Source organism: Streptomyces sp. NPDC031265, assembly GCF_055570295.1.
This window is the reverse complement of record NZ_JBVIHM010000017.1, coordinates 18,538-73,753: the sequence shown is the minus strand read 5'-3', so window position 1 is coordinate 73,753 and position 55,216 is coordinate 18,538. Positions and strand designations below refer to the sequence as shown.

General features: G+C 71.4%; 55 protein-coding genes (1 of these 55 cut by a window edge). 36 read left to right on the top strand and 19 right to left on the bottom strand.

Going from position 1 to position 55,216, the window contains the following annotated elements:
• From ACZ499_RS24690 to ACZ499_RS24675, 4 genes are all read left to right on the top strand, one after another.
• Positions 1-373, top strand: the 3' portion of a protein-coding gene (locus tag ACZ499_RS24690; protein ID WP_468678140.1) for a GNAT family N-acetyltransferase. 188 nt of this gene lie to the left of the window's left edge; 373 of the gene's 561 nt are visible here — the last part of the coding sequence; its start codon lies beyond the left edge, outside the window; it ends in the stop codon at positions 371-373.
• Between the two features lie 599 nt (positions 374-972).
• Positions 973-2,760, top strand: coding sequence for an AMP-binding protein (locus tag ACZ499_RS24685; protein WP_468677980.1), 1,788 nt, complete (start codon positions 973-975; stop codon positions 2,758-2,760).
• Complete coding sequence (locus ACZ499_RS24680; protein ID WP_468402195.1) at positions 2,741-3,181, top strand: acyl-CoA thioesterase; 441 nt, start codon at positions 2,741-2,743, stop codon at positions 3,179-3,181. The genes ACZ499_RS24685 and ACZ499_RS24680 overlap by 20 nt, the downstream gene beginning before the upstream one ends.
• Entirely contained in the window at positions 3,178-4,812 is a 1,635-nt protein-coding gene (locus ACZ499_RS24675; RefSeq protein WP_468677977.1) for a class I adenylate-forming enzyme family protein, read from the top strand. Before ACZ499_RS24680 ends, ACZ499_RS24675 begins: the two co-directional genes overlap by 4 nt.
• An 83-nt stretch (positions 4,813-4,895) precedes the next feature.
• Here ACZ499_RS24675 and ACZ499_RS24670 read toward each other — a convergent pair whose 3' ends face one another.
• On the bottom strand, positions 4,896-5,462 hold the full coding sequence (locus tag ACZ499_RS24670) for an RICIN domain-containing protein (protein WP_468677975.1): 567 nt from the start codon (positions 5,460-5,462) through the stop codon (positions 4,896-4,898).
• A gap of 273 nt (positions 5,463-5,735) precedes the next feature.
• Entirely contained in the window at positions 5,736-6,167 is a 432-nt protein-coding gene (locus tag ACZ499_RS24665; protein WP_468677973.1) for an arsenate reductase ArsC, read from the bottom strand.
• A 99-nt stretch (positions 6,168-6,266) separates the two neighbouring features.
• Here ACZ499_RS24665 and ACZ499_RS24660 point away from each other — a divergent pair, with 99 nt between their 5' ends.
• Positions 6,267-6,581: an ArsR/SmtB family transcription factor gene (locus ACZ499_RS24660; RefSeq protein ID WP_385535982.1), complete on the top strand. Its 315-nt coding sequence runs from the start codon at positions 6,267-6,269 to the stop codon at positions 6,579-6,581.
• A 29-nt stretch (positions 6,582-6,610) separates the two neighbouring features.
• The gene (locus tag ACZ499_RS24655; protein WP_468677971.1) at positions 6,611-7,405 is read left to right on the top strand and encodes an aquaporin; all 795 of its coding nucleotides are present in this window, start codon (positions 6,611-6,613) and stop codon (positions 7,403-7,405) included.
• A gap of 7 nt (positions 7,406-7,412) precedes the next feature.
• Here ACZ499_RS24655 and ACZ499_RS24650 read toward each other — a convergent pair whose 3' ends face one another.
• A complete protein-coding gene (locus tag ACZ499_RS24650; protein ID WP_468677969.1) occupies positions 7,413-7,778 on the bottom strand; it encodes an ArsR/SmtB family transcription factor in 366 nt (121 codons plus the stop codon).
• A 105-nt stretch (positions 7,779-7,883) separates the two neighbouring features.
• Between ACZ499_RS24650 and ACZ499_RS24645 the strand changes: the two genes are divergently transcribed.
• Positions 7,884-9,233: an NAD(P)-binding domain-containing protein gene (locus tag ACZ499_RS24645; RefSeq protein ID WP_468677967.1), complete on the top strand. Its 1,350-nt coding sequence runs from the start codon at positions 7,884-7,886 to the stop codon at positions 9,231-9,233.
• Between the two features lie 23 nt (positions 9,234-9,256).
• Here ACZ499_RS24645 and ACZ499_RS24640 read toward each other — a convergent pair whose 3' ends face one another.
• Positions 9,257-10,093: a carboxymuconolactone decarboxylase family protein gene (locus tag ACZ499_RS24640; RefSeq protein WP_468677965.1), complete on the bottom strand. Its 837-nt coding sequence runs from the start codon at positions 10,091-10,093 to the stop codon at positions 9,257-9,259.
• Between the two features lie 126 nt (positions 10,094-10,219).
• Here ACZ499_RS24640 and ACZ499_RS24635 point away from each other — a divergent pair, with 126 nt between their 5' ends.
• Entirely contained in the window at positions 10,220-10,786 is a 567-nt protein-coding gene (locus tag ACZ499_RS24635; protein ID WP_468677963.1) for a thiol:disulfide interchange protein DsbA/DsbL, read from the top strand.
• A gap of 589 nt (positions 10,787-11,375) precedes the next feature.
• Positions 11,376-12,593 (top strand): HAMP domain-containing sensor histidine kinase, encoded by a 1,218-nt coding sequence (locus ACZ499_RS24630; protein ID WP_468677961.1) that lies wholly within the window; start codon positions 11,376-11,378, stop codon positions 12,591-12,593.
• A gap of 62 nt (positions 12,594-12,655) precedes the next feature.
• Here the strand turns inward: ACZ499_RS24630 and ACZ499_RS24625 are convergent, their stop codons facing one another.
• Positions 12,656-12,844 (bottom strand): DUF6381 family protein, encoded by a 189-nt coding sequence (locus ACZ499_RS24625; RefSeq protein ID WP_371656268.1) that lies wholly within the window; start codon positions 12,842-12,844, stop codon positions 12,656-12,658.
• Positions 12,845-13,067: 223 nt separating this feature from the next.
• On the opposite strand from ACZ499_RS24625, the gene ACZ499_RS24620 reads away from it, so the two are divergent.
• Both ACZ499_RS24620 and ACZ499_RS24615 read left to right on the top strand, forming a co-directional pair.
• Entirely contained in the window at positions 13,068-13,355 is a 288-nt protein-coding gene (locus ACZ499_RS24620; RefSeq protein ID WP_468677959.1) for a hypothetical protein, read from the top strand.
• 136 nt (positions 13,356-13,491) lie between these two features.
• Positions 13,492-13,893, top strand: a complete 402-nt coding sequence (locus ACZ499_RS24615) for a hypothetical protein (RefSeq protein WP_468677957.1) — start codon at positions 13,492-13,494, stop codon at positions 13,891-13,893.
• A gap of 36 nt (positions 13,894-13,929) precedes the next feature.
• Here ACZ499_RS24615 and ACZ499_RS24610 read toward each other — a convergent pair whose 3' ends face one another.
• From ACZ499_RS24610 to ACZ499_RS24595, 4 genes are all read right to left on the bottom strand, one after another.
• Positions 13,930-14,859: an ATP-grasp domain-containing protein gene (locus ACZ499_RS24610; RefSeq protein ID WP_468677954.1), complete on the bottom strand. Its 930-nt coding sequence runs from the start codon at positions 14,857-14,859 to the stop codon at positions 13,930-13,932.
• Between the two features lie 568 nt (positions 14,860-15,427).
• The gene (locus tag ACZ499_RS24605; RefSeq protein WP_468677952.1) at positions 15,428-15,814 is read right to left on the bottom strand and encodes a hypothetical protein; all 387 of its coding nucleotides are present in this window, start codon (positions 15,812-15,814) and stop codon (positions 15,428-15,430) included.
• 137 nt (positions 15,815-15,951) lie between these two features.
• Positions 15,952-16,977, bottom strand: coding sequence for an AraC-like ligand-binding domain-containing protein (locus ACZ499_RS24600; RefSeq protein WP_468677950.1), 1,026 nt, complete (start codon positions 16,975-16,977; stop codon positions 15,952-15,954).
• Between the two features lie 305 nt (positions 16,978-17,282).
• The gene (locus tag ACZ499_RS24595) at positions 17,283-18,533 is read right to left on the bottom strand and encodes a 4-hydroxybenzoate 3-monooxygenase (RefSeq protein ID WP_468677948.1); all 1,251 of its coding nucleotides are present in this window, start codon (positions 18,531-18,533) and stop codon (positions 17,283-17,285) included.
• A 413-nt stretch (positions 18,534-18,946) separates the two neighbouring features.
• On the opposite strand from ACZ499_RS24595, the gene ACZ499_RS24590 reads away from it, so the two are divergent.
• The 18 genes from ACZ499_RS24590 (at position 18,947) to ACZ499_RS24505 (ending at position 37,301) form a co-directional block, all read left to right on the top strand.
• Positions 18,947-19,915, top strand: coding sequence for a ParB/RepB/Spo0J family partition protein (locus ACZ499_RS24590; RefSeq protein WP_468677946.1), 969 nt, complete (start codon positions 18,947-18,949; stop codon positions 19,913-19,915).
• A gap of 199 nt (positions 19,916-20,114) precedes the next feature.
• Positions 20,115-20,654 (top strand): hypothetical protein, encoded by a 540-nt coding sequence (locus ACZ499_RS24585; protein WP_468677944.1) that lies wholly within the window; start codon positions 20,115-20,117, stop codon positions 20,652-20,654.
• A 46-nt stretch (positions 20,655-20,700) separates the two neighbouring features.
• Entirely contained in the window at positions 20,701-21,753 is a 1,053-nt protein-coding gene (gmd, locus tag ACZ499_RS24580; protein ID WP_468677942.1) for a GDP-mannose 4,6-dehydratase, read from the top strand.
• On the top strand, positions 21,750-22,691 hold the full coding sequence (locus ACZ499_RS24575) for an FkbM family methyltransferase (protein ID WP_468677940.1): 942 nt from the start codon (positions 21,750-21,752) through the stop codon (positions 22,689-22,691). Before gmd ends, ACZ499_RS24575 begins: the two co-directional genes overlap by 4 nt.
• Positions 22,684-24,423 carry an N-acyl-D-amino-acid deacylase family protein gene (locus ACZ499_RS24570; RefSeq protein WP_468677938.1) on the top strand — a complete coding sequence of 580 codons (1,740 nt, stop codon included), beginning with the start codon at positions 22,684-22,686 and terminating at the stop codon, positions 24,421-24,423. The genes ACZ499_RS24575 and ACZ499_RS24570 overlap by 8 nt, the downstream gene beginning before the upstream one ends.
• A 79-nt stretch (positions 24,424-24,502) precedes the next feature.
• Complete coding sequence (locus ACZ499_RS24565; protein WP_468677936.1) at positions 24,503-25,738, top strand: aspartate aminotransferase family protein; 1,236 nt, start codon at positions 24,503-24,505, stop codon at positions 25,736-25,738.
• The gene (locus ACZ499_RS24560) at positions 25,735-25,998 is read left to right on the top strand and encodes an acyl carrier protein (protein WP_406340773.1); all 264 of its coding nucleotides are present in this window, start codon (positions 25,735-25,737) and stop codon (positions 25,996-25,998) included. The genes ACZ499_RS24565 and ACZ499_RS24560 overlap by 4 nt, the downstream gene beginning before the upstream one ends.
• Positions 25,995-27,119: a beta-ketoacyl synthase N-terminal-like domain-containing protein gene (locus tag ACZ499_RS24555; protein ID WP_468677934.1), complete on the top strand. Its 1,125-nt coding sequence runs from the start codon at positions 25,995-25,997 to the stop codon at positions 27,117-27,119. The genes ACZ499_RS24560 and ACZ499_RS24555 overlap by 4 nt, the downstream gene beginning before the upstream one ends.
• Positions 27,119-27,877: a 3-oxoacyl-ACP synthase gene (locus ACZ499_RS24550; RefSeq protein WP_468677933.1), complete on the top strand. Its 759-nt coding sequence runs from the start codon at positions 27,119-27,121 to the stop codon at positions 27,875-27,877. Before ACZ499_RS24555 ends, ACZ499_RS24550 begins: the two co-directional genes overlap by 1 nt.
• Positions 27,874-29,232, top strand: coding sequence for a class I adenylate-forming enzyme family protein (locus tag ACZ499_RS24545; RefSeq protein WP_468677931.1), 1,359 nt, complete (start codon positions 27,874-27,876; stop codon positions 29,230-29,232). The genes ACZ499_RS24550 and ACZ499_RS24545 overlap by 4 nt, the downstream gene beginning before the upstream one ends.
• A 68-nt stretch (positions 29,233-29,300) precedes the next feature.
• Positions 29,301-29,591 carry an acyl carrier protein gene (locus ACZ499_RS24540; RefSeq protein ID WP_468677930.1) on the top strand — a complete coding sequence of 97 codons (291 nt, stop codon included), beginning with the start codon at positions 29,301-29,303 and terminating at the stop codon, positions 29,589-29,591.
• The gene (locus ACZ499_RS24535; protein ID WP_468677928.1) at positions 29,588-30,631 is read left to right on the top strand and encodes a cysteine peptidase family C39 domain-containing protein; all 1,044 of its coding nucleotides are present in this window, start codon (positions 29,588-29,590) and stop codon (positions 30,629-30,631) included. Before ACZ499_RS24540 ends, ACZ499_RS24535 begins: the two co-directional genes overlap by 4 nt.
• Positions 30,628-31,368, top strand: coding sequence for a 3-oxoacyl-ACP reductase FabG (gene fabG, locus ACZ499_RS24530; RefSeq protein ID WP_468677926.1), 741 nt, complete (start codon positions 30,628-30,630; stop codon positions 31,366-31,368). The genes ACZ499_RS24535 and fabG overlap by 4 nt, the downstream gene beginning before the upstream one ends.
• A gap of 25 nt (positions 31,369-31,393) precedes the next feature.
• Positions 31,394-32,689 (top strand): glycosyltransferase, encoded by a 1,296-nt coding sequence (locus ACZ499_RS24525; RefSeq protein ID WP_468677924.1) that lies wholly within the window; start codon positions 31,394-31,396, stop codon positions 32,687-32,689.
• Positions 32,686-33,678: a Gfo/Idh/MocA family protein gene (locus ACZ499_RS24520; protein ID WP_468677922.1), complete on the top strand. Its 993-nt coding sequence runs from the start codon at positions 32,686-32,688 to the stop codon at positions 33,676-33,678. The genes ACZ499_RS24525 and ACZ499_RS24520 overlap by 4 nt, the downstream gene beginning before the upstream one ends.
• Positions 33,679-33,766: 88 nt before the next feature.
• Positions 33,767-34,858 carry an inositol-3-phosphate synthase gene (locus ACZ499_RS24515; RefSeq protein WP_468677920.1) on the top strand — a complete coding sequence of 364 codons (1,092 nt, stop codon included), beginning with the start codon at positions 33,767-33,769 and terminating at the stop codon, positions 34,856-34,858.
• Between the two features lie 60 nt (positions 34,859-34,918).
• Positions 34,919-36,169, top strand: a complete 1,251-nt coding sequence (locus ACZ499_RS24510) for an MFS transporter (RefSeq protein WP_468677918.1) — start codon at positions 34,919-34,921, stop codon at positions 36,167-36,169.
• Positions 36,170-36,173: 4 nt separating this feature from the next.
• Entirely contained in the window at positions 36,174-37,301 is a 1,128-nt protein-coding gene (locus ACZ499_RS24505) for a hypothetical protein (RefSeq protein WP_468402226.1), read from the top strand.
• A 60-nt stretch (positions 37,302-37,361) separates the two neighbouring features.
• Here ACZ499_RS24505 and ACZ499_RS24500 read toward each other — a convergent pair whose 3' ends face one another.
• Positions 37,362-37,913 carry an AAA family ATPase gene (locus ACZ499_RS24500; protein WP_468677914.1) on the bottom strand — a complete coding sequence of 184 codons (552 nt, stop codon included), beginning with the start codon at positions 37,911-37,913 and terminating at the stop codon, positions 37,362-37,364.
• Positions 37,914-38,039: 126 nt separating this feature from the next.
• Between ACZ499_RS24500 and ACZ499_RS24495 the strand changes: the two genes are divergently transcribed.
• Together ACZ499_RS24495 and ACZ499_RS24490 are read left to right on the top strand one after the other, a co-directional pair.
• Complete coding sequence (locus ACZ499_RS24495; RefSeq protein WP_468677913.1) at positions 38,040-39,386, top strand: acyltransferase domain-containing protein; 1,347 nt, start codon at positions 38,040-38,042, stop codon at positions 39,384-39,386.
• An 8-nt stretch (positions 39,387-39,394) separates the two neighbouring features.
• Positions 39,395-40,372: a GDP-L-fucose synthase family protein gene (locus tag ACZ499_RS24490; protein WP_468677911.1), complete on the top strand. Its 978-nt coding sequence runs from the start codon at positions 39,395-39,397 to the stop codon at positions 40,370-40,372.
• A gap of 21 nt (positions 40,373-40,393) precedes the next feature.
• Here ACZ499_RS24490 and ACZ499_RS24485 read toward each other — a convergent pair whose 3' ends face one another.
• The gene (locus ACZ499_RS24485; protein WP_468677909.1) at positions 40,394-41,257 is read right to left on the bottom strand and encodes a MaoC/PaaZ C-terminal domain-containing protein; all 864 of its coding nucleotides are present in this window, start codon (positions 41,255-41,257) and stop codon (positions 40,394-40,396) included.
• 94 nt (positions 41,258-41,351) lie between these two features.
• Between ACZ499_RS24485 and ACZ499_RS24480 the strand changes: the two genes are divergently transcribed.
• Positions 41,352-42,008 (top strand): HAD family hydrolase, encoded by a 657-nt coding sequence (locus ACZ499_RS24480; RefSeq protein ID WP_468677908.1) that lies wholly within the window; start codon positions 41,352-41,354, stop codon positions 42,006-42,008.
• Positions 42,009-42,022: 14 nt separating this feature from the next.
• Here ACZ499_RS24480 and ACZ499_RS24475 read toward each other — a convergent pair whose 3' ends face one another.
• Positions 42,023-42,838 (bottom strand): mycofactocin-coupled SDR family oxidoreductase, encoded by an 816-nt coding sequence (locus ACZ499_RS24475; RefSeq protein ID WP_468677906.1) that lies wholly within the window; start codon positions 42,836-42,838, stop codon positions 42,023-42,025.
• 379 nt (positions 42,839-43,217) lie between these two features.
• Between ACZ499_RS24475 and ACZ499_RS24470 the strand changes: the two genes are divergently transcribed.
• Together ACZ499_RS24470 and ACZ499_RS24465 are read left to right on the top strand one after the other, a co-directional pair.
• Complete coding sequence (locus ACZ499_RS24470; protein WP_468677903.1) at positions 43,218-44,426, top strand: 3-deoxy-7-phosphoheptulonate synthase; 1,209 nt, start codon at positions 43,218-43,220, stop codon at positions 44,424-44,426.
• A gap of 127 nt (positions 44,427-44,553) precedes the next feature.
• A complete protein-coding gene (locus tag ACZ499_RS24465) occupies positions 44,554-46,095 on the top strand; it encodes a carboxylesterase/lipase family protein (RefSeq protein ID WP_468677902.1) in 1,542 nt (513 codons plus the stop codon).
• Positions 46,096-46,124: 29 nt separating this feature from the next.
• Here ACZ499_RS24465 and ACZ499_RS24460 read toward each other — a convergent pair whose 3' ends face one another.
• A complete protein-coding gene (locus tag ACZ499_RS24460) occupies positions 46,125-46,874 on the bottom strand; it encodes an MIP/aquaporin family protein (protein WP_468678138.1) in 750 nt (249 codons plus the stop codon).
• Here ACZ499_RS24460 and ACZ499_RS24455 point away from each other — a divergent pair.
• Positions 46,758-47,291 carry a polysaccharide lyase family 7 protein gene (locus tag ACZ499_RS24455; RefSeq protein ID WP_468678136.1) on the top strand — a complete coding sequence of 178 codons (534 nt, stop codon included), beginning with the start codon at positions 46,758-46,760 and terminating at the stop codon, positions 47,289-47,291. The genes ACZ499_RS24460 and ACZ499_RS24455 overlap by 117 nt on opposite strands.
• Before the next feature lie 35 nt (positions 47,292-47,326).
• Here the strand turns inward: ACZ499_RS24455 and ACZ499_RS24450 are convergent, their stop codons facing one another.
• The 3 genes from ACZ499_RS24450 to ACZ499_RS24440 form a co-directional block, all read right to left on the bottom strand.
• On the bottom strand, positions 47,327-47,686 hold the full coding sequence (locus ACZ499_RS24450; protein ID WP_468677901.1) for a zinc ribbon domain-containing protein YjdM: 360 nt from the start codon (positions 47,684-47,686) through the stop codon (positions 47,327-47,329).
• A gap of 75 nt (positions 47,687-47,761) precedes the next feature.
• On the bottom strand, positions 47,762-48,616 hold the full coding sequence (locus tag ACZ499_RS24445) for an HNH endonuclease family protein (RefSeq protein WP_468677900.1): 855 nt from the start codon (positions 48,614-48,616) through the stop codon (positions 47,762-47,764).
• A gap of 132 nt (positions 48,617-48,748) precedes the next feature.
• Positions 48,749-48,967 (bottom strand): zinc-binding dehydrogenase, encoded by a 219-nt coding sequence (locus ACZ499_RS24440; RefSeq protein ID WP_468677898.1) that lies wholly within the window; start codon positions 48,965-48,967, stop codon positions 48,749-48,751.
• A 149-nt stretch (positions 48,968-49,116) separates the two neighbouring features.
• Here ACZ499_RS24440 and ACZ499_RS24435 point away from each other — a divergent pair, with 149 nt between their 5' ends.
• Positions 49,117-51,501: a protein kinase domain-containing protein gene (locus ACZ499_RS24435; RefSeq protein WP_468677896.1), complete on the top strand. Its 2,385-nt coding sequence runs from the start codon at positions 49,117-49,119 to the stop codon at positions 51,499-51,501.
• A gap of 15 nt (positions 51,502-51,516) precedes the next feature.
• On the opposite strand, the gene ACZ499_RS24430 is transcribed toward ACZ499_RS24435, so the two are convergent.
• The 3 genes from ACZ499_RS24430 to ACZ499_RS24420 are packed head-to-tail and all read right to left on the bottom strand — an operon-like array spanning position 51,517 to position 55,081.
• Positions 51,517-52,506: a TolB family protein gene (locus ACZ499_RS24430; RefSeq protein ID WP_468677894.1), complete on the bottom strand. Its 990-nt coding sequence runs from the start codon at positions 52,504-52,506 to the stop codon at positions 51,517-51,519.
• A complete protein-coding gene (locus ACZ499_RS24425) occupies positions 52,503-53,732 on the bottom strand; it encodes an MFS transporter (protein WP_468677892.1) in 1,230 nt (409 codons plus the stop codon). Before ACZ499_RS24425 ends, ACZ499_RS24430 begins: the two co-directional genes overlap by 4 nt.
• The gene (locus ACZ499_RS24420; protein WP_468677890.1) at positions 53,732-55,081 is read right to left on the bottom strand and encodes a discoidin domain-containing protein; all 1,350 of its coding nucleotides are present in this window, start codon (positions 55,079-55,081) and stop codon (positions 53,732-53,734) included. The genes ACZ499_RS24425 and ACZ499_RS24420 overlap by 1 nt, the downstream gene beginning before the upstream one ends.
• Positions 55,082-55,216 lie beyond the last annotated feature (135 nt).

Sequence of the window (55,216 nt, the reverse complement as noted above, 5' to 3'; positions counted from 1 at the left end):
GGCCGACTCCGGGCGGCTCTACGGCATCTGGACGGGCGGCACGCTGGTCGGCGCGGTCCTGCTGCGGAAGCTGGACGTCGCCCAGGGCACCGCCGAGGCGGGTTGCTGGCTGGAACCGTCGGCGGTGGGCAGGGGACTCGTGACCCGGGCGGTACGCCTGATCATCGACTGGGCCGTCGAGGAGCGTGGAGTCCACCGCGTCGAGTGGTGGGTCTCCACCGAGAACGAGCCGAGCATCGCCGTGGCCCGGCGGCTCGGGATGACCAAGGACGGCGTGCTGCGCGAGAGCTATCTGTACCGGGGCAAGCGGCACGACGAGGAGATCTGGTCGGTGCTCGCGCCGGACTGGCGGACGGCCGGGCACACAGGCTGACTGAGCGGCACTATCAGGCAAGTTGGGGCCCGGGTGGGGGTGGCGAACAGGACCCCCCGACCTTTTGGGGTCCAGGCCATTCCCTGCCGCTCGCCCTCCCCCGCCAACCCCCCCTCCCCCCCACCCCCCCCCCCCCCCCCCCCCCCCCCCCCCCCCCCCCCCCCCCCCGGCCGTTGCGGGCTCCAGGCCGTTCCTGGCAGCTCGCCGTCCCCGGCGACTCACCGTTCCAGCCAATTCGCCCTTCCGGCCAACTCGCCGCTGTGGTCAACTCGCCCTTCCGGGCCGCGTATCGGCCAGGGACCCCTCCCCAGGGCCTCACGCTCCGCGTCATTTTGCAATCCCTAAACTGCGGGATTACGCGCCGCGTACGAAGCGCCCTAGCGTGTCCGGGACGGCACTTGTCCCTTCTCCCGACCACCTGCCCCCCACTCCCCGCAGCGGCAACTCCACGCCACGAGGGGAAGGTACGCGCGTCCGTGCACGATCAGGCCAGCACCGTGCACGCATCGTCAAGGTAATCCCGCTGCCGTCGGCCGTTGAATAAGGCGTCAGCAGACCGGAAGTCACGCCGACCGGACGTCACACCGAAGGGCAGGCAGTTGAGCACCCCATCCCCCTTTCCGTCTCCTTTACCGTCCTCCTCCTCATCCTCCTCCCCACCTCCCGCACCGCCCCAGCTCAGCACCGCGCACCTCGACACCTTCGTCCAGGACCATCTGCCTCCCGCATCCCTCCAGCCGGACACCCTGCTCGACCTGCCGACACTCCGCTTCCCGTCCCGGCTGAACTGTGCGACCGAGCTCCTCGACGGCCCCTCGGGCCCGGCGGACCGCGCGGGCCGGCTCGCCGTGCTCTCGCCGAGCGGGGTGCGCTGGACGTACGCGGAACTCCTCGCCACCGTCTCCCGCATCGCGCACGTGCTCACCGAGGACATGGGCCTGGTGCCGGGTAACCGGGTGCTGCTCCGGGGCGCCAACACCCCGATGCTGGTGGCCATTTGGCTCGCGGTGGTGCGGGCGGGCGGGGTGGTCGTGGCCACGATGCCGCTGCTGCGGGCCAAGGAGCTCGCGTACGTGATCGACAAGGCGCGCATCACCCACGCCCTCTGTGAGTCCGCTCTCGGCGCCGAGCTGGAGGCGGCGGAGGCCGACGGGCGTCCGCTGCGCACGATGTACTTCCTCGACGGGGCACGCGGAGACGGGGGCGCGAAGGCGGACCCGGACGCGGGCCTCGAAACGGCCATGGCCGAGCACTCCGACTGGTTTCCGCCCGTCGACACCGCCGCGACCGACCCCTGCCTGATCGCCTTCACCTCCGGCACCACGGGGATGCCGAAGGCGACCGTGCACTCCCACCGTGACGTGATGGCCGTGTGCTGCTCCTTCCCCCAGCACGTGCTGCGGGCCACGAGCGACGACCGGTTCATCGGCACCCCCTCGTTGGCGTTCACGTACGGCCTCGGCGGGCTGCTGCTCTTCCCCCTGCACATCGGCGCCTCCGTCGTCCTGCTCGACCGCGCCTCGCCTCAGCAACTGGCGCGCTCCATCGACGAGTTCCGTGCCACCGTCTGCTTCAGCGGCCCGACGGCATACCGGGCCATGTGCATGGACCCGGCCCCGTACGGCATGTCCTCGCTGCGCGAGTGCGTCTCGGCGGGCGAGCCGCTGCCGCCGGTCACGCGCAAGATGTGGAAGCAGCGCACCGGCCACGACCTGATCGACGGTCTTGGCTCCACCGAGATGCTGCACATCTTCATCGCGATGCGCGGCGACGAGGCCGCGACCCGGCCCGGCGCGCTCGGGCGCCCCGTGCCCGGCTACCTCGCCGCGATCATCGACGACGCGGGCCGCCCACTGCCGTACGGCGAAGTCGGCGCGCTGGCCGTCAAGGGGCCCACGGGCTGCCGCTACCTCGACGACGACCGCCAGGTGGACTACGTACGCAACGGCTGGAACCTCACCGGCGACGCCTGCTGGGCCGACAAGGACGGCTATCTCCACTACCACGCCCGGCTGGACGACATGATCGTGTCGGCCGGGTACAACATCTCGCCGGTCGAGGTGGAAGCCACGCTCCTGACCCACCCGGCCGTACGGGAGTGCGCGGCGGTCGCCGCCCCCGACGACGAGCGCGGCGCGGTGGTGCAGGCCCATGTCGTGCTGGCGAAGGGACACGTCCCCTCTCCCGAACTGGTCCTGGAACTCCAGCAGTTCGCCAAGGCCGAGATGGCGCCCTACAAGTATCCGCGCGTCATCGCCTTCTGCGACGAACTCCCCCGCGCCGGCACCGGGAAGGTCCAGCGCTTCCGGCTGCGCGGCGCCCCCGCCGACGGCTCCGGCCGGTCGGCCGAGCTGGAAGGAGCGACCGGTGACGCTGCCTCCGCCTGAACCCGGCCCGACCGGCTTCACCCAGCACAAGCGTGTCTTCTTCCATCACTGCGATCCGGCGGGAATCGTCTTCTACCCGCAGTATCTGCTGCTCATCAACGAGGTGCTCCAGGACTGGTTCGAGACGGGGCTGAACGTCGGCTATGCCGGACTGTTCGCGGAGCGCCGGATCGGCATTCCCACCGTCCGCCTCGAATGCGACTTCCTCGCCCCGAGCCGGCTCGGCGACGCGCTGGACATCACGCTCACCGTCGAACGCATCGGAAAGTCGTCGTTCGAGCTGCGTTACGAGTGCGCCGGGTCGCGGGGGCAGGACGTGCGCGCCCGGATCCGCGCGGTGCTGGTGACCACCTCGCTCGACGGCCACGGCCCGATCCCCATTCCTCAGGACATCCGCACAGCGATGGAGCGTTACATATGACGACCGACCGCACGGACCCCACGCGTACGAGCGTCGACGGCACCGGCACCACGCGGGCGGCCGATCTGATCGGTCTGATCGGGACCGACGGGCTCGGCGCCGGCAACTTCTTCCGACTGGCGGCAGCAGCGGCGAGCGAGACGACCGAGACCGTGATCGAGCTCGATCAGCCCTATCGCGCTCCTTCCGGGGGCTTACACGAGAGACTTTCGCTGTCGGCGCTCGACGAGCTCACCGACCGGGTGGCCGCCGGGTACTACGCCGACGGCATCCGCCCCAAGGACCCGGTGGCGGTCTTCGTGACGGAGAGCGTGCGCTACCTCCTGCACTACATCGCGCTGACGAAGATCGGCGCGATCCCCGTGTTCGTGAACAGCTCGCTGCCCCCGGAGATCGCGGCGCGGTTCATCGAGCACGTCGGGGCGGCCGCCGTGGTCTCCGACCCCGAGCGGCTCGCCGAGGACCGGCTGCCGATCACGTACTACAGCGAGGAGCCGTACGGTCAGGGCGCCTTCAAGCTCTTCACGCACGAGGACGACGATCCGGTGCTGATCGCGCACACCTCCGGGACCACGGGCATCCCCAAGGCCGTGCAGTTCAACCACAAGGGGTTCTTCTTCGGCATCAAGCAGCAGATCGGGGCCGACCTCGGCACGCGCATCCTGTCCGCCCTGCCGCAGAGCCACGCGTCCGCGATCTCCGTACTGATGTCGGCGGTCGCCCGACGCGCCACCACTCTCCTCGCGACCCGCCGGGGCCCCGAGGACATCGCCCTCGCCATCCAGGAGTTCCGGCCGCACCTGGTCGCGGGCTTCCCGAAGACCTTCGTCGACCTGTGCCGCGTCGACCTGGACGCGTACGACCTGTCCTCGGTCGCCCGGTGGATGTCGACCGGCGACGCCAACCACGAGCGGCACATACGCAAGCTGGTGGCGCGCGGCAACCATGTCGACCGGGACGGGAACCCGCAGGGTGGTTCGCTGTTCATCGACAACTTCGGCTCGTCCGAGTTCGGCTTCGCCATGTTCCGTACGGTTCACACGCCCACGAGCGACCGCTACCAGCGGTGCATCGGCCGGCCGTTCGGCTGGGTGGAGGTCGAGATCTTCGACGCCGACGACGAGCCCGTGGCGAACGGGACGGTGGGCCGCCTCGCCCTCAAGTCGCCCACGATCACGGGTGGTTACTGGAACAACAGTCTGCTCAGCGAGAAGAACCGGATCCAGGGCTACTGGCTCACCGGCGATCTCGCCTATCGCAGCGAGGACGGCCTCTACTACCACGTGGACCGGACGACGGACCGGATCACCACCGTGAAGGGCGTCCTCTACAGCGCACAGACGGAGGAGTTGATACTGCGTCACTTCCCCGACCTCGTCGACTGCTCGGTCGTCGGAGTCGAGAGCGGTGACGGGGGCAGCGACGGCCAGGTGCCCGTCCTGACCATCGATGTGCCATCCTCCGAGGCGGAGTTGGCGGATCTCCGATCACGTATCAACACCCTGCTGGCGGAGCGGGGCTGGCCGCCCGTCGAAAGGGTCCTCGTCAAGGGCGCCGACGAACACGTGGGCGTCACGGGCAAGGCGCTGAAGCGCAGCATGCGGGTGGCGTTCGCGGACGGCGAAGGCTGAGGTCTGCGGCCTGTTCCTGGGTGAGTTCACCAACTGTCGGTCCGGCCGCGCTGCTTCGAGGCCGGACCGACGCGTACGAGACGTCACCCTGCCAGGCGCAGGGTCCAGCGGCGCGAGGGGTCCGTGTCGCACGTGAACTGGACCAGTTGCAGGTTGTTGTCGCTGGACGTTCCGCCCGCGACCGTCGCACACTCGCGCGTCTTCACGTTGACGATCTGATAGGAGCTGCTGTCCCAGTCACTGACCTTCCAACGGCGCGAGGGGTCCGTGTCACAGGTGAACTGGACCAGCCGGAGGTTGTTTTCGCTGGACGTTCCTCCGGCGACCGTCGCACACTTGCCGGTCTGCGCGTTGATGAGCTGGTAGGAGCTGCCGTCGAAGTTGGTGACCTTCCAACGGCGTGACGGGTGTGTGTCGCAGTCGAACTGCACGAGATCGTGGTTGTTCTCGGTCGTGGTGCCTCCGGCGACCGTCGCGCATTTACCGGTCTGCACGTTGACGATCTGGAAAGCGGCGCCGGTGATCTGCGGCGCCGAGGCGGCGTGCGATGCCGGCTGTGCGATCGCGGGAACAGGCAGCAGCATGAGGCCCCCGGCTGCGAAGGCCGTGGATGCGGTCAGAAAACGGCGCGTGCGAGTGCTCTGGCGCATGGGGGTGCTCCTCTCGTGATGCAGCGAGGGAGATCAGGAGGGGCGGGCGACGCAGAGGGGACGGCCGCGCTCCGGCGCCGCGTGGGCGGTCTGCCGGTGGGCCCGCCGATCCCGACGCGGCCCGCTCCAGGGTGCGGCACCTCTCCCACTATCGGCGCGGGCGAGCGGGCCCGCAAACCGGGGAGGGCGGGGCAAGACCGGGGTCCCCAGCGCCAGTAGCCGGCATTCGGGGCGGCGGTGAGGCTGTGCCGCGGACATCCTGGAGCTCAGCTCTCAAGCCGTCGGCTCCGGCGCGATCTCGGCGATCAGCTCCTCCACCAGGACCTTGATCTCGTCGCGGATGGGGCGCACGGCTGCCACGCCCTGACCGGCCGGGTCGGCCAGCTTCCAGTCCAGGTACCGCTTGCCGGGGAAGACGGGGCAGGTGTCGCCGCAGCCCATCGTGATGCACACGTCCGACTCCTTGACCGCGTCCACGGTGAGGATCTTCGGGACCTCGGCGGAGATGTCGACGCCGACCTCACGCATGGCCTCGACGGCGGCCGGGTTCACCTCCTTGCCCGGCGCGGAGCCCGCCGAGCGGACCTCGACGCGGTCCCCGGCCAGGTGGCTCAGCCAGGCCGCGGCCATCTGGGAGCGCCCGGCGTTGTGGACGCAGACGAACAGGACGGAGGGCTTGCCGGAGGACGGGGCGGCCGAGGACATGGCGCCTACTTTCGACTTCGTTCGCTGGCGGAGGTCCGGGAGCCCATCGAGATCAGTACGCACTGGTATCAGCTCCGAATGATGTGACAGTATCAGCCCATGATGACGTCAGTCGACACTGATCTGATCCGGGTGCTGGCCGACCCGCTCAGGCTGCGGATCGTGACCCTGCTCGCCCACGAGACGCTGTGCACCACACACCTCGTGGAGGAGACCGGCGCCAAGCAGACCAACCTCTCCAACCACCTCAAGGTGCTGCGCGAGGCCGGAATCGTCGACACGGAGCCGTGCGGGCGGTTCACCTACTACCGGCTGCGCCCGGACGTCATCGAAACCCTCGCCGGTCAGTTCACGGACCTGGCCCGCACGGCCCGTACCACCGCCGAGGCGAACCTCAAGCGATCCTGCCCATGACCTCCCGCCTCACCCGTACGAGGAGAACCTTGACCGCCACCGAGCCCGTCGGCGCCGCCCCCGTGGAGGCCGTCGTAGCCGCCGGCACGCCCCAGCCCGCGCCCGGCGCCACCCCTCCCCGCGCCCCGCTCACCGCCCGGGCCGCCGCCGAGTTCACCGGCACGGCGGCCCTCGTGGCGGTCGTGGTCGGCTCCGGCATCCAGGCCACCGAACTCACCCATGACGTCGGGCTCCAGCTGCTGGCCGACTCGCTCGCCACCGTCTTCGGCCTGGGCGTGCTGATCGCCCTCCTCGGCCCGGTCTCCGGCGCCCACTTCAACCCCGCCGTCACTCTGGCGGAGTGGTGGACCGCCCGGCGCGGCGGCGCAGGAGTCACGGCCCGCGAGGTGGCCGTCTACCTGCCCGCGCAGATCGCCGGCGCGATCGCGGGTGCGGTCCTGGCGGACGCGATGTTCGGGGAGCCGCTGGTGAAGTGGTCCACGCACGACCGCTCCGCCGGACACCTGCTGCTTGGCGAGGTGGTGGCCACGGCCGGGCTCATCCTGCTCATCTTCGGCCTGGCCCGCACCGACCGCCTCCGCTTCGCCCCGGTCGCGGTCGCCTCCTACATCGGCGCCGCGTACTGGTTCACCTCGTCCACTTCGTTCGCCAACCCGGCGGTGACGATCGGCCGGGCGTTCACCGACACCTTCGCGGGCATCGGACCCGGCTCGGTCCCGGCGTTCATCGCCGCCCAGCTGGCGGGGGCGGCGGTGGGGCTTGCCCTGGTCGCGGTCATCTTCGTCCGGCCCAGCACAGACCCCCAGCCCACCCTCGCCTCCTGATCAGGAGTCAGCGTGCGGCGGCGGTGAGCAACTGCCCCATCGCCGCCAGCACGCCGGGCTCCACCCGGTAGTACACCCACGTCCCTCGCCGCTCGGAGCTGAGCAGACCGGCGTCCTTGAGCTTCTTCAGGTGATGGGAGACGGTCGGCTGCGAGACGCCGACGTCGGAGATGTCGCACACGCACGCCTCCCCGCCCTCGTGTGAGGCGACCAGCGAGAACAGCCGCAGCCGCACCGGGTCCCCGAGCGCCTTGAACATCTTCGCGGTCCGCTCGGCCTCCTCCGCCGTCAGCGGTCGCTCGGTCAGCGGCGGGCAGCACGGGACCACCGGCCCAGTGAGGACCGGCAGCTGCACCACACCCTGATTCGACATACGCCAATATTGACATCTGTCGATGCAGAGAGCAAGCTCGAAGACGTCCGAGACATCGATAAACGTCGAATCAGAAGATAGACGCGCCCGTCACTGGAGCACCCGATGAGCGAGAACCCCACCACCCCCGCCCTCCCGACCGTGGTCATCGGAGCCGGACCCATCGGCCTGGCCGCCGCCGCCCGGCTCGTCGAGCGCGGCATCGAGCCCCTCGTCCTGGAAGCCGGTTCCACCGCCGGCAGCGCGGTGCGCGAGTGGTCGCACGTACGCCTCTTCTCCCCCTGGGCCGAGGTCGTCGACCCGGCCGCCGAGAAGCTCCTGGCGCCGACCGGCTGGACCAAGCCGGACGGCGCCGCCTACCCCACCGGCGGCGACTGGGCCGCCCGCTACCTCCAGCCGCTGGCCGACACCCTGGGCGGCCGGGTCCGCTACGGCACCCGCGTCACAGGTGTCTCGCGCACCGGCCGCGACCGCGTGGTCGACGCCGACCGCGACCGGCAGCCCTTCACCGTGCACGTGGTGAACGCCGAGGGAGCCGAGGAGCGCCTGCTCGCCCGCGCCGTGATCGACGCCTCCGGCACCTGGTCCACGCCCGGCCCCCTCGGCGGCGACGGCCTCCCGGCGCCGGGCGAGCGTGCGGCGGCCGAGCGGATCTCGTACCGCGTCCCCGATCTCAAGGACCCTGCCGTACGCGCCCGTTACGCGGGCAGGCGCACCGCCGTGGTCGGCTCCGGCGCCTCCGCCTTCACGGCTCTCGCCTCCCTCGCGGAGCTGGCGAAGGAGGCCCCCGGTACGCACGCCGTATGGATCCTGCGGCGCGGTATCGGCGGCTCCACCTTCGGCGGCGGCGAGGCGGACCAGCTGCCCGCGCGCGGCGCGCTGGGCCTCGCCGCCAAGGCCGCCGTCGACCACGGGCACGCCGACGCGGTCACCGGGTTCCGCATCGCCGCAGTGGAGCGGACGGCCGACGGGCTCGTCCTGGTCGGCGACGACGGCCGGCGGCTGGAACCGGTCGACGAGGTCATCGGTCTGACGGGCTTCCGCCCCGACCTCTCGTACCTCCGTGAGCTCCGCCTCGCCCTCGACGAGCGCCTCGAAGCCCCGATCGGGCTCGCTCCGCTGATCGACCCCAACGTCCACTCCTGCGGCACCGTGTACCCGCACGGTGTCAAGGAGCTCTCCCATCCGGAGAGCGGCGTCCACCTGGTCGGCATGAAGTCCTACGGCCGCGCCCCGACCTTCCTCGCCATGACCGGCTACGAGCAGGTCCGCTCCCTCGCGGCGGCCCTGGCGGGCGACCACGAAGCCGCCGGACGCGTCGAACTCACCCTGCCGGAGACCGGGGTCTGCGGCGGCGCGGGCCTGTTCGACGAGCCGGAGGCCGAGGCGCCGGGCGGCGGCTGCTGCGCCGCCCCCGCCACCCTCCAAATCGGCGCGGCCTCGCCCGGCTGCTGAACTCCCTTTCTTCACAAGGCAGTTCAGCCCTCGGCGCGCTCCGCGAAGACCTCGCGCGCCGCGGCGACGCCGTTGAGGGCCGCGGGGAAACCGGCGTATCCGGCCATCTGCGTGATGACCTCGACGACCTCCTCGCGGGTGCCGCCGACGTTGAGGAGGCCGTGGATGTGCACGCGCAGTTGCGGGGCGGCGGTGCCCAGGGCCGTGCACATGGCGACGCTGGCCAGCTCACGGGACTTGAGGTCGAGGGCGGGGCGGGAGTAGACGTCGCCGAACGCGAACTCGATGATGTAACGCGCCAGGTCGGGAGCGATGTCCTGGAGGGAGGCGACGACGGCGTCCCCCGCGTGCCCGTCCACTTCGGCGAGCTTGGCGAGCCCCCGCTCGTACCGCTGGTCGCGCTCACCCGTCCCGGTCGGCTCGTAGGCGAGTCCGGGCCGCGCCCGGAACGCCTCGCGCGCCACCGCGATGCCGTTGAGCGCGGCGGGCACACCCGCGTACACGGCGGTGTGGATGAGCACCTCCACGACCTCTGCCGGGGTCACGCCCACGTTCAGCGCCCCGTCGATGTGGAAGCGCAGCTGCGCGGCGGCCGTCCCCATCGCGGACAGCGCGGCCACGGTGGCGACCTGGCGCTGCTGGAGGGTGAGCCGGTCGTTCGCCAGGAGCTCCCCGTAGCCGAAGGAGACCGTCATCCGGCCGAGGTCGGGGGCGATGTCCGCGGTGCTGTCGAGCACGGCGGGCCGCTCCCTGCCGCCGACCTTCTGCAACAGCGCGAGGCCGCGCGCGAAGCGCTCGTCGGCGTCGGTGGCGGCGGGAGAGGCGGGGGAAGTGGTTACGGAGTTCTGTGCGCTGTCCATATGACCGAAACTAGAGCCTGGAGCGCACTCCAACGCAAGCGGACTGCCTCCGGCAAAGGAAATCGCCACGGCCCCGGCCACGGCGCACCGAGGCGACGGCAGCTCACAGGTGAGGAAGAACAACGTATGGCAGATGAGATTCCGACGGGCGGGCAGTACGTGGAGCTGTCACCACCCGCCCCGAGGACCACAGCCGGCACGGTCGAGGTATGGGAGTTCTTCTGGTACGGGGATCCGCACTCGTACGCCATCGAGCCGACCGTACGCCGCTGGGCGCGGAGGCAGACCGGGGTGACGTTCGTACGCGTCCCGGCTCCCTTCGGCGGGCCGTGGGACGCCCACGCGCAGATGCACTTCGCGCTGGAGGCCCTGGCGCACGCCGACACCGAGACGATGCGGGCCGTCCACGAGGCCGTCCAGCACGAGGGGAGGCGGCTGGCCGAGCCCGACGAGCAGGCGGACTTCCTGGCCCGGCTGGGCGTCGACCGCGCACGGTATCTGGCGGTCCTCAACTCCTTCGGGGTGAAAGGGCAGTTGGCCGCCGCCAAGGCGCAGGCGCGGAGGGCCGGTGTCGAGGGCGTCCCGACCTTCCTCGTCAACGGGAAGTACCGGACCGACCTCAAGACCGCGGGCAGCCCCGCGGACTTGATGCGGGTGGTCGAACGGCTCGTGGCCATGGCGCGTACGCGGTAGCTACGGTCCCACCGGCCCCCGGTCGGCCCCCATCTGGCGAGCAGGACCGATACTTCATCACCCCGGGGAGTGATCCTCCGCACCACATGTCGGTGACGCGGCGGCGATGGGCAAGGCAGCAGCGAACCAGTGCCGACGGCGGTACACGACAGACGGGAACGCCTCTCCGCCCCTCCCTTCCGAGCTCAAAACCGGTGACATCATCCTCACAGTCGGCACGGGACACGTCTCCCGTGTTCGTGGCCGACCGGCGGCGCATCACCTGCGACGCCGGGCTGATCTGCGTCGATCTGCGCACCGGGCGGACCGTGCGCCGCGACGAAGGCCTCGTGCTCGTCGAGAGACGAAGTCGGCCGAGCACCTCACCGAGGCGGACCGCCTCCTGCACACCCGCCGTGTGCGGCCCGCCGTCTTCACCACGTACTGCGGCGCCCTCGCCGTGCTGCGCCGATTCCTCCCCGCCAACCGCCGGCGCCGCGCAGCCCGCCCGGCGTTCACCCCGGACGGGGCGGGCCCGCCATGAGGTTGCCGGAGCGGGTTCCGTAGGCTCGGCCGCGAACTACCGCTCCCCGGGGGACAAGGCCGGCACATGGGACTGCGACTCAAGATAGGGGTCACGATCACCGTGACCGCCACCCTCGCGGCGATGGTGACCGCGAGCCAGGTACCGGTCCTGCTCACCAACCGCGAGTGCGACGTGCAGCTCGAACGTCTGGCCTATGCCTCTCGGCTCACCGAGCAGCAGGGCAGGCCCGCCCTGGGCCTGAAGGTCGACCCGCCCGAGCTGCCCGGCCCGCTGCGCACAAAGGTCCTCGGGGGCCACCCGGCGACCTATGTGCAGAGCACCGGCCACGGCAACGTGATCTGGGCCGCCGAAATGTCGGACGACGGCGCCGTGCTCGCCATGCACACCGCCTCCAACGGCCTCAGTGACGAGGTCGAGCGCGTCATGTGGCAGTCCGGCGCGGTCGGCACCGGTGTGGCGACGGTGATCGGGCTCGGCCTGGCCACCCGGTTCGCCAGGCGGCTGAGACGGTCCGCGCGCAGCGCCGAACAGATCGCGGACGGCGATCTGACCGCACGGCTGCCGGAGACCGGCCGGGACGAGATCACCACCCTCACCCACGCGGTCAACGCCATGGCCGACGCGCTCGCCGCCCGCCTTCAGGCCGAACGCGAAGTGACCGCGAACATCGCCCACGAGCTGCGCACCCCGGTCGCGGGGTTGATCGCGGCCGCCGCGCTGCTGCCGGACGGCCGCGCCGAGACCATGGTCAAGGAGCGGGCGGGCCGGCTGCGGGACTTGATGGAGGACGTACTCGAAGTGGCCCGGCTCGACAGCGGTACGGAGGCGGCCGAGCCGCGCTGGGTGGAGCTGAGCGCCCTGGCCCGGCGGGTGGTGCGAGCGGCGACCGAGGGGCGCACCGCCACGGACGGGGCCGCACCGGACGTGCGCGTCGACGTGGTCACCGACGCCACCGTGGAGACCGATCCGCGCCGTGTGGAGCGCGTGCTGACCAACCTGGTCACCAATGCCCTCCGGCACGGGGCCGAGCCCGTCCTGGTCGAGGTCGACGGCTCGACCGTACGTGTACGGGACCACGGCACGGGGTTCCCGGAGCACCTCATCGCGCAGGGCCCGCAGCGCTTCCGTACCGGCGCGGAGGGGACGGGCCTCGGCCTGGGGCTCACCATCGCAGCCGGCCAGTCCGCGCTGCTGGGCGCACACCTCACCTTCGGCAACCCCACCGACGGCGGCGCGCTGGCGACACTCACCCTTCCCGTCACACCAGAAGCCGGCCGGTGACACCACGCTCCCGCGTTCGCGGGAGTGGTGCCACCGGCCGGCCTGTTGCCTCGCGGGGAGCGTCACATGGGGTCGATGCCGCCGCTGCCCGTCTGGTTCGCCTGCTTGCTCTCCTCCTGCAGCCGACGCGCCTTCTCCTTCAGCCGCTCACGCTCGGCCGGGTCGTTGGCGCGCTCGGCAGCCTGCTCCAGCTGCTCCGCCTTCTGGCGCATCTGCCGGGAACGGCCGCCGGACTCGTCTGCAATGCTCATGATCACTCCTGAGATCTGGGGGGGGAAGCGGACGCCACCAGCGAATCAGCGCCGCGCGCCCACCGCATCCGGAACGGTCACGCACCGCTATCCCCGCAGGACAGGCCACTCGTACGGCGCCGGGTGGGATGCCCATGGGAGACGGGCGTGCTCTGCTGGCCCTGGGTACGGACCGTCACGTGGCGGTGGGGAGGCAGGAAACCCGTTCCGCAGAGGAGAACCGATGGCGATTTTGATGCAGGCCGAGCTGCCCGGTGTGACGACGGCCCAGTACGACGCCCTCAACGCCAAACTACAGGCTCAGCCCGGCAACCCCTTCGAGGGATGTCTGGCGCACATCTGCGTCCCGGTGGGCGGGGGTTTGCAGATCTCCGACCTGTGGGAGTCCGAGCAGGCCATGAGGAAGTTCATGGAGGTCGTGATGCCGCTCGCGGCCGAGGCCAACCTGCCCCAGGGCCCCGAGCCGAAGATGTCTCAGGTGCACAACTACTGGGTACCGCCCGAGGCGTAGACACATCGTCCGGGTGCGACGCCGACGACTGCGGGCGCCTCGCATGACGACAGCCCCCGCGCGTAACTCGTGATCGTTTCCCGCGTTGGTCAGGCCGGGCCGGGTGCCCGGTCCATCGCCGGATCAAGACGAATGCGTGAGGTCGCTCACCGTGCACACCATCGCCAAGAAGATCGTCGCGGGAATCGGGACCGCTGCCGCGGCGCTCGGCTGTGTCATCGCCGCCGGGCCGCCGGCAGCCGCGGACGGCAAGTGGTGCAACAACTCGGTCTGCATCCAGACGTACGACATCGGCACCTATCTGGGCCGGGTCGAGGTGTCGGTGATCAACACCAACCAGCCGCACCGCATCAGCGCGCGTGTCTGGACCACCAACGGCTGGAGTGCCAACACCAAGGTGGAGGACGTCGCCGCGTTCCGGACCTACCGGGACCAGGCGTACCCCCAGCGTCACTTCCCGGCGGGCACCCGGCTCTGCGCCGAGGGCTTCCGCGGCGGCGACAGCGTGGGCCTGCCCTGCGTCACGATCACCAACTGACCGTCCTGGCCCGACGATTCAGCACACCGCACCTGGTCACAGCATGGCCAGGTGCGCCTCCACGTACGGGACCGCCACCGACTCCGCCGGGTGTGCCGAGCCGAGCATCGGGTGGACGTTGACCTCGAACACCACACCGCCGTTCTCGACGGCGAGGTCGACGCCGCCGAAGCGCAGCCCCACGGACTTCGTGGCGGCGACCGCCAGCTCGCAGAGGTCCAGGGGCAGGTCGTCCACCGGCAGGGGGGCGCAGGCCGCGCCCTGAGCCTCGTTGCAGGGCGCGTCGGGATGCGTCTGGACGTGTTCGCACGCCTGCACCGCGCGCCCGTCCAGCACCGACACACGGAACTGGTGGCGTTGCCCGGCGGCGTTGAAGTTCTCGGCGTCCCGCGAGATCAGCCAGTCCTGCTCGGAGTCGGCGTAACGGGCGAGCGCCTGGAAGAGCTGCTCGAACGTGGTGATGTGCAGAACGTCGTTACCGCAGGTCCCGACAGCGGGCCGGGCCCAGACGTCGCGGCCGAGCCTGTCGAACGCCGTGGCGGCCGCGTCCACGCTCGGCCGCGTCAGGGTGACGGTCTCCATGTGCGGAATGCCGTGGAGCGCGAACCGCGCCGTCGTGAGCTGCTTGTCGGTGGCCGCCCGCCACGCGCCGGCGTCCGTCCCGAGCGAGACCGTCCCGTACCGTTGCAGCAGCCGTTGGAACGGCTCGAAGCGGCGGCGCTCGGGCGGCTGGACCTCGTAGACGAGCACGGCCGACGGGGTGAGCAGCAGGCCCTCGGACGGCACCTCAAGGCGCACCACGGAGTCCACGACGTGCGTCCGGCCGGGGCCGCCGGTCAGGAAGTGCCGCGCGTCGACCAGCACCGGCGGCCGTCCCGTCAGAAGCTCGACCGCGGCGGCCAGAGCGGCACGACTGCCTTCCATCGAGCTGTGATCCGTCATCAGAACGATCTCGCGGTCACTCATCCCGGCTTGGTCCCCTTGCCCCCTCGCGGCCGACGCGAAGGATGAAGAACCTGCTGCGGTACTGCGGACAGAGGCGCCCCCCGAATCTACGGAGGCGTCGCGCCGGGCCAAAGTAGGCTTTCCGTCAACCTGGCAGGGCGAGCGGTCCTGTCAGCGGTCCCACAAGACAACCGTCAACCGTCCACTCCGCCCTGCCCCTTCCCCCTCACGGGCCGGAACCAGTGTGACCCTGGCGTCCAGGCCCCCCCTTCTTGGCCCGGAAGGCGACGAGGTCTTCGCGCCGCGCAGCCGCAGCCGGCGCTGCTCCCGGCTCAGCACCCGGATACCGAACCGAGTGACCCAGTTCGACGTGCCCTTCGACGCCCGACGTCAAAGATCAAGCAAGGGCTGTCCCGTAATCCCGGCGGATCAGCCCACGGCGTCAGATGCGGTGCATCGCAAGACGGAGGGGCGTCCTCATACTGGGCGTATTCGGGCGTTCCGACAACGCAGCGAGGTGCCGTAGCTGTCGTCGTACGCCCGCCCGGGATTACGGGACATCCTCTTAGACGGCTTCCTGGCTTTTAGATCAGGAAACGCCCCATGCAGACGTGCGACAGAAGTAGTTGTAGATCCCGCCCTTGTACAGGCAGACGGTCAGTCGAACACCGGTTCCGTCGGCGATGTCATCCGAGTTCCTGTAGCAGGTCGAATCATGACCTGCGTCTCGCACACTCTTGAGGACCTTGCCGCTGGAGTTGTAGAGCGTGGCTATGACTCCGTAGCCGTCCGTCTGCTCGTCGCAGACCACCAGACCGTCGCCATCCCAGAGGAATGTCGCTTTGCCTCCGGGGTTGTCGTCGATGGTATAGGTGTAAGGAATGTCCTTTCCTGCAGCCTGCGCGGGAGCTGCGGCGATCAGCAGCCCTGCGAACGCGACGGCGATAACTGCCGAGGACCTAGCATTGAGTCTCACGTTTCCCCCAGATTGGTCTCAGTGATTTCTCCGTGCACAGAGGATGCCGACAGGAGCTTTCTGAATCCGAGTTCGCCCCCCGTATCGGCGTCACCCTCAGCCGGAGTCCACACTGCCCGGGCCCGCCCGGCCCGTCGTTAGCGTTCGGTGGCCGTCTCCTTGTCAATGAGTCCACGGGCGCCGTCGCGGAACTCGCTCGGCGGCACCCCGTACGCGCCCTTGAACGAACGGGTGAAGTCCGCCGCCCTCGGAAACCCCCAGCGCGCGCCGATCACGTGGACGGGCGTGGCGCGCTGCGCCGGGTCGGCCAGGTCGCGGCCCGCGCGCTCCAGGCGCTGGCGGCGTATCGAGGCGGCGACGGTCTCGCCCTGCCCCTGATAGAGGCGGTGCAGGTGGCTGAGCGAGATGTGATGCGCGGCGGCGACGGTGGACGGGGTGAGGTGCGGGTCGCCGAGGTGCCGTCCGATGAACGACCGCACGCGCACCACGAGGGCGCGGCGGCGCGTCTCCGGGTCCAGCGTGTCCTCGGCTTCGGCGGCCCCGGCGAGCAGTGCCGACAACAGGTCGAGGACGACGGTGCCCAAGCGCGGCCCGTCGGCGGGCCGGTAGCTGCCGGAGTCGTCGGAGATCTTGAGCAGCATGGTTGCCAGCAGCCCGCCGACACCGGTCCGGCTACTCAGCGGACGGTCGGCCAGCCGCGCCATCAGCCGGTCCGTCGCTGCGGCGGGCGACGGCAGCAGGTGGCGCGGTACGAACAGGCCGGTCCCCGCGATCAGGCGCGGTCCCGGGTGGCGGCTGGTCACCGCCTCCACGACGTGGGGGTGCGACGTGTCCTGGATCGTGATGCCTCGGACGGTACGGACGGCCGTACGTCCGTACTGAACAAGCCGCTGCTCGCCGTACAGCGGCACCGCCACCTGCACCAGCTCCGGGTCGGAGGCCCGGATCAGCTTCTCCGTCCTCCGTGTCGTCATCGGCGCGTGCTCGGTCCTCCACAGCCGGACATCCCCGAGCGGCAGCACACGCAGCGTGGCCGGGAAGTCGGGCCCGTGCTCGCTGCTGATCTGGGTGGGTACGTAGCTGCGGGAGAGGTGGTCGCGCCAGTACTCGAAACGGTCTGCTGCGGGAACGTCCTCACTGCGGAACACCGACTCCTTGAGCATCTCCCCATACCCTCCCGTGAGTTGTGCTGGCCTCTCCCAGTTCACACTCGCACGCGGCCGGAGCGGCGGCATCCGCCTCCGGGCCGATGTGCGGGACGCCACGCCGCCGCTCAGCGCCGGACGCTACGGCTGCTGGCGCTCGCCGATCTGCCCACAAGCGACGACCGATACCGACGGCGGCGGCGGCGAATGCTGACTTAAGACGGTGTCCTACATGGTGAGTTGGGGTGGGCCGCTTCGGTCGCGGCCGTGCTCGTCGGGCTGGATGTCGATTCCCTCAACAGCATTGCGCTGCTTGGTTCTTGCTATTGCCACGCATCCTGCACTCCGCGCCCGCCCACCGGGGCGGTGAACCCGCCGACCGGCCGACTTTCGCTCCACCCCGTGTACGCCTCCGCGAGATACGTCGAGCCCGCCGGGGAGTCCACCACCGCCGCCAGTTCGGCGAGCTGGCGGCGTACGTCGAAGTCGGTGGCGCCGGGGGCGCGGTGGAGCATGGCCGTCATCCAGTACGAGAAGTGCTGGGCGCGCCAGACGCGGCGCAGAGCCCGGGGGCCGTACTCGTCGAGGGCGGTGCGGTCGCGCTTGGTCAGGGCGGTCTCCAGGGCCTCGGCGAGCAGCCGCACATCGGCCAGGGCCAGGTTGAGGCCCTTGGCACCGGTGGGCGGGACGGTGTGGGCCGCGTCGCCGGCCAGCAGCATGTTGCCGTAGCGCATGGGCTCGCACACGAAGCTGCGGAAGCGGAGGACCGAGCGGTCGGTGACCGGGCCCTCTTTGAGGGTGAAGCCGTCCGCGCCGCGCACCCGTGCCTGCAGTTCCGCCCAGATCCGGTCGTCCGGCCAGGCCGCCGGGTCCTCGTCCGGGTCGCACTGGAAGTACATGCGCTGGACGGATTCCGTGCGCTGGCTGATGAGGGCGAAGCCGCGCTCGGAGTGGGTGTAGACGAGCTCGGGGGAACTGGGCGGTGCCTCGACGAGGACGCCGAACCAGGCGTACGGGTACTCGCGGAAGAAGTGCGTGCGCGCCGCCTCGGGCACCGCGGACCGGCACACCCCGCGCGACCCGTCGGCGCCGACCAGGATGTCGCAGCGTAACTCCCGCGCCACTCCGTCGGCGTCGGTGAACAGGATGCCGGGGCGCTCACCGGTCAGGTCGGCCACCCGGGTGTCCGAGACGCCGAAGCGCACGTCTCCCCCGTCGCGTTCGCGGGCGTCGGCGAGGTCGGTGAACACATCGGTCTGCGGGTAGAGCCACACGCTCTCCCCCACCAGTGCCCGGAAGTCCACGCGGTGACTCTCGCCGCCGAAGCGCAGCTCGATGCCGTCGTGCGGGCGGCCGTCGCGGCGCACCCGGTCGGACACCCCCGAGTCGGTCAGCAGGCGGACGTTGTCGGCCTCCAGCATGCCCGCGCGGCTGGTGCCCTCGATCTCGGCGCGGGTGCGGTGGTCGACCACCACCGAGTCGATCCCCGCGCGAGCGAGCAGGTGCGACAGCATGAGCCCGGCCGGGCCCGCGCCGACTATGCCGACCGCGGTCCGGATGGGGGCTTGTGGCATGGCTCGTCCCTTCGAGTCGAACGGAGGCCGTGCTCCGCCACCGGTCCGTCCGGCGCGTCCCGCAAGACATTAACTCCCCTCGGCCGCTGTCCAGTTCCCCGTTCCGAACAGCCCCGGGCCACTTTGGTCCGCTCTGGTCCGTACCCCCGGCCGAAAATAATCCGGTTGCCCTGATGATCAGGACTGTCCGAATCGGAACTTGCGACTCCTCTATGCCCTCGCGAAAGTTGAATGCAGTACTCACCGATGCGAAAGGGGAGCTCAGTGGTCTCCACTGCCTCCACGGGTCGCCCTCGCGGGCGTGGCATGCACCGGCGCGAGGGCACCCCGTCCCACCACGCCGGAAGGCGACCACCGGCGCCGACCATGGCTGAAATGACACTCTCACCACCGTCACCAACGCATGGGGGATCATGTCGACAGTTCCTGACTTAGCGAACGAGGACCGCGCCGATCACTTCCTTCCGCTCCAGCGGTACATCAGTGAGCACTCCGTCTCCCTGCCCATCGAATCGCTGCTGCCCGCCGATTCCCCTCGCCTCAACGGCGAGAGCACGGAGCATGTACGGCTGATCGCGGAGCTGGACGACGAACCGCAGCCGATCATCGTGCACCAGCAATCCATGCGGGTGATCGACGGGATGCACCGTCTGCGGGCCCGGGCCGAGCGCGGCGACACCACCATCCGGGCCCGCTACTTCACCGGAAGCGACAACGAAGCGTTTCTGTTCGCCGTCCAGTCGAATACGAAACACGGTCTTCCGCTGACCCGGGAGGATCGCAGAGCCGCCGCGGAGAGGATCATCAAGGCCTTTCCGAGTATGTCCGACCGAGCGCTGTCGAAGTTCACCGGTCTCGCCCAGCAGACCGTCGCGAGAATTCGGCAGCAACTTCCCCCCACCAGGGCCGGCACGTCGCGCATCGGCGTGGACGGGCGCGCACGACCCGTAAACCCCAAGGAGAACCGAAGGATTGCCGAAGAGTACCTCCAGGAAAACCCCCACGCCTCTTTGCGGGAGATCGCACGGGCGGCGAACATCTCCCCTTCGACCGCCCAGGACGTACGACGGCGCGCGACGCTCCAGCGAAGTTCCCCGGACCCCCAGGCGCGGCAGCCGCCGGCCCTCTCCCCGGTGGACGGACCGGGCTCCGGCCCGGAGCAGCTGCGCCACCTGGAACTGCTGGCCCGCGATCCGTCCGTGCGGCACACCGACACGGGCCGCATGCTGGTGCAGTGGCTGCGGCTGACCGCGGCCGTCAGCAAGAACCACACCGTCATAGTGAACAGCGTCCCCGAACACTGCTCCGCGATCGCGGCGCGCGCCATGCGCGTATGCATGGCCCATCTCGAAGAGTTCGCGACGGAGCTCGAGCAGCGGTAGGACAAAGGCCCGGCCCTGGCCTTTCCAAGGTGTTCCAGGAGTTGGCGTTCCAGGTGTTCGACTGCACAAGTTTGTGCAGTCGAACACCGCTTGACCCCCAACTTCCTTGACTCTTAGCCTTTTGGCACATGATCATCGAAGAAATCGGCAGCACGATTCACGTTTTCTGGTCCGCCTCATGGCGTGGAACGGTCGTGATATGAAAGAACGGCTGAATCAATTCTCTTCGGCTCCGCCGCAGACGAGAATGCTCGTCTGCGCGGACGGATCGACGACCCTGCTGCTCGACGCCCTGGTCGGCGAGCGGCTGAGCGTACGGATCGACCACCAGCAACAGGTGCCCGCCGCGCATGTCCGGCACATCGGATGCCAGATCCTCGGCGCCGCCCCCGACGCCCTGGTGGTCGACCGCCAGACCAGGATCCTCACCCCCGACGACGAGGTCATCAGCGTGAACCGGGTGGTCATCGCCGGTCGTGAGAGCGACCGCCTCGTCCCCCCGCCCGACGAACTCCTGGGCCCTTACCTCAAGAAGGTGGGGCTGGCGCTGAAGCGCGAACCGATCGCCGTGTCACGGGACACCTGGCCGCTCGGCGGCACCTCGCCCGCGTGTGTGAGCAAGGAATACATCATCGACTGCGGCAGCGCGGGCCGGGTGTACGTGCACGAGCGGTTCAATCCCAGGTTCGTTCCCCTGGAACCTCGTCACACCCTGGAGCCTCTGGAAAGGGACGGTTGATACACATGACTTCCGGAAGCACACCCCCGCTCCGGAGCGATTCGGCGTGAAGCGCGCGCTGATCACCGGAATCACCGGCCAGGACGGCTCCTATCTCGCCGACCTCCTGTTGGACAAGGGCTACGAGGTCCACGGCATCGTCCGCCGCAGCTCGACCTTCAACACACGCCGGCTCGACCACATCTACCGCGATCCGCACGACGCCGGGCGGCGGCTGATCCTGCACTACGGCGATGTCAGCGACGCGAGCCGGCTGGTGACCCTGCTGGCACGCATCCGGCCGGACGAGGTCTACCACCTGGCCGCGCAGTCCCATGTACGGGTGAGCTTCGACGAGCCGGAGAACACCGGCAACATCACCGGGATCGGCACCACCCGTCTGCTCGAAGCCATCCTGATGTCGGCGCGGGACATCCGTTACTACCAGGCCTCGTCCTCGGAGATGTTCGGAGCGACCCCGCCGCCGCAGAACGAACACACCGCGTTCCACCCGCGCAGCCCGTACGGCGCGGCCAAGGTGTACAGCTACTGGATGACGCGCAACTACCGTGAGGCGTACGGACTGTTCGCGGTCAACGGCATCCTCTTCAACCACGAGTCGCCCCGGCGCGGCGAGACGTTCGTGACCCGCAAGATCGCCCGAGCGGCGGCGCGCATCAAGAACGGGCTGGAGAAACACCTCTACCTCGGCAACATCGACGCCGTCCGCGACTGGGGATACGCCCCGGAGTACGTCGAGGGCATGTGGCGCATGCTGCAGCGCGACGAACCGGACGACTACGTACTGGCCACCGGAGTCGGCTCCACCGTGCGGGAGTTCGCCGAGCACTGCTTCTCCCACGTCGGCCTCGACTGGCAGAGCCACGTGCGGCACGACGAGGCGTATCTGCGCCCCACCGAGGTCGACTCGCTGATCGGGGACGCCTCCAAGGCGCGTACGGCACTGGAGTGGAGCGCGCGCACCTCGGTGGAGCGGCTGGCCCAGATCATGGTGGACGCCGAGCTCGCCCGGCTCGGGGCCAGCGGCCGAGAACCGTCGAACGTCCTCCCCTTCGCGGATTCCCGGGCACACCACGAGCAGACTCGGAGCCGTCTGTGACCCCACCCGACCGCACCGCCTGGCGCACCGCGCTCGACCGGCGCTCCCGTACGGCAGGGATCGGCGGGCTCGCCCAGCGCCTGCGCCACCCCGTCAGGACCACCTACCCGACCACCCGCGCACTGCGCGCGCGACGACACCGCGGCGAGGGAGCGCCCTCGACCGCGAAGACCTTCTGGGGCCGCGAGATGTCGATCGCGCTCCCCGAGGAAGTGTCCATCTCCCTCCACCGGTACGGCTTCGTGGACTACGACCTCACCGCGTTCCTCCTCTCCCATCTGCGCCCCGGCTCGACCGTGCTCGACGTCGGCGCCCACATCGGCTACTACACGATGTGGGCGAGCGACCTGGTCGGCCCCGACGGCACGGTGATCGCTTTCGAGCCGACCCCCTCGACGCTCTCGGTGCTGCGGATGAACGCCGCCCGCCTGCCCAACGCCTCGGTGGTGGCCGCGGCGGCCTGGTCCAAGAAGGAAGAACTCGTCTTCTTCGACCACGGGCTCGGCTACAGCGCCTACAACTCCGCCTTCGAGGCACGGCTGCCCGACGCCGTCCGGTCGCGGATCCCCTCCGAGCCCTTCACCGTGCAGGCGATCAGCCTGGACGACTACGTACGCGCCGAGGGCATCGATGCCGACTTCATCAAGATCGACACCGAGAGCGCGGAGGCGCACGTCCTGACCGGCATGCACGACCTGCTCTCCGGACAGCGGCCCGTCATCTCGCTTGAGGTGGGCGACCTCGACGTGGCCGGCGCGCCCTCCAGCCGGGAGCTGGTGGACACGCTGACGGCGGCGGAGTACGAGCCGTGGGAGCTGCGCGGCGGAACCCCCGTGCCCCACCGGCCGCAGAAGCACTACGAGTACCAGAACCTGCTCTTCGCACCGGCGGGCCTGTGGCACTCACCCGACACGAGGAGTCCGCATCACCATGCATGACCTGATCATCCGAAACGGCTCCGTGTGCGATGGATCCGGCATTCCCGCACGCATCGCGGACGTCGCCGTGGACCACGGTGTGATCGCCAAGGTCGGGCGGGTCACCGGCCGGGGCCGCACCGAGATCGACGCCGAGGGCCACCTCGTCACCCCCGGCTTCGTCGACATCCACACCCACTTCGACGGGCAGGTCAGCTGGGACCCCCAGCTCACCCCGAGCTGCTGGCACGGGGTCACCTCGGTGGTCATGGGCAACTGCGGGGTGGGTTTCGCGCCCGCCCGGCCCGACCGCCACGACTGGCTCATCGGTCTGATGGAGGGCGTCGAGGACATCCCCGGCGCATCGCTCTCCGAGGGCATCACCTGGGAGTGGGAGACCTTCCCCGAGTACCTCGACGCCGTGGAGCGCGTACCCCGGGTGCTCGACGTGGCCGCGCAGGTCCCGCACGGCGCCCTGCGCGCGTATGTGATGGGCGAGCGGGGCGCCGACAACGAACCGCCGACCGAGGACGACCTGCGCCGGATGTGCGCGCTGGTGCGCGAGGGACTGGACGCGGGCGCCATCGGTTTCTCCACCTCGCGCACCCTCACCCATCTCGCCATCACCGGTGCCCCGGTGCCCGGCACCTTCGCCGCCGAGGACGAGCTGTTCGCGCTCGGCGGTGTGCTCGGCGAGGCCGGGACCGGGGTGTTCCAGCTGGTGCCGCTGGGGGCGGGCGGCGAGAAGGTCGACGACCCGCTCGGCGAGATCACGTGGATGCGCCGGCTGTCGGCGGCGGTCGGGCGCCCGGTCACCTTCGGGCTGTTCCAGAACGACAACGACCCCGACGGCTGGCGGGAGTTGCTGCAGATCGCCGAGGACGCGGTGGCGGACGGCGCCGACCTGCACCCGCAGGTGGCCGGGCGCCCGTTCAGCGTCATCATCAGCCTGGACTCCACCCACCCCTTCCACAAACGGCCGTCCTACAAGAGGATCGCCCATCTGCCCGCGCACGAGCGCCGGGTGGCGATGCGCGATCCCGCGCTGCGCGAGCGGATCCTCGCCGAGCAGCCGGAGAACGCCGACCCCCGCTCCGCGCTGTTCCCGCAGGGCTACGAGCGGCACTTCCCGATGGACGCGACCGCACCGGACTACGAGCCCGCGGCCGACCGGTCCTTCCACGCCCTCGCCCAGCGCACCGGGCAGGACCCGGAGGCGCTGATCTACGACTTCCTCACCTCCGAGGAGACCAGCGGCATGATCTTCCGGCCGCTGCTCGGGTACACGGAGTACACACTCGACCCGATCCGCGAGATGCTGCTGCACCCCCAGGCGGTCCTCGGCCTCAGCGACGCCGGCGCGCACTGCAGGCTCATCTGCGACGCCAGCACACCGACGTCGATGCTGACCCACTGGGCCCGCGACCGCAGCCGGGGAGCGCGGCTCCCGCTTGAGTACGTCGTCAGGAAGCAGACCTGGGAGCCCGCGCGGCTGTACGGGCTGCGCGACCGGGGGCTGCTGCGCCCCGGCTACCGGGCCGACATCAACGTCATCGACCTCGACCGGCTCAGCCTGCGCTCCCCCGAGTTCGTCCACGACCTCCCCGCGGGCGGCGGACGGCTGATCCAGAAGGCGGACGGCTACGCGGCGACGGTCGTCGCGGGCGAGATCATCTTCCGCGACGGCGAGGCGACCGGCGCACTGCCCGGCAAGCTCGTCCGCGGCACCCGGTCGGCCCGGGCCGCGCGGTGACCGCGCACCCCCGTCCCGTACCAACAGGGCGGGCGGACAAGGCGAACGAAGGACGTCAAGCTACAGAGGGGACCACGCCGTGACCGACGTTTCCGAAGCGCTCCGGCTCGACAATTCCATGAAGTTGCTCGCCCGCGGCCGCCTCGTCGACGCGACGCTGTCCGAGAAGGACTACGTGATCGAGCGCGACCGGCTGGTCGACGGCGCCTACCCCGTCTACGGCGAGCGGGCCAGGGGCGCCCGCATCTGGGACGCCGACGGCAACGAGTACCTCGACTACATCCTGGCGTACGGCACGATCATCCTCGGGCACGCGGACCCGGCGGTGACCGAGGCCGCTCTCCGGGAGATCGAGGAGGGCTTCTCGATCACGCTCCGCAAGCGGACGCAGATCGAGCTCGCCGAGCGGCTGGTGCAGATCATCCCGGGCGCCGAGCGGGTGTTCCTGCTCAAGACCGGGTCGGACGCCACCAGCGCGGCGGTCCGCCTCGCCCGCGCGTACACCGACCGCGACCGTGTCGTGCGCTGGGGCTACAACGGGTGGCACGACTGGGCCGCGCAGCGCCCCGGCGGGATCCCCGACACGGTGCGCACCCAGGTCGACACCTTCCGGTACAACGACCTCGACAGCCTGCGCGAGGTCTTCCGCGCCCACCCCGGCCAGGTGGCCTGCCTGCTGCTGATGCCGTTCGAACTCGACAGCCCCGAGCCCGGTTTCCTCCAGGGCGCGGTCGATCTGGCACACGAGCACGGGGCGCTGGTGGTCTTCGACGAGATGCGCTCCGGCTTCCGGGTGGCCCTCGGCGGCGCGCAGGAGCTGTTCGGCGTACAGGCGGACCTGGCCACCTTCAGCAAGGCGATGGCGAACGGCTGGGCGGTGTCGGCGCTGACCGGCCGGGCCGAGGTGATGGCGATGGTCGGCCGGACCCACATCTCGTCCACGTTCTACTCCAACACCGTGGCGATGGCGGCGGCGGTGGCGACGATGGACCAACTCGCCGACGGGACCGTCCTGGAGAGGGTGCGGCGGCTCGGCGTCCGCCTCCAGAGCGGCCTCGACGAGCTCATACGCCGCCACGGCGTCCCGGCCCAGGTGCGCGGTGTGCCGCAGATGCCGTTCCTCACCTTCTCCCACCCCGACCCGGCCCGCGCGCGCCTCATGCAGGACACGTTCTTCACCCACACCACCCGTCGCGGTGTGCTGCTGCACCCGACCCACCACTGGTTCATCTGCGCCGCCACCACCGACGCCGACCTCGACCACACCCTGGCGGCCTGCGACGAGGCGTTCCGCGCCGCGGCGAAGGTGGCGTGAGCGTGGTGGACACCCAGCAGGCGATGCGGGCCCGCGTACGGGCCAAACTCGCGCACCAGTTGCAGGAGGAGGAGCCGAGCCTGCCCTGGCTGAGCGACACCGAGCCGCTGGCGCCCGCCGGAGTCGACTCGGTGCAACTCATCTCGGTGGTCGGCCAGTTGGAACAGGAGCTGGGCGTGGCGCTGCCGGACGACGCCGTCCTCGAATCGGCGAGCATCAGCTCGCTCGCCACCGCACTGACCCGGGGAGAGCGCCGATGAGCGGCACACGCGCCATGGTCGCCGTCACCGGTCTCGGGGTGTGCGGCCCGGGCGGGGTCGGCGTACCCGCACTGTGGGAGGCACTGTCCACCGGCAGGGCCCACCACCCGTCCCTCACGGATTTCGACGCCACCGGGGCCACCCTCGGCGCGGCGGGGCAAGTCCCGGGACACACCGGCGGGGACGGCGTCTGGCGGGCCCTCGACCTCGCCGAGACCGCCGTACGGGAAGCCCTCGACGGCGTCGACCGCGAGCGCGTCGCCCTCGTCCTGGGCACCACCGACCCCGGGGTGGTCCCGCCCCGGCCCGGGCACTTCACCGGCGACCTGGCCGGGGCCTGCGCGGAGCGGACCGGACTCGGCGGCGAAGCCCTGACCATCGCCAACGCCTCCGCATCGGGCGCCGCGGCCATCGCGGTCGCCCGCGACCTGGTGGCCCTCGGCGAGGCGCCCGTGGCCGTGGTCGGCGGCGCCGACGCCGTGACCGACATGGCCTTCCTGGGCCTCAACTCGCTGCGCACGCTCGGTCCCAAGGGCTGCCGGCCCTTCAGCACCGAGCGGCGCGGCATCGGCGTGTCCGAGGGCGCCGCGGTGCTCCGGCTCGAACCGCTCGACGACGCCGGGCCGGACGCCACCGCACCACTGGCCGTCCTGGCCGGCTGCGGGCTGACCAACGCCACCGGCCACCTCGCCGCCCCCGGGGCCGACGGCATCGAGCTGGCCGTACGGCTCGCCCTGGCCGACGCGGGCCTCGCCCCCGAGGACATCGACTTCGTCAACACCCACGGGCCGGGCACCCGGCGCGGCGACACCGCCGAGATCGAGGCGCTGCGCGCGGTGTTCGGCCCCCGGCTGTCCTCGATCCCGGTCAACAGCGTCAAGGGCGTCCTGTGGCACCTCCAGGGCGGCGCGGGCGCGGTCGAGGCCATGGCCTGCGTGCTGTCGCTGGCGCACGGCGCGGTCACCCCGACGTGGGGCGCCGAGCCGGTCGACCCGATCTGCGCCGATCTGGACCTGGTCCTGGAGGACGGCCCACGGCAGCTGCCGGACCTGCGGACCGCGCTCAGCGTGTCCTGCGGTCTGGGCGGGATGAACACCGCACTCATCTTCCGGAGGCCCTGATGGACGACTCGGTCGTGATCACCGCCGTGGCCTCGGGCGAGGTCGACACGGCGGAGCTGTGGGACGCGCACACGGCGGGCGCGGACGGCTGGCGGGACGTCAACAAGTGGACGCGGGAACTTCCCGAGCGCATCGCCGAGTTGGCCGGCCATGCCCTCGCCGGGGCGGGCGCTACGGACCCGGGCGACACCGCCTGCGTCATCGGCTCGGTGTACGGGGCGGGGCATGTGGCCGAGACCATGCGCGCCCGGCTCGACGCGGGCGCCCGCTCCTCGCTGGCACCCGAGTCGTTCCTGTACTTCAACGCGCACGGCGTGACGTCGCTGGTCTGCCTGCGCCACCGGCTGCGCGGCTACTGCGCCACCGTGCTCGGCCCGGGCGCCGGGCTCCAGGCCCTCGCCCTCGGGCAGCGCAGGCTCCGGCTCGCGGGCGACGGCCCGGTGCTGTGCGGCGCGTACGAGATGCTCAGCCCGGCCGCCGCACGCGCCCGGGGCAGCGACCCGGTGACCGGCTGGGCCGCCTTCCTGGTCCTGGAGACGGCCGCGCGGGCCCATGAGCGGGGCGTCCGCGTACTGGCCCGGCTCGGCCCCGTCCAGACGTGTCCGCCCCCGTCGGAGCGGTCGGCCGACATCCGCGCGACCGCTCCCCTGGCCGAGCTGGCCACGGTGCTCACCGACGACGGCGCACCCGCCACGACGACCGTCGCGGCGGCAGGGCGGCGGCACGGCTACCGCTGCACCGCCTACAAGGAGGGATGACCGTGGACGACACACTGGTGGACGTCCTCGCGGGGCACCGCCGCGCCGGGCGCGGCGACCGCCCCGCCCTGGTGGACCAGCGGCGCTCGGTGACGTACGCGGAGCTGGAGCGCGACGTCACGGCCCGTGTGCGTGAGTTGAGATCAGCGGGTGTCGGCCCGGGCACCCGGACCGGCGTCGTCCTGACGTCGTCGCTGGAATCGGTGGTCGACTTCGCCGCCGCGACCTCCCTGCACGCCGCCGTGCTCGTACTCCAGGAGCGGGCGGGCGAGGCGGAGCGCTCGGCCGCGCTGGCCGACTTCGGCGCCGAACTGAGCATCGACGCCGTAGGGGTGACCCGGCTGCGGCCGCCCCGGCCCGGCCGGGGCGACCCGGCCTTCGCGGTGACGAGCTCGGGCACCAGCGGCCGCCCCAAGGTGATCTCCCGCGAGTGGTCCGGCACCCTGCACAACTCGGCCACCTTCGCGCGGGGTGTCGGCATCGACGCCGACGACGTCGTGCTCACCACCAGCCCGCTGGGCCACAGTTACGCCATCGAGGCGGGCACTCTGGCCGTCCTGTCGGCCGGGGCCTGCCAGGTCATACCGTCCGGGCCGCTCACCCCGGCGAGGGCAGCGGCCCTCGCCGAGCGCCACCGGCCCACCGTCCTGCAGAGCGTTCCGCTGATCCTGGACTGGTGGGGCCGGGGCGGCGTGCCGCACACCGGGTCCTGGAAGCGGTGCGTCAGCGCGGGCGAGGCCCTCCCGGCCCAGGCGGTCACCGCCTGGCACGACGCGGGCGTCACCGTGTACGACCACTACGGCAACTCCGAACTCGGCCAGCTCACCCTCCACCCGGCCGGAGGCGGCGGCAGCGTCGGACACCCGCTGCCCGGCGTCAAACTCAAGGCGGGCGGGGCCGAGCCCGGGCCTGTGGTGGCGTGCTTCCCCGGCCTGTCCCCCGTACGGATGGAGGAGGGGCACCCGGTGCCGCTCGCCGACAACGAGGGCTGGGTCGCCACCGGCGACCTCGGGGTGCTCGACGACGGCGGGCTCCGGCTCACCGGCCGCAGCGACCTCGTCATCAACATCGGCGGGAACAAGGTCTCCCCCCTCGAAGTGGAGACCGTTCTGCGCGCCCTGCCCGGGGTCAACGACTGCGCCGTGGTGGGGCGGCCGGGGCCCTCGGGCGAGAACCAGGTATGGGCCTTCGTCGAGGCCGGCGCCGAGGAGTTCGACGCCGCGATGCTGCGCCGCCGGGCGGGCGAACTCCTCATGACGGTCAAGGTCCCCTCGGTGATCCGCCGGGTCGACCAGCTGCCCCGGACGGGCAGCGGGAAGATCCGCCGGGGTCTGCTGATCGAGGAAGGCGCCTGACACACCGTCAACCAGGCCCACTTCGCGCCCGACCCATCGACACACAACGGCAACAGGAAGAGAAGGACATGACCAACGGTGCCGACGCACAGCCGATCGACCGCGAGCACGTCATGGAGCTCATCACGACCGTGCTCGCGGAACGCCCTCATCTACCCGACCAGCTCAGCGAAACCACCACGCTCGACGAGATCGGAATGGACTCGCTCGACCTGATCGTGGTCCTCTCCCGCTTCGAGGAGAAGTGGGGTGTGCCCTACGGCGGCGAGGAGACCGACGGCACGGCCTTCGACAACCTCGGGCACCTGGCCGACACCCTGGTCGCCCGCGCGCGGAACGCCGGGCGAGAGCTGCGGTGACCGCCACGATGACCCCGCGGTTCGACCAGTTGGGCGCGCTGGGGTGGCAGGACCGCGCGCTGGACGGGCTCAACTGCGTACTGCGCTGCGTCGAATCCGTGCTGCACTTCCGGGGTCTCGGCCCGCTGGCTGTCGCCCGCGCGCTCAACGGCCCCCTCGACCCGGTCGGCCGCGATCTGGCGAAGGACTTCGACGGCTGCCGGGTGGACTACCGCACCGAGTTCGACGACGGCAGCCGCAACGTGCCGTTCGTCCTGGAGCGCCTCGGCGCGGGCGAGCCGGTGATGGTGCTGCCGGACCGCTTCCATCTTCCCGGTGACGTGTACGAGGGTCGCTTCCACTTCCACGACCACGCGGTGCTCGCGGTGGACTGGTCGTCGCGGGACAGCGTCATGACCGTCCTGGACACCGACGCCGACCCGGCCGACGGCTTCCGCCGGCGCTGGACGCTGACACCCGCGCTGAGAGCCCTGTTCACCTGGGTGGGCACGGTCACGGTCACCGACGCGCCGGACCACCGGGGCCCGCAGGAGTACTTCGCCGAGCGGCTGCAACGCGACACCGCGCTGCTCTCGGTGGGCGCGGACGCCCTCGGCGCCCTCCTCGACGAACTCACCGAGAGCGGCCTGGGCGCGGTGACGGCCAGAGCCCTGCACGTCCTGGTCCTCGGCGACATCCAGCCCCAGCTGTTCATCTACGCCAACGCGCTCGCCGTGGCACCCGCCCCCGGCGAACCGCTCGCCTTGCCCCCGGAGTTGGCAGCCGTACGTAAAGCCGCACTCGACGCCCGGGTCCACGCCAAGCGCCTCGGCATCGCGCTCATCGCGGCGCACGAGAAGCCGGACCCGCTCGCGGTGTATCCGCGCGTCCTGGAGCTGAGCCGTCCGCTGCGCACCGCGCTCGACCGGCTGCGCGAGGCCCTGGTCGCCGCGGGCGGCCAGGAAGGACCGGCCGACCCCGGCGCGTCCGCGCGGCTGCGCGCCCGGTTCGCGCAGATGGAGAACACCTGCTTCCCCGTCCGCGAGGAAGCGGCGCCGTGAGCGCGCAGGTGGCCCTGGTGACCGGAGGGTCCGGCCCCCTGGGCCGGGCGATCGCCCACTCCCTGGCCCTGGCGGGCTACGCCGTGGGGGTGCACGCGCACCGCAACGAGGAGGCCGCGGCGGCCGTGGTCGACGACCTGCGCGCGGCGGGCGCGGAGGCACTCGCCCTGACCGCCGACCTGTCCCGCCCGCACAGCGGCGAGCACGTGGTCGGGCGGGTCGTGGAGGAGTTCGGCCGGCTCGACGCGCTGGTGGTCAACGCCGGGGTCCACCGCGACCGGCTGCTCCTGAACGTGGCCGAGGACGAGTGGGAGGACCAGATCGCGGTCAATCTGAGCGGCGCGTTCCGCTGCCTCCAGGCCGGGGTGAAGGCCATGACGCGGCACGGGGGCGGGCGGATCGTCCTCGTCTCCTCGGTGGCGGGACTGCGCGGTCAGCCCGGCCAGGCGGCGTACGCGGCGAGCAAGTCCGGCCTGCACGGGCTGGCCTGGACGACCGCGAAGGAGTACGGCCGGTACGGGATCACCTGCAACTGCGTGGCTCCCGGACTGATCGCCGGCACACCCGCCCACCACGGCCTGTCCGCCAAGGCCCGGGACGGCGTCCTTGAGCGCACACCGCTCGGCCGGGCGGGCCGCGTCGACGAGATCGCCTCGGTGGTGGGCTTCCTGTGCTCTCCCCCGGCGTCCTACGTGTCCGGGCAAGTGATCGCGGTGGACGGCGGGTTGACGGTATGAGGACGACCGACGAGCAGGAGGACATGTGACCGAGCGAGTGTTGTTCTTCCCCTGGGGCTGGGGAGGAGGCGCGGCCTACACCGGCCGCTGTCTCGCCCTGGCCTCGGCTCTGACCGGGGCGGGCGACGAGGTGGCGTTCGCGGACTGCGGCATCAACGCCATGGTGCGCGAGGCGGGGTTCCCGGTCCTGGAATCCGAGCCCGAGGCGCCTCGGCCGCCCGACCGGCACCCCATGCCGCCGTACCTGCCCTTCGCGGACGTGGAGCGCGTGTTCGCGGTCGCCGCGACCTACCACCGCGTCGAGCGCGTCCAGCGCCGGATCGCCGCCGACGCCCGGCTGATCGAGGCGTTCCGGCCGACGCTCGTCGTCATCGACATGTGCCCGACCGCGGCCCTCGCCGCACGGGCCGCGGGCATTCCCGTGGTCTCCCTCGCCGACGCGGACTTCATCACCCCGCGGGCGAACGGGTGGATGCCGTGGTCCACGGTGGCGCCGCGCGATCTGCTGCCGCACCCGTCGAGCCTGCCGGTGTGGGACCGGGTCTCGCGCGAGCTGGGCCTGGGCCCGGTGGCCCGCGCCGAGCACCTGCTGTGGGGCGAGGTCACCCTGGTGTCCAGCCTGTCCGCCCTGGAACCGGTCGACGGGTCTCCGCACCGGGGCGCGCTGCACTTCGTCGGGCCGATGTACTGGAACCCTGCGGTGGCCTCCGACGGCCCCGCTCCCCCGCGCACCGACCGGCCGAAGGTGTACGTCACCATCGGCAGCGGCGGCACGGTGGGCCGCCAGGCGCTGCAGAACGTACTGGACGCCTGCGCGGACCAGCCGTGGAGCGTGTTCGTGTCCAGCGGATTCGCCTTCGAGGGCGGCCTCGCGGTGCCCGACAACGTCGTGGTGGCGGGCTTCACCGGCCTGGACACACCGCTGGAGTGGGCGGACGTGGTGGTCGACCACGGCGGCTCGGCCACCGTGCTCGCCACCCTGCTGCACGGCAAACCGCAGGTCGTGATGCCGTTCATGTCCGAACAGGAGATGAACGGGCGGCAGTTGGTGGAGGACACCGGATCCGGCGTACTGCTGCGGACCAGTGAGACCACCCCGTACGGCCGCCTCACCTTCAGCGACCGCTACTCCGGCCCGTCCGACCAGCCGTGTGTCGGCGCCGACGACGTCCGCAAGGGCATCGCCGAGGTGCTCGGCGACCCCGCGTTCACCCGACGCGCCGCACACTGGGGTGCCCGTCTGCGCGAGTGCCGTGAGGCGACGGACCTGGTCGCGCTGGCTCACTCCGCCCTCTCGCCGATGACGGAGGCGGGCCGATGAGCGCCGGGATGGTCGTGGGCATCGTGGGCTGCGGTCAGATCGGCGCGATGTACGCCGAACACCTCGACGCGCTGGGCTCGTACCGGGTGGTCTGCGTGGACGCGGACCCCGCCCGCGCCGAGAAACTGGCGCAAGACGCGCCTTCGCGGACCGTCGCGGACTCGGTCGGGGAGTTGGTGTCCGGCGGCTGTGACGCGGCGCTGGTGACGTCCGCCACCACCAGCCACCCGGAGCTGGTGGGCGCGCTGATCAACGCCGGTATACCGACCCTGTGCGAGAAACCCCTGACCATCGACCTCACCCGCACGGAGGCACTGGGCACACGGGCCGAGCAGCGCGGTGTGCCGTTGTGGGTGGGCTTCCAGCGCCACTTCGACCCGGGCTTCGCCGATCTACGGGCCCGTACGGCGGGCGGGGAGCTGGGGCGTGTGCAGTTGCTCCGGCTCGTCTCGCACGATGTGTCCATGCCGCCCGTCGCGCGGTTGCGCGAGAGCGGTTCGATCTTCACCGACCTCATGCTCCACGACTTCGACATGGTGCGATGGCTCACCGGGCGCCGGATCGTCCAGGTCGTCGCGGACGGCTCGGCGCTGTCCGGCCCGGGCCTCGCGGACATCGGTGACTTCGACACGGTCACGGCGACGGTCCGCCTCGACGACGGCACGCTGGCCGCGCTCTCGGCCGGCCGGTGGCAGCCGGTGGGCTATGACGTACGAGCCGAAGTCCTGGGCGAGAAGGGCAACTTGCAGGCCGGGCTGACCCGCGCGGAGACACCCGGCACGGGCAGCGTGGAGACCTCGCGGTTCCGGGGGTACTGGGACCGGTTCTCCACCGCCTACCGCGAACAGGTACGGGCGTTCCTGACCATGGCCGCGGGCGGCCCCTCCACCCCGGCGGCGGGCGGCTGGCGCGACTCGTACGAGGCGCTGCGCTGCGCGCTGGCGGCGGAACGGTCGGCCAGAACGGGTTCGGTACCGGTGACGCTCTGAACACGGCCGCGGCCGGTGAGCCCGGCCAAGTCAACAACCCCCATTGCCGCCTTGAACCTTGATACGGCGACTCTGCGAAGGGAAAACCATGAGCAAGATCCGCGTGGCCATCGCCGGCATCGGCAACTGCGCCGCCTCGCTCGTCCAGGGAGTGCACTACTACGCCGACGCGGACCCCGCACTCCGCGTCCCCGGCCTCATGCACGTCGAGTTCGGCGGGTACCACGTACGCGACCTGGAGTTCGTCGCGGCGTTCGACGTGGACGCCAAGAAGGTCGGCCAGGACCTCTCCTCCGCCATCTCCCAGTCCGAGAACAACACCATCCACATCTGCGACGTCCCGCCCACCGGCGTCACGGTGCAGCGGGGGCCCACCCTGGACGGGCTCGGCCACTACTACCGCGAGACCATCACGGAGTCGGCCGAGGACCCCGCCGACGTCGTCGCCTTACTCCGCGCCACCGAGGCCGACGTCCTCATCTCCTATCTGCCCGTCGGCAGCGAGGAGGCCGACCGGTTCTACGCCCAGTGCGCGCTCGACGCGGGTGTGGCCTTCATCAACGCGCTCCCCGTGTTCATCGCCTCCGATCCGCGGTGGGCGGCGAAGTTTACCGAGGCGGGGGTGCCGATCATCGGTGACGACATCAAGTCGCAGGTCGGCGCCACCATCACGCACCGGGTGCTGGCCCGCCTCTTCGAAGACCGCGGCGTCCACCTCGAACGCACCATGCAGCTCAACGTCGGTGGCAACATGGACTTCCTCAACATGCTCGAACGCAAGCGACTGGTCTCGAAGAAGACGTCGAAGACCCAGGCGGTGACCTCCCAGCTCGACCACACGCTGGGCAAGGACGACGTCCACATCGGGCCGTCGGACCACGTGCCGTGGCTCGACGACCGCAAGTGGGCGTATGTACGCCTGGAGGGACGCGCCTTCGGTGACGTACCGCTGTCCCTGGAGTACAAGCTCGAAGTCTGGGACTCGCCGAACTCGGCAGGCGTCATCATCGACGCCGTACGCGCGGCGAAGATCGCGCTGGACCGGGGCATCGGCGGGCCGCTGCTCGCGCCGTCGTCGTACTTCATGAAGTCACCGCCCCGGCAGTACCGCGACTCGGAGGCCTTCGACGCCGTCGAGGCGTTCATCGCCGCATCCCCTGACGAACGAGCACATCCGTGACCCACCGAGGGCTCCCGGAGCGGGACCCTACGCGGACCGAGGAAGAAGAGGGCACCAGTCATGTCCGGTCCCGCCACCCTGGCGACCGAGTCCGTGCGCGAGCGGGACTTCCGTCTGCTGTGGATCGGCAGCGGCATCAGCCAGCTGTGCGGGATGTCGACAGTGGTCGCCTTCCCGCTGCTCGCCGCCCAGACCCTCGGGGCGACGGTCGGCGAGGTCGGTCTGATCACGGCGGCCGGATATCTGCCCTGGCTGATCCTCACGCTGCCCGCCGGGGTGTACAGCGGGCGGCTGCCCCCCAGAACCATGATGCTCCTGGCCGACCTCGGCCGCGCGCTGATCGTCACCATGGTGCCGGTCCTCGCCGCGACCGGGCACCTGGCCCTGTGGCACCTGTACATGTCCAACGTGCTGGTCAGTTGCGCGACGGTGTTCTACGAGATCGTGTACCTGTCCATGCCCCCGCGGATGCTGCCGAAGGACAAACTCGTCTACGGCAACATCCGCCTCCAGATCGCCCGCGCCGTCTCGCTCGCCTTCGGGCCGACACTGGCGGGCTTCACGGTGCAGTTGCTCGGCCCCGAGCACGCTCCTCTGCTCAACTCGGCGGGCTTCGCCGCGTCCGTGACGTGCAACCTCCTCATGCGCTCCCGCATCGAGGCCACCTCTTCGACATCCGGCGCGAAGGGCATGTGGGCCGAACTGTCGGAGGCCGTACGGTTCGTCACACGGCGGCCGGTCATCCTGGCCTCGATCGCGGGCTCGGCCGTCGGGAACTGCTGTTTCGCCGCCTACGAGGCCCTCGTCGTCATCTTCCTGGCCGACGACGTCGGGGTGGCCCCGGGCACCCTGGGCATGCTGCTCGGGTCGGTGGGCATCGGCGGTCTGATCGGGGCGTTCGGCGCGGGCCGCGTCAGCCGCCGCCTCGGCACCGCGCGCGCCGTGTGGATCCCCGCCGCCGTCCTCGCACCGGCGGGACTGCTCCTGCCGATGACCCGGCCGGGCTCGGGGCTGCTCCTCTTCTTCAGCGGCGCGCTGCTCTTCCACGCCGGCTTCTCCGTGTTCACGGTCGGCCAGGCCACCCTCGTACAACTACTGACCCCGCCCGATCTGCTGCAACGGACCGTCGCCTGCGTCCGGTTCATCAGCCGGGGCATGCTCTTCTTCGGCGGCCTCGTCGGCGGCGGCCTGGGCACCCTGTTCGGCCCACGGGCCGGGCTGGCCATCGTGATGTTCCTCTGGCTCAGTGCCCCGCTCATCACCGCGTCCTCTCGCTTACGGTACTGGCGGGACATTCCTACTGTGGAGTGACCACATGTCTGAGACGATCGACATCGTCATCACAACCATCGGTTCCGGGTCGTTCCTGGAGCACTACGCCGACACCCTCGCCGAATCCGGCGCCCGGCTCGTCGTCATCCCCGACAGGAAAACCCCCAAGGCGTTCTACGAAGCCTGCGAGAAGGCCCGCGGCCGAGGCGCCGGCATCGTCTCCCCCGATGTGGAGGAGCAGGACCGCCTCCTTGCCAAACTCGGTGTGCCCGACCTGATCCCGTACGACTCCGACAACCGCCGCAACATCGGCTATCTGCTGTCCTATCTCAACGGCAGCGCGATGGCGGTCTCCATGGACGACGACAACCTGCCGATCGACAGCCCCTTCTTCGACGAACACCGGGTGGTGCTGCAAGGCCCGGTGCCGCACCGCGTGGTGTCGGCCGGCAACGGTTGGTTCAACGCGTGCGACCTGCTCGAAGTGAGCCCCTGCCGGGTCTTCCCGCGCGGATTCCCGTACGGCCCCCGGGAGACTCCCACCGAGGTCACCAGCACCGAAGAGGTGGCCGATGTGCGCGTCAACGCCGGTCTGTGGCTGGACGACCCCGATGTGGACGCGGTGACCCGGCTCGCGGTCCGGCCCAGGGTGACCGCCTACAACGGCAAACCCGCCGTACTGGCCAGGGACACCTGGTGCCCGGTCAACTCGCAGAACACCGCCGTGCACCACGACGCCCTGCCCGCCTACTACTTCCTGCGGATGGGCCAGCCCATCGGCGGAGCCGCGGTCGAGCGCTTCGGTGACATCTTCAGCGGCTACTTCGTCGCCGCGTGCGCCAAACACCTCGGCCATGCGGTCCGGTTCGGCGGCCCCCTGGTCAACCACGAGCGCAACGAACACGACCTGCTCAACGACCTCACCATCGAGCTGCCCGCGATCCGCTTCATGGACGAACTCCTCGGCTGGCTGCGGGAGTTCCAGCTCCAGGGCAGCGACTACCGCGAGACGTACGAGTCCCTCAGCCACGGCCTGGAGGACTTCGCCGAACAGGCGCGGGGCGGGGCCTGGTCGCAGGAGGCGCGGGCCTTCCTGCACCGCAGCGCCTACCTCATGCGCACCTGGCTGAGCGCGGTGCGCCGCATCGATGGCCATGGCAACGGCGGCTGAGAAACAGGAGTCCGGCGCGGGGATCCTCCTGGACCGCCCGCGCCGGACTCCTTCAGCTGCTCAGCCCTTCGCCAGAATGGCGTCGACCGTCTCCATCAGGGTCAGGTCGGAGCTGTCGAACCACGTTCCCTCACCGTCGAGTTCACTGCGCAGCGCGTCGTCCAGGAACGACCAGTCGTCCGCCAGGACCTTGTCCCGCTCGGCCACCCGCCGGGAGACGACGTCCGCCGCCGGGGCCAGCACGATCAGCCGCAGCGGCAGGTCCTTCAACTGCTCCAGATAGAACTCCAGATGGGCGCGCCGGACCACCACGTCGTCGATGACCGGAACGACACCCGCGGCGTGGAAACTGCGCGCCAGCACCGACGCGTTGCGGGCCCGCAGCAGCAGTTGGCGATCCGCCTCCAGGTCCTCCTCCGGCGAGGGCAGATGCCCGCCCGCGACGATGAGGTCCTGGAGGTGGTCGCCCTCGATGTGCGCGCCGAGGGGGAAACGACGGGCCAGGGCCGCCGACACCGAACTCTTCCCGGATCCTGGAATGCCGATGACGAGAAATACGTCGGAGGCGGGTTCGGTGTCAACGATCTGGCCCTGGAAGGAGGTTTCCGGCATGCTTCCTCTACTCCTTTATCGCGTTATCGGCCAACGGCCCGTTCACGGTCCGATATTGCCAGCGCAGCGATCGTAGCAAGTACCGACGACCTGTCCGATCCCCTATTCCGGAACCAGGGAGTTCCCATGCCCCTCACCAATGCGGTGCCGCCGCCCCCGCCATGGCTGCTGATGTTTTCCGCCGCCGACCGGGCCGCGCTGGCGGATACGGCTCGAACGGCCGCCGAATTACTGGCCGATGGCGCCCGGCCCGAGGCGGTGCTGCCCGCGCGCCTCCTTTCGAGCGAACACGACACCGAGCGCCTGGCGGTCGCGGCCGCCGATCCGGCGGGCCTGGTCGAGGGGTTGTCCTTCTTCGCCGACGGACTGGCCAGCCCGCGCTGGACGTCGGGGCGGCCCGACGGCGCCGCTTCCCGGGTCGTCTGGTGCTTCGGCGGCCACGGCAGTCAGTGGCCGGGCATGGGGCGCGCCCTGCTGAGCTGGGCGCCCGAGGCGGCGAGGGTACTGACCGAACTCGACGCGCTGCTGCCCGACGGAGTGATCGAACCGCTGATGAACGCGGCCGACGGGGAGCTCGGCCCGCCGGACACGACACAGCCGCTGATCTTCGCCGTCCAGGTCGCCACCGCCCACTGGCTGTGGTCACTGGGCCTGCGGCCGGAGGCGGTCGTCGGGCACAGCCTCGGCGAGGTCGCCGCCGCCCATGTCGCGGGCGCCCTCACCCTCGAAGACGCGGCGCGGGTCGTCACCGTACGCTCCGGCCTGCTCGCGAAGGCGGCGGGCGGCGGGGCGATGGCGACGGTCAACCTCGACCGGCACACCGTCGCGCACCGGTGCGAGCAGATCCCGGGGACGGTGGTCGTCGCCGCCCACAGCGCCCCGAGGCAGACAGTGGTAACCGGCGAGAGCGAGGCGACGCGAGCGCTCGTGAACGCGCTGGAGGCCGAAGGGGTGCGGTGCCGGCTGATCCGTATCAACGCGGCCTCGCACAGCCCGTTCGTCGACAGCGTGCTGCCCCAACTGCGCGCCGAGCTGGCCGATCTCGCGCCCGCGACGCCCCGCATCCCGTGGATCTCGACGGTCGACGCGGACCCGGACCCGGTCGGGCTCGCCACCGCGGACTACTGGGCGCGCAACCTGCGCCGCCCGGTCCGCTTCACCCAGGCGGTGTCGGCGCTGGCCCGCCGGGGCATCCGGGCTTACGTGGAGATCGGGCCGCACCCGGTCCTGATCCCGCCGATCCGCGAGACGCTGCGCGCAGAGGGGGTCGACGATCCGCTGGTGATCGCCTCCGGCCACCGGGCGACCCCCGAGCCGGTCTCGCTGCTGCGCCTGCTGGGGGCGCTGCGCTGCCGGGGCCTTGAGATCCCGGCGCTCTACGACCACGCACTCGCCGGCGCCACCCCGGCCACCGACCGCACCCCGCCCAACGACCGAACCGGCCGAGCCCGAGCCCGAGCCGACCGAGGATGAGTAGGCCCATGCCCGCAGTTTCCCGCGCCCTTGACCCGTCCGCGACCGTGCTCGTGGCGGGCTCGTCCGGGCTCGTGGGCTCCGCCGTCGTGCGCCGCCTCCGAGCCGAGGGGTTCACCTCCGTCGTCGGGATCCGCTCCTCCGACGTGGACCTCACCGACGCCCGGGCGACGCTCGACCACGTCACCTCGCTCCGGCCCGCCGTGGTGATCGACGCGGCCGCGCGGGTCGGCGGCATCGCCGCCAACGACGCCGAGCCCGTGGAGTTCCTCAACGACAACCTCCGGATCCAGACCAACCTGTTCGCGGCGGCACACGCGGCGGACGTGGACCGGCTGCTGTTCCTCGGCTCCTCCTGCATCTACCCGAAGCACAGCCCCCAGCCGATCCCCGAGTCCGCACTGCTCACCGGCCCGTTGGAGGAGACCAACGACGCCTACGCGATAGCGAAGATCGCGGGGGTGATCGCGGTGAAGTCGTACCGCAGGCAGTACGGCCGCCGGTGGATCTCCGCCATGCCGACCAATGTGTACGGCCCCGGCGACAACTTCCACCCGACCCGGTCGCACGTCCTGCCCGCGCTGATCCGGCGCTTCCACGAAGCGGTCCACTCCGACGCCGAGGAGGTCGTCGTCTGGGGCAGCGGTACGCCACGGCGGGAGTTCATCCACGTCGACGACCTGGCGGCGGCCTGTCTGCACCTGCTGGCGCACTACGACGACCCGTCGCCGGTCAACATCGGTGTCGGCGAGGACCTGACGATCGCGGACCTCGTCGGCCTCGTGTCCGGGGCGACCGGCTTCACCGGCCGGATCACCTGGGACGCGAGCAGGCCCGACGGCACACCCCGCAAGCTGCTCGACGTCTCCCGGCTCCTCGCCACGGGCTGGAAGCCGCGGATCGGGCTGGCGGAGGGCGTACGGAGCACGGTTCGCTGGTACGCCGACACCCTGGCCGGATCAGGCGGGCCTCCCGATGGCCGCTGACCTGCCGGGGTGCCACCCGGCTCAGCCAGCCGCCGGGCCGTTGCCGCGCCGCACGAACGTGCCGCGGTCCAGGACGGCCCTGCCCTGGGAGCGGACCTCGAAGAGCGCCGACTCGCCGCGCTCCCAGATCCGTACGGTGAGGTCCTGGCCCGGGAACACGGGTGCGGTGAAGCACGCCGACATCGTGCCGAACCGGGCCGGGTCGCCCCCGCAGAGCGCGTGCAGCAGCGCCCGGCCAGCGAAGCCGAACGTGCAGAGCCCGTGCAGCAGCGGTCGGCGGAAGCCGAGACGCGCGGCGATCGCGGGGTCGGAGTGCAGCGGGTTCGGGTCACCACTGAGCCGGTACAGAAGAGCCTGGTTGGGCGCGGTGCGGTAGTCCACGGTGTGGTCGGGCTCTCCCTCGGGGCGCTGCCACGGCTCGTCCTCGCCCGGGTCGCCGCCGAAGCCGCCTTCGCGCCTGATGGTCAGTCCGGTGCGGATGTCGGCGAGCGGCCGACCTGTGGCGGGGTCCACGCAGGAGGATTCGATGACCGCGAGCGCGCTGCTTCCCCGGTCCCTCAGCGCGGTCAACCGCGAGGTCGTGGCCGCCGTGCCCTCGACGGGGAGCGGGCCGTACAGCGTCAGGGACTGCTGGGTGTGCAGCAGCTGCGACACATCGAAGTCCCCGAGTACGGGCTGGGTCCGCCGGGAGACGAGGGTCGCCGCGAAGGTCGGCAGCACCGAGGGCAGGACTCCCCCGGAGTTCTCCGTGGTGAACTCCAGCTCGCGGGCCGGGTCCTCGCCGCCCGCGCCCACTCCGAGCGCATAGAGGGAGGTGTCCGAGAATGTCCACAGCCGGGTTCCGGAATCCCAGGTCCGCCCGACGAGATCGCGATAGAGCGCCATCGCTCCGCTCCTTTCCACCACTTCAGAAATGTCCGGCACCACACATGGCTGAAAAATTACGCATGGCCGAAACCACCGAGACGGGATTGAGAAAATGATTCGAGCACTCCTGGTCGACGCAGGCGGAGTTCTGTTCAACAACATCAATGAGGAGACCTCTTTCCTGCCGGACATCGCACGCCGCTATGGCGTCGACGAGAGCCGCCTGCTGGGTGCCGTGCTGTCATCGGCTCACGCGTACGAGAGCGGCGCCTGCCATGCGCACGATGTGCTGCGCGGTCTCCTGGAGGAAGCCGGCAGCCCCTTCGCGGACGCTGCCGACGGGGAGTGGTTCGACGGACGGTGGGTGGACCGCCTGTACGCCGCCCACGTCCGCTGCTACCACTCCAACGTCGTGGAACTGGCCGAGGTGGCCCGCGCCCGTCCGGAGCTCGCCCTGGTCCTGGCCAACAACGAGGCCGAGCACTGGGACCACCTCAAGAACCGACGCCACGACCACTACCGGCTGTTCGACCACCTCTGCTCCTCATGGCGAGTCGGCCAGGTCAAACCCTCTGCCGAGTACTTCGCCGAAACACTGGTCCGCTGCGGGGTCGATCCGCACGAGGCACTGATGATCGACGACCGGACAACCGTCATCGCGGTCGCGCGAGACCTGGGTATGCGCACCCTGCACGTCAGCAGTCCCGAGGTGCTGCGCAGTCACCTACGGGAGGCCGTCGAGAACCTGGTGCCGTCGGCGAGGAGCTGAACAACCCCCAGTCCTCAGAACTCACTGACCCCGGCGTCGACGGCCATGGCGTGCGCGGTGACATGGCGGGAGGCGTCGGACACCAGGAACAGCACGGCATTGGCCACGTCCTCGACCGAAATGCCCTCCACCGGCTGCATGTTGACCAGCATGCCCCGCAGCCGCGGGTCGGCCATGCTCGCCTTGGCGACCTGGGTGAGCATGGCACGGCTGCCCATCGCGGTGTCGACGCCGGTCGGGTGCACGCTGTTGACCCGGATCCCGAACCGCGCGAGCTCGGCGGCAAAGGCCTTCGCCATACCGCGCACCGCGAACTTGCTGGTCGTGTACGGAATCATGAACGGCTGCACCTTCAACCCGGCCGAGGAGCTCATCAGCACGATGGAGCCGCCGCCCGCCGTCACCAGGTGGGGCGCGGTCGCCATCACCGTGTTCCACGTACCGGTGACGTTGACGTCCATGGTGTCGCGAAAGATCTCTTCGGTGACCTCGTCCCAGGCACGGGGTATGCAGATGCCCGCGTTGGCCACGACGGCGTCGAGGCGCCCCAGCTTCTCCACGGCCCCGTCGACGGCCTCGCGCAGACCGGCGAGGTCACGGACGTCCGCCACCAGGGGCACGACCCGCTGCCCGGACTCCTCCGCCAGGGCGACTGTCGTGTCGAGGTCGGTCGTCTCCGACGACGCGTAGGCCACGCCGGGCAGGGTCGCGCACAGGTCGACGGCGATGACGTCGGCGCCCTCACCCGCCATCCGCACAACGTGCTCACGGCCCTGGCCACGAGCCGCGCCGGTCACCAGAACAACCTTGCCCCGCATCAGTCCACTCACGTACGAGTCCTTTCCCGACAGGCTTCACCAGGGTTCACAACGGGTCCGATCTGCCCCACGCTAGCGAAGCGGACGCCATTGTCCACCGTGTCCAGGTGGGCCAACTCGACCTGGCCATACGGCGTTTGTCGTGCGCGGCGGAGGCGATAAGATCGGAAACGACACCCCACCACTGTTCCTCGCCCGCGCCGCGCATCTCGTATCTCGCATCTCGCCCGAATCCGTAATGACGCCATCGGCTCGCACCCAGTCGTGCCGAGCCGTACGAGGGGGATCGTTGAACGGACAAGCGCCTACGGCTCCCCGGTTCGGCCCCGCACGGCCGTTACCGGACCATCCCCGCCCCGGCCGGCCGTTGCCGGACCGCCTCCGCGCCGCCGTGGACCGCGCACTCGCCCGCCCCGCGGCCCAGCAGCCGCAGTGGCCCGACCCCGAGGCCGTACACGAGGTGCGAGCCGTCCTTGAGACCGTGGCACCGGTCGTGAGCGCCGAGGAGGTCGACCGGCTGCGGACTCGTCTGGCCGCGGTGGCGGGTGGCGAGGCGTTCCTGCTCCAGGGCGGCGACTGCGCGGAAACCTTCGCCGGGACCACCGCGCACTCGATCGCGGCCACCGTCGACACCGTGTACCGGATGGCATCGGTACTCACCTCCGCGGCCGGGCTGCCGGTGGTGACCGTCGGCAGGCTCGCCGGCCAGTACGCCAAACCCCGCTCCTCACCGGTGGACGTGCTGGGCCTCCCGACGTACCGGGGCGACATCGTCAACGGCCGCGAGGCGACCGCCGAGGCCCGCGTCCCCGACCCGCACCGCATGCTCCGCGCATACGTCAACGCGGCGGCCGCGATGGCAGCGGTACGCGCACTACACGCCACCGGGGCGGTCGGACCGATGGACGGGGGCGGGTTCTTCACCAGCCACGAGGCCCTGCTCCTCGACTACGAGCGGTCGATGCTACGGATGGCGGACGGCCGCGACCGGGGCGGGCAGCAGCCGTACAACCTGTCGTCGCACTTCCTCTGGATCGGCGAACGCACCCGCCAACCGGACGGCGCGCACATCGCGTTCGCCGAGCTCCTGGCCAACCCGATCGGCGTCAAGATCGGCCCGACGACCACCCCGGAGCAGGCCGTCGAGTACGTCGAACGCCTCGACCCGTACGACGAGCCCGGCCGACTGACCCTGATCAGCCGGATGGGCAGCGCGGAGGTGCGGAGCGTGCTGCCGCCGATCGTGGAGAAGGTCACCGCGTCCGGGCACGCGGTCGTCTGGCAGTGCGACCCGATGCACGGCAACACGGTGCAGTCCCGCAGCGGATACAAGACACGCCACTTCGACCGCGTCCTCGACGAGGTGCGCGGCTTCGTGGAGGTGCACCGCGCTCTGGGCACCCACCCCGGCGGCCTGCACGTGGAGCTCACGGGCGCCGACGTGACGGAGTGCCTCGGCGGCCCCCAGCACATCTCCACCACAGACCTCCCCCACCACTACACCACCGCCTGCGACCCCCGCCTGAACCGCACCCAGGCCCTCGAACTCGCGTCCTTGGCGGCGGACATTCTGCTCTCCGGGCAGGCCGCCCGGCCTTGACGATCAGGGCTCGCCGGCCGTCCGTAATATCGGTGGCGCGCACCCTCGCACAGCGGGATCATCCGAAGTGTCCGGGCCGACGCGTACCCCTGTGGTCGTGCTCCGCCTGCCCAGAGAGGGAGCCGTGATGAGCGTTTCCGCGTCCGAGCCGTCCGAGTCCGCGCCCGAGGTCCGCACGGCGGCCGGGGCGCTGCGTGGCAGCCGGGAGGCGGGGGTGGCGGTCTTCCGGGGGATTCCGTATGCCGAGCCGCCGGTCGGCGCACTGCGGTTCGCCGCGCCGCGGCCGGTGCGGGGATGGGACGGGGTGCGTACGGCGGTGGCGTACGGGCCGCCGCCCCCGCAGGGCGGCCACTTCGGCATGGACGCGCTGGCGCGGGACGCGGTGGGCGACGACTGGCTGACCGTCAACGTCTGGTCGCCCGAACCGAGCTCTGGCGCGGGACTGCCGGTGATGGTGTGGATCCAGGGCGGTGCGTATGTGATCGGTATGTCCGGGCTCCCCGAGTACGACGGCGGCCGCCTCGCGCGCGAGGGCGGGGTCGTCGTGGTGACGTTCAACTACCGTGTGGGACTTGAGGGGTTCGGGCAGTTCGAGGGCGCGCCCGCCGACCGTGGCCTGCTCGACCAGGTGGCCGCCCTGGAGTGGGTGCGCGACAACATCCGCGCCTTCGGCGGCGACCCGGACCGCGTCACGGTCTTCGGCCAGTCGGCGGGCGGCGGATCGGTCGCCGCGCTGCTGGCGATGCCCCGCGCGGCCGGGCTCTTCGGGCGGGCCGTCGCGCAGAGCGTGCAGGGCACGTTCTTCTCGCCGGAGCTCGCCTCCGACATCGCCACGGCGTGCGCCGCCGAGCTGGGGCTGAGGCCCACGGTGGCCGACCTGTCCGCGGTGGACCCGGTCCGGCTGTCAATCGCCGGGGACGCGGTGGGCGCCAAGATGATCCAGTGGGCGGACCGCTGGGGCCTGGCCGCGCACAAGTCGATCCCGTTCTCGCCGGTCGTCGACGGTGACACCCTGCCGGTCACCCCATGGCAGGCCCTGGCCGACGGCGCCGGCCGGGACATCGAACTCCTCGTCGGCCACACCCGTGACGAACAACGGCTGCTCACCGCGCTCGACGGCTTGCTCGGGCAGGTGACACAGGAGCAGGCCGCGGCCGCCCTGGACGCCTTCGCCCCCGGTGAGGACGGCGCACGCCGTTACCTCGACGGCTTCCCGGCCGCGACCCCGGACGAGCTGTACGAACTGGTCCAGTCCGACTGCCTGTTCCGCATGCCGAGTCTCCACCTCGCCCGGGCCCAGACCGCCGCCGGCGGCCGTGCCCACGTCTACGAGCTGACCTGGCCCGCCCCGGGCATGGGCGGCGCCCTCGGCGCGTGCCACGGCCTCGACGTGCCGCTCGTCTTCGGCAACCTGGACCGTGGCCGGCCCGCCATGCTGATCGGCGACAGCCCTTCCCCGGAGGCGGAGGAGCTGTCCGCCCGTATGCGCGCGGCATGGACGGCGTTCGCCGCCCAGGGCGACCCCGGCTGGCCCGCGTACGACGCCGGGCAGCGCCTCGTGCAGCTCTTCGACACCCGGCCGACCGTCACCGCGTACCCGGAGGAAACCTCCCGCTGGATCTGGCAGGACCACACCGTTCCCGTACTGCGGCTGAACAAACGCTCGTAACGTCGAAGACCGCCCGGATCAGAGTCCGGTCAACTGTGCCTGTACACACCCGACTTCGCGCGCTTCGACACGAACCAGTGGTGCACGACGGCCCCCAGTGCGGCACCGAGCAGCGGCGCCGTCAGATAGGCCCACAGTGCGGTGGTGGTGCCGGAGAGGGCCGCCGGGCCCAGCTGACGGGCGGGGTTGGCCGCCCCGCCGCTCACCGGTCCCAGCAGCGCGATGATCAGGCCGACCACCAGCCCCACGGCATAGGGCATCGGCCGTGCAAGGCCGGGGTGGGCGACGAAGAAGCCGATGAGCAGGGCCACCGCCGCGAAGCTCGCCGCCTCCAGGGCGAACACGGCCACGGAGGACCGGCCGGGAGCCGGGCGGGCCAGTCCGTCGCTGAGAGCCGCCGACTGCAGCACCGGCCCCCACACCAGCCGGGCCAGCGCGGTCCCGGCCAGCCCTCCGAGCAACTGCCCTATGGCGTACGGAACCACAGCCCGCCCCGGGAACGCCCGCATCAGCCACAGGGCCACGCTGACGGCCGGGTTGAGGTGCGCGCCCGACCCCCGGCCCGGCGGGCTCAGGATCAGCCCCACCAGCAGGACCGCGACCAGCGCCCCGATGACGCCCAGCGCGAGCTGCAGATCGGCGATGAAGACGGGCGAGGCCGGATCGAGCAGCCAGCGCACCATCGTCACCACGAGAAACATCATCACCGCGGTCAGGGCGCACTCCACCGCGGCACCCCGCCACGGCGTACTCCCCGGCACAAGTCCCGGCCCGGCCACGGACACGGCCGGGGCCTCCCCCGCCCCCACTCCCCCGTCGGACACCGATCCCCCCTCGCACCGGCCAACCACCCCCACCGCCCATCGGACGGTCACGAACAGCCGCAGGGTAGAACCCCCGACCCGCCGGAAAGCACCGAAGCACCCAACCGGCCGCGAAGAGACCGGAAACACCACCTTGCGCCGGGGCCCGCCCACGTGCCGGTCGGCAGGACGTGGAGCTACACGATCGGCGTCTCGGGCGGCCACACGATCGACCTGACGGTCAACGGCACGACGACCCACTACCCGATCCCGTCGTCGTTCAACGGCTACAAGCAGTACTTCAAGGCCGGCTCGTACAACCAGTCGTCCTCCGACAGCACCACCAAGGGCGCCCGCGTCGGCTTCTGCAAGCTCACGGTCTCCCACGGCTGAGCGCGGGCCACTGCGCGGGAGACCTGTCCGCCCGGTCAGGCCTTCTTGACCACACTGGACTTGAGCTGCATCGGGCCGAAGCCCTCGACCTTGCAGTCGATGTCGTGGCCGTCGACGCCGTCGACGAGGCGGATGTTGCGCACCTTGGTGCCCGCCTTGATGCCGGTCGGACTGCCCTTGACCTTCAGGGACTTGATCACGGTCACCGTGTCGCCGTCGGCGAGCACATTGCCGACGGCGTCCCTGATCACCCCGTCACCGCCGGCCTCGCCCTCCGCGGACACGGTTCCCGCGGGCGACCACTCGTGCCCGCACTCCGGGCAGACCAGCAGCGCGCCCATCTCGTAGGTGTACGCGCCGGAGCACTCGGGGCAAGGGGGCAGGTTCTCGTTCACCACGGAAGTGTATTCGCGCCAGGGCGTGCCTTGCCCTCCGCGCGGAGGGCACCGCGCCCGCCCGGCTCCAGGGGACTACTCCCGGCAGTCACCCAGCACCTCCTCCAGCCTGCCCCGCTCCCCCGCCGTGACCCGCAGCCCGTAATATTCCTTCACACCGATCCAGGCACGGCTGTACGTGCACTCGTAGCCCTTGGGCAGCCACTTGTCCGGGCCCTTGTCGCCCTTGTCGCGGTTGCTCCATGTGGAGACCGCGATGAGCTGCGGCGAGCCGCTGAGGTCGTTGGCGAACGCGCGGCGCTTGTACTCTGGCCAGTCCCGGGCGCCCGAGCCCCACGCCGCCCTGAGCGGCACGATGTGGTCGATGTCGACACGCAGGGGGTTCGTGACCGTCAGATCGTCGTACGCGCTGCGCCAGCGGCCGCCCACCACCTTGCAGCCGTCCTTGATGGTCGCGGGGATGTCGGACAGGGCCTTCAGGGCGAGTTCGCGCGTGGAGCACTTTTCGGCGCCGTGCAGGACCCAGCAGCTCTTGCCGCCGAACGCGGTCCGCTGGAATCCCTTGCTGTCGAAGGGCCCGACGTCCAGCTCGGAGAGCATGCGCTTGGCGTCCTCCAGGTCGGGGAGGTTCTTGGGCCACTTGACCACCGCGGGGCGAAGACCGGCGGGGAGCGGGGCGGGGACGAACGCGGCGGTGCCGGGTTCGTGCACCGCTCCCTGACCCGAGTCGGTCGACGGCAGCCGGTCCTCCTCCGGGCCTTCGCAGTCGAGCTCATCGAAGTTGAGCGCCGCGCTCCGCGCCTGGCCGGCCTCCGGCCGCGAGGGCGGCGACGGCGGGGACGCGGCTTGGGCGGCCACGGTGAGCAACGCTGCCGGAAGTGCCGCGACGAGCAGGGCGGAGGTGAGGACCGGACGCGTGTACGAGCGCATGGGGATCTCCTTCGGTGGCATGGCGTTCTGGTGCCGACGCACCCCCTTGAGGAATTGACCGCCCCCGCACCCACCGACCAGCTTTTCCGACTTTTCCCCCGTTCGGCCGTGGGCGGAGAAGCGGTGAGCCCGTCAGCGGTCGACCCTGACCACGATCTTGCCCACCTGGCCGCCCGCCTCCATGTAGCGGTGGGCGTCGACGATCTCGTCCAGACCGAAGACACGGTCCACGGCGGGCGCGAAGGCACCGGTCCCCAGACCGGAGGTCACGAAGGCCTCGGCCCGGCGCAGTCGCTCGGGATCCGTGGTCGTCTCCAGGACGGTGTAGGTACGCATGTTCAGCGCGGGCATACCGAGTTCGAACCCGGGGTACGGGTCGCCTCACCGCTCAGCGCCCCGTACTCGATGAGCGTGCCAGGGAGTCGGACGCGGGGCGCGAGGCGTAGACCTCTCGCCGCGACTCCGGCCGGCACGGGCGTCCCCTTCGCTATGTTGTCCTCGTGCGGCAGATCGGGGAGTTCACCCTGGAACGGCGGCTGGGGGCCGGCGGGATGGGCGTGGTGTACCTCGCGTACAGCCCGACCGGACGGCAGGTCGCGCTGAAGGTGATCCGGCCCGAGTACGCCGACGACCCGCACTTCCGGGCCCGATTCCGGCGCGAGGTGGCGGCGGCCCGCAAGGTCAGCGGCGCGTTCACCGCCTCGGTGGTCGACGCGGCCCCGGACGGCGATCCGCCCTGGCTGGCCACCCAGTACGTACCCGCCGAGTCGCTGGCCGCGCGCGTGCGCTCGGGCGGCCCGCTGCCGGCGGCGGAGATCGCACGTCTCGCGGGCCAACTGGCGGAGGCCCTGCGCGACATCCACCGTCAGGGCATCGTGCACCGGGACCTCAAGCCCGGCAACGTCCTGCTCGCGGAGGACGGCGCCCGGGTGATCGACTTCGGCATCGCCAAAGCGGTGACGGAGAGCCGCGCGCTGACCCACACCGGCGGGATGGTCGGCACTCCGGCGTTCATGGCGCCCGAGCAGCTGAGCGGGCCGCACCGCGTCTCCCCCGCGACCGACGTGTTCGCGCTGGGCTCCGTGCTGGCGTTCGCGGCGATCGGCCGCAGCCCGTTCGAGGACGCCGACGCGGCGGGTGCGGAGCCGATCGCCGCCGCCTTCGCCGTGGTCCACGAGGAGCCGGACCTGACCGGCGTACCCCGCCCGCTAGGCGCTCTCATCACCCGCTGCCTGGCCAAGGAGCCCGGCCGGCGGCCCCGCTTGGACGAGGTGCTGTGCCTGGCCGCCCGGGCCGGGGAGGCCGGGTGCGACAGCGGCCCGCCGTGCCGGGTGCGCGGCCGGTGGCGCGTCACGGCGCCGGCCGTCGCCCTCGCCGTACTCGCCGCCCTCCTCGTCCGGGGCGATGTGCCGCCCTCCGCCGTACTGTCGGGCCACACCGGCTGCGCCGACGGCCAGCGCGCCATCGGTGAGGGCGCGAAGCGCACCTGCGTCGGCCTGCTGACCGGACCCTCGCTCCCGACGGGCACCTCCGCCCGTTCCCCCGACTCCCCTGGCGGTCCGGGCCCTGCGGGCTCCTCCGACACCGACCTCGCACCGGTCCTCAAGCTGATCTACGCGGAGAACCGTCAGGTCGTCCAGGCATCCGCCGGGCCGGGCGGGCGGCCGTACGCCTCCGTCGTCTACCTCACGCCGATCACCGCCGAGTACGACGGCACCAGCATGATGGCGAGCGTCCGGCACGACCTGGAGGGCGCGTATCTCGCGCAGCGCAGGGCCAATCGCGACTCCGCCGCCGCCTCCGGGCCGCGGATCAGAGTGCTGATCGCCCAGACCGGCGGCAGCGCCGAGCAGCGCGCGTACACGGTCGGGCAGGTGCTGCACCGGCGAGGCGCCGAGCACATCGTGGCCGCGGTCGGCCTCGGCGGCAGTACGGCCTCCAGCCAGGACATGGTCGGAGAGCTGACCGCCGGGGGCCTGCCCGCGTTCGGCTCGGTGCTCACCGCCGACTCCTGGGCGGCCACGCCCGGTCTGGTCCGGGTCGCGCCCGCCAACGCCGACCAGGCCTCGGCCGCCGTACGGTTCCTGACGGCGGGCGCGTACACCCGCGCCCGTGTCCTGCTCGTCGAGGACGTCGCCGCGGGCGACCAGTACACCAGCACGCTCGCCACGCAGTTCCGCGCCCGGATGCCCACCGGCCGCCTGGCGGGCGCCGTGCTGTTCGACTCCCATGCGGACGGCCAGGTCGACACCTTCCGCCACCAGGTCGGCGAGCTCTGCGCCGCCCGGCCGGACGTCGTCTACTTCGCGGGCCGTGGCACCTCGCTGCCCGCGTTCCTGACCGCACTCGCCGAGCGGCCGTGCCGGGACCGCCCGCTGACCATCGTCTCCGGAGACGATGCCACCCAGGTCACCCGCACCGACGGCTTCGGCCCGCGGGACCTGGCCGCGGCGCTGCGCACCGGCCGCGTCGACCTCGTCTACACCGGCCTCGCCCACCCCGGGGCCTGGGACGTGGCACCGCGGGCGTTCGCCCCGCAGGCCATCGCCCCGTTCCTCGACGGCACGTTCACCACCGCGTTCCCTCACTCGGGCCTCGACGACGGACGGGCGATCATGATGTACGACGCGCTGCTGATCGCCACCCGGGCGCTGCGCGTCGCCCCCACGTCCTCCGATCCCACGGCCACCGACGTCCACCGGACCCTCGCCGCGCTGCGCGAGGGCACGGGGGTGCCGGGCGCGAGCGGCTGGATCACGATCAACGGCGACGGCGGCCCCCGGGACAAGGCCATCCCGGTCATCCGCATCGAGCCGAACGGCCACACCACCACCCTCGCGGTCACCTCCGCCGACGGCACCCCGTACACGCCCACCGGCAGGTGACCCCTGCGGTGCCGGTCACCGCACGGCCACCGGCGAGGAGCCGCCCGGCACCGCCAGACGGGGTTCGCCCGTGCCGTCCGCCGGAACCGACCAGATGTCGCTCGCGCGCCCGCCGCGCCCCGGCAGCGCGTAGCCGACGGTCGAGTCGTCCAGCCAGGCGGCCTGGTCGTCGACGCTGTGCCGCTCGGCCAGCGGGTGCTCGCGCATCCCCGCCAGGTCGAGTACGTACAGCCGCCAGGGCGCCCGGGGATCGCCGGAGACCTTCTTCTTGAAGGCGATCCGGGTGTTGTCCGGCGACAGCGACGGGCATTCGGCGTTCTCGCGCAGCGCCTTCGCCGACCAGTTCCGCAGGTCGCCCTCGACGAGGTGGGTGCGGCCCCTGGACGAGACGGTGGCGTAGAAGCGGTTGTCGTCGCGGGCGAAGGTGACGCCCCAGTAGTTGACGTCCGGTGCGTGGTAGCGGGCGCCGTCGACGGTCAGCGGAATCCCTTCGATCGACTTGATCAGATAGCCGGTGCGCAGGTCCAGGACCGAGGTCCGGGTGGAGAAGCCGGAGGTGGCGTACGAGTCGCCGACGGCGAACGCCGTCCAGGACAGCAGGTTCCCCGAGGCGGAGACGCGGGCCCGGTTGGGGATGCCGGGGACGGTCACGCGGCGCACTTCGCGCAGCCGCCGGTCGAGTACGAGGGCTCGGGTGCGGGCCGGGAGGCCCGGCAGTTTCCGCAGGCACAGGGCGCGCTCCCCCGCCGCGTAGAAGCGGTCGCAGGACGGGCCGCCGCCGACGCGCGGCGCACCTCGTGCGGGCAGGCGCGCGACCCGTCCGGTGGCCGGGTCCCGGAAGTACAGACCGGGCTCGTCGAGGCCGAACGAGCCGTCGGCGTCGGCTTGTTGGGGCGGGCTTTCGCGGTGCCGGGCGTGCAGGACGTAGCCGAGGGAGCCGCCCGCCAGCAGGAGCACGGCGATCACGACGACGGCGAGCCGGAGGTGGTGATGGGCGGCCTTCACGACGCCTCCGAGACCGTGGCGGGCAGGACGCGCCAGGCGGCCGCGAGCGCACCGGCCAGTACGAGCGCCGCCACCCACAGGGCGGGCCGCTGCCCCCAGAGGGTCCAGGCCGCCCCGAACCCGGCGGCGCCGAGGAGCCGGGCCAGGGCCTGACCGGTCTGGAGCACCGCGAGCCCGCCCGCTCGTCCGCGCGCGGGCAGCAGGGGCCCGGCGAGCGCCATCAGCACCCCGTCCGTGGCGGCGTAGAAGATGCCGAGCAGCACGAGTACGGCCGCGGCGGTCGGCCAGGCGAGCGGGGCGAGCAGCAGGGCGTACGCGCCGAGCAGAGCCGCGTGCCCGAGCAGGAACGGCAGCCGCCGCCCGGTCCGGTCGGCGATCCGGCCCACCGGGACGGCGAGCAGCAGATAGCCCGCGGCGGGGCCGAGCGGCAGCAGCGGGAACAGGGCGGCCGGCAGGTCCAGGCCGCGCTGGAGCAGCAGATAGAGGAAGGAGTCGCCGATCGTGGCGGCGCCGAGCAGGGCGGTCGCGTACAGGATGCGACGGAAGGCGGGGTCGCGAAGCGCCGTGCGCGGACGGGGAGTTATGGGCACGCGCACTGTCCCGGACGCGGGCGGTACGTACACCGCCAGCAGGAGCACGCCCAGCAGCCCGATACAGAAGCTGACGACGAACACCGCGTCGTAGGCGTCGGTGGTCGCCCGGAGCACGGCGAACGCGGCGAGCGGCCCGAGGAGCGCACCCGTGGTGTCCATGGCGCGGTGCACGCCGAAGGAGCGGCCGAGCGTCTCCGGCGGGCCGCTGAGCGAGATGAGGGCGTCGCGCGGGGCCGTGCGGATGCCCTTGCCGAGCCGGTCGGCGGCGAGCGCGGCGGCGATGCCCGCGGTGGCGCCCCCGGCGAGCAGCAGCCCGAGCCGGGAGAGCACGGAGAGCAGATAGCCGGCCCCGGCGACCCGCTTGTGCCGGCCGCCGCGGTCGGCGAGCCGCCCGCCGAGCAGCCGCACGAGTGCGGTGGCCCCGTTGAACATGCCGTCCAGGAAGCCGAATTGGAGCGGGGAGAGACCGAGGCCCAGGACGAGGTAGAGCGGCAGTACCGCCGTGACCATCTCCGAGGAGACATCGGTGACCAGGCTGACCGCGCCGAGCGCGAGGACGGTGCCGGGGACGCGCCGCCCGGCCCTGGAGGTGCGGGGCGGCGCGTCCGTACGGCCGGTGGTGGCCAGATACATCAGTGGCAGCCGTACTTCGGGCTCGTGTCCTTGACCTGCCCGTCGGTGCCGACGTAGGTCCACCCGTAGCCGGAGTCGGTGAACTCCAGCTTCAGCACGCCGTACTGGCCGCTGATCCGCTTCTGACTGTTGGGCTGGACCTGCTCGATGGGGTACGGCTCGGCGCCTCCCATGCCGCCGACGACCTCCACGATGCCGTCCGCGGTGGCCTTGCCGTCGGGGTCCTGCGGGGCGAACCGCTCGTAGTGGTGGTCGTGTCCGTTGAGGACGAGGTCGGCCTTCGCGCCGTACAGGATCTTCCATACGGGCTTGGAGACCGGGTCGTTGCCGTGGCCGCCGGACGAGTAGAGCGGGTGGTGCCAGTAGGCCGCTATGCACTGCTTGCCGTTGGCGGCGAGGTCGGCCTTGAGCCAGGCGATCTGGGCGGACTGGTCGAAGGAGTTGGAGTCGAGGGCGATGAAGTGCCAGTTGCCCTCGTCGTAGCTGTAGTAGCTCTTGCCCTGCGGGTAGGCGATGTTCCCGAAGTACGCCTTGTATCCGGCGAGGACCCCGGCCGGGTCGTACGTCTCGTGGTTGCCCGGGACCGGACGGGTCTTGGCCTTGAAGGCCCCCCACGTCTTGTCGTAGTAGGCGCGGAAGTCCGAGATCCGGGCGTCGTCGTACTGGTTGTCGCCCATCGTCAGATAGAACCTCGGATCGATCTGCCGGGCGAGCGCGGCGGTCTTGGGGTGCGCGCAGCCGCTGTCGGCGGCGGTGCACTGGGCGGCGATGTCACCGGCCGCGACCACGGTGAAGGCGCCGCCGGGCGGCGGGCCGCCGTCGAGGGTGCCGTACACCTCGGCCTCGTAGAGCGAGTAGCCGTACGAAGTGGCGCGCGCGGTGCCGTAGATGCGCAGGTATCTGCCCTTGCCGGTGAGCGCGGTCCAGTCGTCGGTGCCGCCGTTGCCCGCCTTCTCCTCGGCGACCGTGGTCCAGGACGCCCCGTCCTGCGACACCTCGACGCGGTACGCCTTGGCGTAGGCGGCTTCCCAACTGAGCTTGACCCGGCTGACGGTGGCCGTCGCGCCGAGGTCGACTCGGATCCACTGCGGGTCCTTGCCCTCGGCGCTGGCCCAGCGGGTGGCGGTGCCGCCGTCGAAGGCGTTCTCGGCGCCGAGCGAGGAGGTCTCGGCGGAGGAGGCGGTGGCGGGTTTCCCGCGCGAGATGAGGGGGTCGGCGGCGGCCCCGGCCCGCCCGGGCCAGGCGAGCAGCAGCCCGCCGAGGAGCGCGAGCACGGCGGCGAGGACGAGGGTGAGGGGGCGGCTTCTGCCGCGCGGGAAGGGGAGTTGGGCTGAGGTGTTCAGGCGCATACCTGGACTCCGTGGGGGCTTGGTGACGGCGAGAGCTGGACACCGTGGCGCGGCCCCGGGGGGGGGGGGGGGGGGGGGGGGGGGGGGGGGGGGGGGGGGGGGGGGGGGGGGGGGTGGGGGTATGGGAGGTGCTGA

What these genes read in the sequence shown, in the direction of transcription:
- ACZ499_RS24675 (WP_468677977.1), top strand. Translation starts at nt 3,178, where the DNA reads ATGACGACCGACCGCACGGACCCCACGCGTACGAGCGTCGACGGCACC.
- ACZ499_RS24670 (WP_468677975.1), bottom strand. Translation starts at nt 5,462, where the DNA reads ATGCGCCAGAGCACTCGCACGCGCCGTTTTCTGACCGCATCCACGGCC.
- ACZ499_RS24665 (WP_468677973.1), bottom strand. Translation starts at nt 6,167, where the DNA reads ATGTCCTCGGCCGCCCCGTCCTCCGGCAAGCCCTCCGTCCTGTTCGTC.
- ACZ499_RS24660 (WP_385535982.1), top strand. Translation starts at nt 6,267, where the DNA reads ATGATGACGTCAGTCGACACTGATCTGATCCGGGTGCTGGCCGACCCG.
- ACZ499_RS24650 (WP_468677969.1), bottom strand. Translation starts at nt 7,778, where the DNA reads ATGTCGAATCAGGGTGTGGTGCAGCTGCCGGTCCTCACTGGGCCGGTG.
- ACZ499_RS24645 (WP_468677967.1), top strand. Translation starts at nt 7,884, where the DNA reads ATGAGCGAGAACCCCACCACCCCCGCCCTCCCGACCGTGGTCATCGGA.
- ACZ499_RS24640 (WP_468677965.1), bottom strand. Translation starts at nt 10,093, where the DNA reads ATGGACAGCGCACAGAACTCCGTAACCACTTCCCCCGCCTCTCCCGCC.
- ACZ499_RS24635 (WP_468677963.1), top strand. Translation starts at nt 10,220, where the DNA reads ATGGCAGATGAGATTCCGACGGGCGGGCAGTACGTGGAGCTGTCACCA.
- ACZ499_RS24630 (WP_468677961.1), top strand. Translation starts at nt 11,376, where the DNA reads ATGGGACTGCGACTCAAGATAGGGGTCACGATCACCGTGACCGCCACC.
- ACZ499_RS24625 (WP_371656268.1), bottom strand. Translation starts at nt 12,844, where the DNA reads ATGAGCATTGCAGACGAGTCCGGCGGCCGTTCCCGGCAGATGCGCCAG.
- ACZ499_RS24620 (WP_468677959.1), top strand. Translation starts at nt 13,068, where the DNA reads ATGGCGATTTTGATGCAGGCCGAGCTGCCCGGTGTGACGACGGCCCAG.
- ACZ499_RS24610 (WP_468677954.1), bottom strand. Translation starts at nt 14,859, where the DNA reads ATGAGTGACCGCGAGATCGTTCTGATGACGGATCACAGCTCGATGGAA.
- ACZ499_RS24600 (WP_468677950.1), bottom strand. Translation starts at nt 16,977, where the DNA reads ATGCTCAAGGAGTCGGTGTTCCGCAGTGAGGACGTTCCCGCAGCAGAC.
- ACZ499_RS24595 (WP_468677948.1), bottom strand. Translation starts at nt 18,533, where the DNA reads ATGCCACAAGCCCCCATCCGGACCGCGGTCGGCATAGTCGGCGCGGGC.
- ACZ499_RS24590 (WP_468677946.1), top strand. Translation starts at nt 18,947, where the DNA reads ATGTCGACAGTTCCTGACTTAGCGAACGAGGACCGCGCCGATCACTTC.
- ACZ499_RS24585 (WP_468677944.1), top strand. Translation starts at nt 20,115, where the DNA reads ATGAAAGAACGGCTGAATCAATTCTCTTCGGCTCCGCCGCAGACGAGA.
- ACZ499_RS24570 (WP_468677938.1), top strand. Translation starts at nt 22,684, where the DNA reads ATGCATGACCTGATCATCCGAAACGGCTCCGTGTGCGATGGATCCGGC.
- ACZ499_RS24555 (WP_468677934.1), top strand. Translation starts at nt 25,995, where the DNA reads ATGAGCGGCACACGCGCCATGGTCGCCGTCACCGGTCTCGGGGTGTGC.
- ACZ499_RS24550 (WP_468677933.1), top strand. Translation starts at nt 27,119, where the DNA reads ATGGACGACTCGGTCGTGATCACCGCCGTGGCCTCGGGCGAGGTCGAC.
- ACZ499_RS24545 (WP_468677931.1), top strand. Translation starts at nt 27,874, where the DNA reads ATGACCGTGGACGACACACTGGTGGACGTCCTCGCGGGGCACCGCCGC.
- ACZ499_RS24540 (WP_468677930.1), top strand. Translation starts at nt 29,301, where the DNA reads ATGACCAACGGTGCCGACGCACAGCCGATCGACCGCGAGCACGTCATG.
- ACZ499_RS24520 (WP_468677922.1), top strand. Translation starts at nt 32,686, where the DNA reads ATGAGCGCCGGGATGGTCGTGGGCATCGTGGGCTGCGGTCAGATCGGC.
- ACZ499_RS24515 (WP_468677920.1), top strand. Translation starts at nt 33,767, where the DNA reads ATGAGCAAGATCCGCGTGGCCATCGCCGGCATCGGCAACTGCGCCGCC.
- ACZ499_RS24510 (WP_468677918.1), top strand. Translation starts at nt 34,919, where the DNA reads ATGTCCGGTCCCGCCACCCTGGCGACCGAGTCCGTGCGCGAGCGGGAC.
- ACZ499_RS24505 (WP_468402226.1), top strand. Translation starts at nt 36,174, where the DNA reads ATGTCTGAGACGATCGACATCGTCATCACAACCATCGGTTCCGGGTCG.
- ACZ499_RS24500 (WP_468677914.1), bottom strand. Translation starts at nt 37,913, where the DNA reads ATGCCGGAAACCTCCTTCCAGGGCCAGATCGTTGACACCGAACCCGCC.
- ACZ499_RS24495 (WP_468677913.1), top strand. Translation starts at nt 38,040, where the DNA reads ATGCCCCTCACCAATGCGGTGCCGCCGCCCCCGCCATGGCTGCTGATG.
- ACZ499_RS24490 (WP_468677911.1), top strand. Translation starts at nt 39,395, where the DNA reads ATGCCCGCAGTTTCCCGCGCCCTTGACCCGTCCGCGACCGTGCTCGTG.
- ACZ499_RS24485 (WP_468677909.1), bottom strand. Translation starts at nt 41,257, where the DNA reads ATGGCGCTCTATCGCGATCTCGTCGGGCGGACCTGGGATTCCGGAACC.
- ACZ499_RS24480 (WP_468677908.1), top strand. Translation starts at nt 41,352, where the DNA reads ATGATTCGAGCACTCCTGGTCGACGCAGGCGGAGTTCTGTTCAACAAC.
- ACZ499_RS24465 (WP_468677902.1), top strand. Translation starts at nt 44,554, where the DNA reads ATGAGCGTTTCCGCGTCCGAGCCGTCCGAGTCCGCGCCCGAGGTCCGC.
- ACZ499_RS24445 (WP_468677900.1), bottom strand. Translation starts at nt 48,616, where the DNA reads ATGCGCTCGTACACGCGTCCGGTCCTCACCTCCGCCCTGCTCGTCGCG.
- ACZ499_RS24440 (WP_468677898.1), bottom strand. Translation starts at nt 48,967, where the DNA reads ATGCCCGCGCTGAACATGCGTACCTACACCGTCCTGGAGACGACCACG.
- ACZ499_RS24425 (WP_468677892.1), bottom strand. Translation starts at nt 53,732, where the DNA reads ATGTATCTGGCCACCACCGGCCGTACGGACGCGCCGCCCCGCACCTCC.
- ACZ499_RS24420 (WP_468677890.1), bottom strand. Translation starts at nt 55,081, where the DNA reads ATGCGCCTGAACACCTCAGCCCAACTCCCCTTCCCGCGCGGCAGAAGC.